50 protein-coding genes are annotated in these 52,624 nt (G+C 50.9%); 20 read left to right on the forward strand and 30 right to left on the reverse strand.

All coding sequences use genetic code 11. The features are described from left to right. Positions 1-213 precede the first annotated feature (213 nt). The 4 genes from F4Y39_22065 to F4Y39_22080 all read left to right on the forward strand — a co-directional run bounded on the left by F4Y39_22065 (position 214) and on the right by F4Y39_22080 (position 5,837). Positions 214-1,389 (forward strand): DUF2236 domain-containing protein, encoded by a 1,176-nt coding sequence (locus tag F4Y39_22065; GenBank protein MYC16423.1) that lies wholly within the window; start codon positions 214-216, stop codon positions 1,387-1,389. Positions 1,390-1,468: 79 nt separating this feature from the next. After that, on the forward strand, positions 1,469-3,772 hold the full coding sequence (locus tag F4Y39_22070; protein ID MYC16424.1) for an MMPL family transporter: 2,304 nt from the start codon (positions 1,469-1,471) through the stop codon (positions 3,770-3,772). Beyond that, positions 3,769-4,578 (forward strand): outer membrane lipoprotein-sorting protein, encoded by an 810-nt coding sequence (locus F4Y39_22075; protein MYC16425.1) that lies wholly within the window; start codon positions 3,769-3,771, stop codon positions 4,576-4,578. Before F4Y39_22070 ends, F4Y39_22075 begins: the two co-directional genes overlap by 4 nt. After that, complete coding sequence (locus F4Y39_22080; protein MYC16426.1) at positions 4,578-5,837, forward strand: hypothetical protein; 1,260 nt, start codon at positions 4,578-4,580, stop codon at positions 5,835-5,837. The genes F4Y39_22075 and F4Y39_22080 overlap by 1 nt, the downstream gene beginning before the upstream one ends. A gap of 80 nt (positions 5,838-5,917) precedes the next feature. Here F4Y39_22080 and F4Y39_22085 read toward each other — a convergent pair whose 3' ends face one another. The 5 genes from F4Y39_22085 to F4Y39_22105 form a co-directional block, all read right to left on the reverse strand. After that, entirely contained in the window at positions 5,918-7,237 is a 1,320-nt protein-coding gene (locus F4Y39_22085; GenBank protein ID MYC16427.1) for a sulfatase, read from the reverse strand. 76 nt (positions 7,238-7,313) lie between these two features. Next, positions 7,314-9,167, reverse strand: coding sequence for a DUF3604 domain-containing protein (locus F4Y39_22090; GenBank protein ID MYC16428.1), 1,854 nt, complete (start codon positions 9,165-9,167; stop codon positions 7,314-7,316). Next, positions 9,133-10,446, reverse strand: a complete 1,314-nt coding sequence (locus tag F4Y39_22095) for a sulfatase-like hydrolase/transferase (protein ID MYC16429.1) — start codon at positions 10,444-10,446, stop codon at positions 9,133-9,135. Before F4Y39_22095 ends, F4Y39_22090 begins: the two co-directional genes overlap by 35 nt. Positions 10,447-10,566: 120 nt before the next feature. Beyond that, positions 10,567-11,040 (reverse strand): VanZ family protein, encoded by a 474-nt coding sequence (locus F4Y39_22100; GenBank protein MYC16430.1) that lies wholly within the window; start codon positions 11,038-11,040, stop codon positions 10,567-10,569. Beyond that, positions 10,988-11,728 (reverse strand): outer membrane lipoprotein carrier protein LolA, encoded by a 741-nt coding sequence (locus F4Y39_22105; GenBank protein ID MYC16431.1) that lies wholly within the window; start codon positions 11,726-11,728, stop codon positions 10,988-10,990. Before F4Y39_22105 ends, F4Y39_22100 begins: the two co-directional genes overlap by 53 nt. Before the next feature lie 12 nt (positions 11,729-11,740). Between F4Y39_22105 and trmY the strand changes: the two genes are divergently transcribed. Then, positions 11,741-12,337: a tRNA (pseudouridine(54)-N(1))-methyltransferase TrmY gene (gene trmY / locus F4Y39_22110; GenBank protein ID MYC16432.1), complete on the forward strand. Its 597-nt coding sequence runs from the start codon at positions 11,741-11,743 to the stop codon at positions 12,335-12,337. Positions 12,338-12,343: 6 nt separating this feature from the next. Here the strand turns inward: trmY and F4Y39_22115 are convergent, their stop codons facing one another. Beyond that, positions 12,344-12,841, reverse strand: coding sequence for a hypothetical protein (locus F4Y39_22115; GenBank protein ID MYC16433.1), 498 nt, complete (start codon positions 12,839-12,841; stop codon positions 12,344-12,346). Between the two features lie 11 nt (positions 12,842-12,852). Beyond that, the gene (locus tag F4Y39_22120) at positions 12,853-13,932 is read right to left on the reverse strand and encodes a mannose-1-phosphate guanylyltransferase (protein ID MYC16434.1); all 1,080 of its coding nucleotides are present in this window, start codon (positions 13,930-13,932) and stop codon (positions 12,853-12,855) included. Between the two features lie 149 nt (positions 13,933-14,081). Here F4Y39_22120 and nadA point away from each other — a divergent pair, with 149 nt between their 5' ends. Beyond that, positions 14,082-15,131, forward strand: a complete 1,050-nt coding sequence (nadA, locus tag F4Y39_22125; protein ID MYC16435.1) for a quinolinate synthase NadA — start codon at positions 14,082-14,084, stop codon at positions 15,129-15,131. Between the two features lie 108 nt (positions 15,132-15,239). On the opposite strand, the gene F4Y39_22130 is transcribed toward nadA, so the two are convergent. Further along, on the reverse strand, positions 15,240-16,571 hold the full coding sequence (locus tag F4Y39_22130) for an amidohydrolase (protein ID MYC16436.1): 1,332 nt from the start codon (positions 16,569-16,571) through the stop codon (positions 15,240-15,242). A 27-nt stretch (positions 16,572-16,598) separates the two neighbouring features. After that, positions 16,599-17,642 (reverse strand): phospho-N-acetylmuramoyl-pentapeptide-transferase, encoded by a 1,044-nt coding sequence (locus F4Y39_22135; protein MYC16437.1) that lies wholly within the window; start codon positions 17,640-17,642, stop codon positions 16,599-16,601. Positions 17,643-18,031: 389 nt separating this feature from the next. Here F4Y39_22135 and F4Y39_22140 point away from each other — a divergent pair, with 389 nt between their 5' ends. From F4Y39_22140 to F4Y39_22155, 4 genes are all read left to right on the forward strand, one after another. Continuing rightward, the gene (locus F4Y39_22140) at positions 18,032-18,760 is read left to right on the forward strand and encodes a class I SAM-dependent methyltransferase (GenBank protein MYC16438.1); all 729 of its coding nucleotides are present in this window, start codon (positions 18,032-18,034) and stop codon (positions 18,758-18,760) included. A 21-nt stretch (positions 18,761-18,781) separates the two neighbouring features. Continuing rightward, positions 18,782-19,210, forward strand: coding sequence for a phosphoribosyl-AMP cyclohydrolase (locus F4Y39_22145; protein MYC16439.1), 429 nt, complete (start codon positions 18,782-18,784; stop codon positions 19,208-19,210). 6 nt (positions 19,211-19,216) lie between these two features. Next, positions 19,217-19,717, forward strand: coding sequence for a GNAT family N-acetyltransferase (locus tag F4Y39_22150; protein MYC16440.1), 501 nt, complete (start codon positions 19,217-19,219; stop codon positions 19,715-19,717). A 61-nt stretch (positions 19,718-19,778) separates the two neighbouring features. Then, the gene (locus F4Y39_22155; protein ID MYC16441.1) at positions 19,779-20,804 is read left to right on the forward strand and encodes a ribose-phosphate pyrophosphokinase; all 1,026 of its coding nucleotides are present in this window, start codon (positions 19,779-19,781) and stop codon (positions 20,802-20,804) included. A 104-nt stretch (positions 20,805-20,908) separates the two neighbouring features. Here F4Y39_22155 and F4Y39_22160 read toward each other — a convergent pair whose 3' ends face one another. From F4Y39_22160 to F4Y39_22180, 5 genes are all read right to left on the reverse strand, one after another. Next, positions 20,909-21,445 carry a hypothetical protein gene (locus F4Y39_22160; GenBank protein MYC16442.1) on the reverse strand — a complete coding sequence of 179 codons (537 nt, stop codon included), beginning with the start codon at positions 21,443-21,445 and terminating at the stop codon, positions 20,909-20,911. 44 nt (positions 21,446-21,489) lie between these two features. Next, complete coding sequence (locus tag F4Y39_22165) at positions 21,490-21,807, reverse strand: DUF971 domain-containing protein (protein ID MYC16443.1); 318 nt, start codon at positions 21,805-21,807, stop codon at positions 21,490-21,492. Between the two features lie 11 nt (positions 21,808-21,818). Continuing rightward, a complete protein-coding gene (locus tag F4Y39_22170; protein ID MYC16444.1) occupies positions 21,819-22,511 on the reverse strand; it encodes a tetratricopeptide repeat protein in 693 nt (230 codons plus the stop codon). 61 nt (positions 22,512-22,572) lie between these two features. Further along, positions 22,573-22,866: a hypothetical protein gene (locus F4Y39_22175; protein MYC16445.1), complete on the reverse strand. Its 294-nt coding sequence runs from the start codon at positions 22,864-22,866 to the stop codon at positions 22,573-22,575. Between the two features lie 30 nt (positions 22,867-22,896). Then, a complete protein-coding gene (locus F4Y39_22180) occupies positions 22,897-23,742 on the reverse strand; it encodes a hypothetical protein (protein ID MYC16446.1) in 846 nt (281 codons plus the stop codon). 162 nt (positions 23,743-23,904) lie between these two features. Between F4Y39_22180 and F4Y39_22185 the strand changes: the two genes are divergently transcribed. Continuing rightward, positions 23,905-24,849, forward strand: a complete 945-nt coding sequence (locus F4Y39_22185; protein ID MYC16447.1) for a D-glycerate dehydrogenase — start codon at positions 23,905-23,907, stop codon at positions 24,847-24,849. An 8-nt stretch (positions 24,850-24,857) separates the two neighbouring features. Here the strand turns inward: F4Y39_22185 and F4Y39_22190 are convergent, their stop codons facing one another. The 11 genes from F4Y39_22190 to F4Y39_22240 all read right to left on the reverse strand — a co-directional run bounded on the left by F4Y39_22190 (position 24,858) and on the right by F4Y39_22240 (position 36,747). Continuing rightward, a complete protein-coding gene (locus F4Y39_22190) occupies positions 24,858-26,207 on the reverse strand; it encodes a sulfatase (GenBank protein ID MYC16448.1) in 1,350 nt (449 codons plus the stop codon). Then, on the reverse strand, positions 26,204-27,274 hold the full coding sequence (locus F4Y39_22195; protein MYC16449.1) for a Gfo/Idh/MocA family oxidoreductase: 1,071 nt from the start codon (positions 27,272-27,274) through the stop codon (positions 26,204-26,206). The genes F4Y39_22190 and F4Y39_22195 overlap by 4 nt, the downstream gene beginning before the upstream one ends. Positions 27,275-27,296: 22 nt before the next feature. Continuing rightward, on the reverse strand, positions 27,297-28,106 hold the full coding sequence (locus F4Y39_22200; GenBank protein MYC16450.1) for a TIM barrel protein: 810 nt from the start codon (positions 28,104-28,106) through the stop codon (positions 27,297-27,299). A gap of 61 nt (positions 28,107-28,167) precedes the next feature. Beyond that, complete coding sequence (locus F4Y39_22205; GenBank protein ID MYC16451.1) at positions 28,168-29,718, reverse strand: hypothetical protein; 1,551 nt, start codon at positions 29,716-29,718, stop codon at positions 28,168-28,170. A 5-nt stretch (positions 29,719-29,723) separates the two neighbouring features. Further along, complete coding sequence (locus tag F4Y39_22210; protein MYC16452.1) at positions 29,724-29,984, reverse strand: type II toxin-antitoxin system Phd/YefM family antitoxin; 261 nt, start codon at positions 29,982-29,984, stop codon at positions 29,724-29,726. A gap of 33 nt (positions 29,985-30,017) precedes the next feature. Further along, complete coding sequence (locus F4Y39_22215; GenBank protein MYC16453.1) at positions 30,018-31,079, reverse strand: low specificity L-threonine aldolase; 1,062 nt, start codon at positions 31,077-31,079, stop codon at positions 30,018-30,020. Further along, positions 31,080-32,039, reverse strand: a complete 960-nt coding sequence (locus tag F4Y39_22220; protein MYC16454.1) for a hypothetical protein — start codon at positions 32,037-32,039, stop codon at positions 31,080-31,082. A 71-nt stretch (positions 32,040-32,110) separates the two neighbouring features. Further along, a complete protein-coding gene (locus F4Y39_22225) occupies positions 32,111-33,202 on the reverse strand; it encodes a Gfo/Idh/MocA family oxidoreductase (GenBank protein ID MYC16455.1) in 1,092 nt (363 codons plus the stop codon). 12 nt (positions 33,203-33,214) lie between these two features. After that, positions 33,215-34,255 carry a zinc-binding alcohol dehydrogenase gene (locus F4Y39_22230; GenBank protein ID MYC16456.1) on the reverse strand — a complete coding sequence of 347 codons (1,041 nt, stop codon included), beginning with the start codon at positions 34,253-34,255 and terminating at the stop codon, positions 33,215-33,217. An 8-nt stretch (positions 34,256-34,263) separates the two neighbouring features. Beyond that, positions 34,264-35,055, reverse strand: a complete 792-nt coding sequence (locus tag F4Y39_22235) for a sugar phosphate isomerase/epimerase (GenBank protein ID MYC16457.1) — start codon at positions 35,053-35,055, stop codon at positions 34,264-34,266. Positions 35,056-35,067: 12 nt separating this feature from the next. Then, the gene (locus tag F4Y39_22240; GenBank protein MYC16458.1) at positions 35,068-36,747 is read right to left on the reverse strand and encodes a CBS domain-containing protein; all 1,680 of its coding nucleotides are present in this window, start codon (positions 36,745-36,747) and stop codon (positions 35,068-35,070) included. A 71-nt stretch (positions 36,748-36,818) separates the two neighbouring features. On the opposite strand from F4Y39_22240, the gene F4Y39_22245 reads away from it, so the two are divergent. Then, positions 36,819-38,294, forward strand: a complete 1,476-nt coding sequence (locus F4Y39_22245; GenBank protein ID MYC16459.1) for a sugar ABC transporter substrate-binding protein — start codon at positions 36,819-36,821, stop codon at positions 38,292-38,294. Positions 38,295-38,323: 29 nt separating this feature from the next. Next, the gene (locus F4Y39_22250) at positions 38,324-39,358 is read left to right on the forward strand and encodes a Gfo/Idh/MocA family oxidoreductase (GenBank protein ID MYC16460.1); all 1,035 of its coding nucleotides are present in this window, start codon (positions 38,324-38,326) and stop codon (positions 39,356-39,358) included. A 70-nt stretch (positions 39,359-39,428) separates the two neighbouring features. Here the strand turns inward: F4Y39_22250 and F4Y39_22255 are convergent, their stop codons facing one another. From F4Y39_22255 to F4Y39_22270, 4 genes are read right to left on the reverse strand one after another with little or no spacing between them, the layout of a single operon-like run. After that, positions 39,429-40,151: a hypothetical protein gene (locus F4Y39_22255; GenBank protein ID MYC16461.1), complete on the reverse strand. Its 723-nt coding sequence runs from the start codon at positions 40,149-40,151 to the stop codon at positions 39,429-39,431. Positions 40,152-40,165: 14 nt separating this feature from the next. Then, entirely contained in the window at positions 40,166-41,263 is a 1,098-nt protein-coding gene (locus tag F4Y39_22260; protein MYC16462.1) for an amidohydrolase, read from the reverse strand. An 18-nt stretch (positions 41,264-41,281) separates the two neighbouring features. After that, on the reverse strand, positions 41,282-42,349 hold the full coding sequence (locus tag F4Y39_22265; GenBank protein ID MYC16463.1) for an amidohydrolase: 1,068 nt from the start codon (positions 42,347-42,349) through the stop codon (positions 41,282-41,284). A 23-nt stretch (positions 42,350-42,372) separates the two neighbouring features. Then, on the reverse strand, positions 42,373-43,932 hold the full coding sequence (locus tag F4Y39_22270) for a hypothetical protein (GenBank protein MYC16464.1): 1,560 nt from the start codon (positions 43,930-43,932) through the stop codon (positions 42,373-42,375). A gap of 241 nt (positions 43,933-44,173) precedes the next feature. Here F4Y39_22270 and F4Y39_22275 point away from each other — a divergent pair, with 241 nt between their 5' ends. Genes F4Y39_22275 through F4Y39_22305 form a run of 7 tightly spaced genes read left to right on the forward strand, consistent with a single transcriptional unit; the run spans position 44,174 to position 51,665 of the window. Further along, entirely contained in the window at positions 44,174-45,703 is a 1,530-nt protein-coding gene (locus tag F4Y39_22275) for a sialate O-acetylesterase (protein MYC16465.1), read from the forward strand. Between the two features lie 24 nt (positions 45,704-45,727). Then, the gene (locus F4Y39_22280) at positions 45,728-46,762 is read left to right on the forward strand and encodes an alcohol dehydrogenase catalytic domain-containing protein (protein MYC16466.1); all 1,035 of its coding nucleotides are present in this window, start codon (positions 45,728-45,730) and stop codon (positions 46,760-46,762) included. A 13-nt stretch (positions 46,763-46,775) separates the two neighbouring features. Then, the gene (locus F4Y39_22285) at positions 46,776-47,978 is read left to right on the forward strand and encodes a Gfo/Idh/MocA family oxidoreductase (protein ID MYC16467.1); all 1,203 of its coding nucleotides are present in this window, start codon (positions 46,776-46,778) and stop codon (positions 47,976-47,978) included. A 46-nt stretch (positions 47,979-48,024) separates the two neighbouring features. Continuing rightward, positions 48,025-48,762, forward strand: coding sequence for a hypothetical protein (locus tag F4Y39_22290; GenBank protein ID MYC16468.1), 738 nt, complete (start codon positions 48,025-48,027; stop codon positions 48,760-48,762). Positions 48,763-48,774: 12 nt separating this feature from the next. Continuing rightward, positions 48,775-49,746: a zinc-binding dehydrogenase gene (locus tag F4Y39_22295; protein MYC16469.1), complete on the forward strand. Its 972-nt coding sequence runs from the start codon at positions 48,775-48,777 to the stop codon at positions 49,744-49,746. Next, complete coding sequence (locus F4Y39_22300; GenBank protein ID MYC16470.1) at positions 49,682-50,971, forward strand: Gfo/Idh/MocA family oxidoreductase; 1,290 nt, start codon at positions 49,682-49,684, stop codon at positions 50,969-50,971. Before F4Y39_22295 ends, F4Y39_22300 begins: the two co-directional genes overlap by 65 nt. 25 nt (positions 50,972-50,996) lie before the next feature. Then, complete coding sequence (locus tag F4Y39_22305; GenBank protein MYC16471.1) at positions 50,997-51,665, forward strand: hypothetical protein; 669 nt, start codon at positions 50,997-50,999, stop codon at positions 51,663-51,665. Positions 51,666-51,680: 15 nt separating this feature from the next. On the opposite strand, the gene F4Y39_22310 is transcribed toward F4Y39_22305, so the two are convergent. Further along, positions 51,681-52,463 carry a 2,4-dihydroxyhept-2-ene-1,7-dioic acid aldolase gene (locus tag F4Y39_22310; protein ID MYC16472.1) on the reverse strand — a complete coding sequence of 261 codons (783 nt, stop codon included), beginning with the start codon at positions 52,461-52,463 and terminating at the stop codon, positions 51,681-51,683. Between the last annotated feature and the right edge of the window lie 161 nt (positions 52,464-52,624).

The raw sequence follows: 52,624 nt of genomic DNA on the forward strand, positions 1-52,624 counted from the left end.
ATGTATATCGGTTCGAATCAGTTTGATTTAGCCGAACAGGAAGAAATTCTCGAACGCTTGGCATTGCTGCCATAATTCAGATTAAAAAATATAAAACTTGACAAAAAATTGGTGGTGTTCAAATATTCTTTTTATCTTAAGAAGTTTTTTAAGACTTAAACAAGGTGTCCCGTTACCTGACCTCGATAATTTGGGTTAAAATGAGGTGATAGAGTGCAGATACCTTCTTCATATCAACCCGGGTATGAAAAAGCACTTCTGACCGATCCCGATCTCGCCAAAACGTACATCCAGCACACGCTGATTGGCGATCCCGATGCCGATGCCCTGATCAATGGATTAGCCGGTATTGACGAGAAGCAACAGGGCGAATTCATCAGGGCTGGGATGGACCTGGATGAGGAAAAACTGCGTGATGCGCCTCAGGCAGTACGGGCGTTTTTTGAGAAGGTCGGGACGCCGCCCGCGTGGTTTGATCCCGAGTCAGTATATCCCGGATGCCGTGGCTTCCAAGCCTATTCAGATCTGTTTCTTACCTCGTTTGTCGTGGATATTATTGTACAGGGTTTCACTACGCTAATCAGCCAATCGTTTTTCACCACAGGAAGGCTGACCGATCAGGGGGTGCGGCGGCTAAAGCAAAATATACTTCACCTCCTGGAAATTATGTTGCCGGGTGGCCTGGAGCGATATGGCGAGGGCTGGAAACTGTCTGTCCGTCTGCGGCTGGTGCATGCACAGGTCAGGCGGCATCTTCTCGCTTCTGAGGAGTGGGACTATGATGCCCACGGCATGCCGATCAGTACTGCCCACATCGCGCTCGCGTCCTGTAATTTCTCCGGGATGCTGTTGCGGTCAGCCACGCGAATTGGCGCACGTCTAAACGATGAAGAACGCGACAGTTTTATGCAGATATGGCGCTATACCGCTCATCTGATGGGTGTGCCCGAGGCACTCTTGTTCAGCAATGAGACCGAAGCCTGTGAAACATACCGCGTGGGTTATATCTGCGAGCCGCCTCCCGGTCTGGAAGCTATTGCTATGGCAAACTCGGTGATTGCCTCGGCTCCTTACGTGATCGGTATTAAAGACGAGAAAGAGCGAGATAATCTATCTGGTTTTGGATACCGCCTTTCCCGAGCGTTGATTGGAGACGAACTCGCCGATCAACTCATGTTCCCCAAAAGTCGGACATCTGGGCCCGGGACACTGGTATATTTGCGGCTGAGGCGCAGAATCCAGGATATCCTCGATGTCCTGCTATGGTGGAGACCGGGTCATCGTACCCAAAGCTTCATGGCCTTGCTCGACGTATCTACGCTCGAAGAACATAAAATCAGTTACCGATTACCCGACAAGCTACACGCAGACGAGGCGAAGCCGTGGTGAGGTATGACGGTCTTTATCCACCAATATATAAATGAGGAAATCATTCGCTTGGTGAACTCGTCGCCGCACTTAATCCGAAATGGTCGAAGGAGTGTTTCTTTTGCGATTAGAACGCTACACCGCTGTCATTTTGCGCTATCGATGGTTGGTCGTTGCGCTCGCAACGCTGGTCATGCTGGCATTGACGGCAGGTGTTCGCTTCATTACTGTCACGAACGATTACCGCATTCTGTTTGGTGAAGACAATCCGCAACTCCTCGCTTTCGACGCTCTGGAGAACACGTATTCGGCCTCCAATACGGCACTGATTGCCATTGCGCCCCGAGATGGCTCGGTGTTCACCCGCGAGGCGCTTGGCGCGGTTGAAGAATTGACCGAAGCCGCGTGGCGTGCGCCTTATTCCAGTCGCGTCAATTCCCTTACCAATTATACCCATAGCGAAGCACTTGATGACGATTTGGTTGTCGCTCCGCTCGTTGACGACGCATCTTCTCTGAGCGATGTCGATGTGGTGCGTATCGAGAAGATCGCGTTGGACGCAATCGAAATTGCCGGGCGTCTGGTGTCTCATGATAGACGCACGGCCGGGGTGGCTATTAATTTTATTCTGCCCAAAAATCACGACCAGGCAGTGATCGAAATTACCGATTATCTCGATTCGATCCTGAGTCAAGCCCGTACGAGCCATCCGGATATCGATTATTACCTGACTGGCGATGTGGTCATGCATCGGACTTTTGCCGATGTCACGAAGAGCGACATGGAGACTCTGACACCTGTTGTATTTCTCATCATTGTAGGTGCCACAATTATTCTCCTGCGTTCGATTCTCAGCACTTTGGCCATTGTTGCCGTGATCGTGTTTGTCATCAATACGACTATGGGATTCGCCGGCTGGAATGGCGTGGTGTTCAGCCCCACCAATGCCGGCGTGCCGATTATTGTCATGGTGATCGCCATCGCGGATTCAATCCACATTGTCACGAGTGTTTTACTGGGTATGAGGCGCGGTCTGGACAGAAATGCGGCGATTGTTGAGTCGATCCGCATCAATGCCTATCCGATATTTATTACCTCGGTCACGACGGCGATTGGATTCCTCAGCCTGAATGCCTCAGATTCACCGCCTTTTCACATTTTGGGCAATTACGTGGCATTTGGCGTCTTGTGCGCGCTTGTTTACACTATGACGCTATTGCCGGCATTGCTTTCGATTCTGCCATTGCGCGCGTCTCTTGTGCAGTCTCAGAGGACGGCTTTTTTTGACCGCTTTGCTGACTTTGTCATCGCTCGGCGCAATTTTTTGCTCTGGTTCGTCACTGCGGTTGTCGTTGTCCTGATACTCGGTGTCTCCCGCATTGAGTTGAGCGATAATATGGCGCAGTATTTTGATGATCGCTACGAGTTCCGGCGCGATACGGATTATATTATTGATAATCTGACTGGTCTGGATAAGCTGGAATATTCGCTGAGTGCAGGGCGCGAAGGTGGTATTACTGATCCGGAGTATCTGCGCCAGGTCGATGCTTTTGCCGAGTGGTACCGGGCGCAACCCGAAGTGACCCATGTCCAGGCATTTTCGGATATTATGAAACGTCTCAATAAAAATATGCACGGCGACGATCCAGCTTTTTATCGCTTGCCCAAAGACCCGGACCTCGCGGCGCAGTACCTGTTGCTCTACGAGTTTTCGCTTCCGTTCGGTAGCGATCTCAACGACCGCATAGATGTCGCCAAATCCGCTACGCGTCTGAGTGTCGTGACCAGGAATGCGTGGTCTCGAGATTTGCGTGAACTCGATAAGCGTGCGCAGGTGTGGCTCCAGGCCAATGCACCCGCTTTTGCACACGAAGCATCGGGTCTGAGCATTGTTTTTGCCCATCTGTCCCTGCGAAATATCAATAGTATGTTGCGCGGTACGATCACTGCGATGGCACTCATTTCATTCATTCTGATCTGGATTTTCAAAAGTGTTCGGGTGGGTCTCCTCAGCTTGTTGCCCAATTTTATCCCCGCGATTATGAGTTTTGGCCTGTGGGGCTATCTCGTCGGCCATGTGGGGATTGCCTCTTCGGTGGTGATCGCCGTTGTTTTTGGAATTGTTGTGGATGATACGATTCATTTTCTGAGCAAATATCTGAAGGCCCGGCGCGATGGCCTTCCCGCACCCGAAGCTGTGCGCTATACCTTTAACACGGTGGGCCATGCGTTATGGACGACGACCGCAGTGTTGTCAGTGGGCTTTCTGGTGTTCGCCACATCGGGATTTGAGGTGAGTTGGGCACTCGGTCTTTTGGTCACGATTACGATTGTCTTCGCGCTTGTTGCCGACTTTTTACTTTTGCCAACTCTACTGATTGCTATTGATCGGAGAAATTCATGATACCAATACGACCAATACACCTGTTTTTCGCGCTTTGTCCAATTATTTTGTTTTGTCTCGGTGTGTCATCACCTGCTCGTTCCGAAAGTGCAGAGGAAACCGGGTTGAAAATCGCTCAGGATTCCCAGGATCGCGAGAAGGGTTTTGGTAATTTTACGGCTCAGCAAACCATGGTGTTGCGCAACAAACACGGGCAAGAGAGCCGGCGCCAACTCCGGGTAAAGGTTCTCGAAGTCTCCGAAGATGGCGACAAAAGTCTGTTTGTGTTCGATGAACCGCGCGATGTCAAGGGAACGGCGTTGCTTATTCACGCTCATCGGGAAAGCGCGGACGACCAATGGCTTTATTTGCCCGCTCTGAAACGCGTCAAACGCATTAGTTCGTCCAACCAGTCCGGCTCTTTTATGGGGAGTGAATTTGCTTATGAGGACCTGACCCCTCAGGCTGTGGAGAAATTTACCTATCGTTACCTGCGCGACGAGGCATATGGCGATTTGACATGCACGGTTACAGAACGCTTTTCCGTGGATAAGAAATCGGGCTATAGCCGCCAGGTGGTCTGGAGGGATAAGGACGAGCTTCGCGTCTGGAAAGTGGAGTATTACGACCGCAAGGATGCCCATCTGAAGACACTCACTCTGGGGAATTATGCGCAGTATCTGGAGCGTTATTGGCGTGCTGGTGAGATGACGATGGTCAATCATTTAACCGGGAAAAGTACCGTTCTGACCTGGACGGATTTTGAGTTTCAGGCTGATCTCAACGATCGCGATTTCACACAAACTGGGCTGAAACGGGTGCGTTGATGTTACGTCGTACCGCTCTTCATATTTTACCTTTCGGCGCTGTCTGGATTTTGGTTCTGGTCTTTGCTGTTGGCGCACATGCCGAAATTGGGATTGACCGCGATTTTTCCGGGCGCGTGAATGTCGAAAGCCGATGGTTTCCCCGGGCCGGTGTTTTTTCCGGTCAGGGGGCACAGGCCATCGGTTTTGTTGTAGTACCCAACCTCTATCTCGCAGACGCTGAGGGTAGGAGTTTCACGCTATCGCCATTTTTTCGCTATGACAAAGCGGATCCACGCCGCACCCATGCCGATCTGCGAGAAGCCTATTTTCTGGTATTCGGCGAAATCGGCGATGGCGAATGGGAGTTGCGCGTGGGTATTGATCAGGTCTTCTGGGGCGTTACGGAATCGCAACATCTGGTCGATGTTGTCAATCAGATCGATCTGGTGGAACATCCAAATGGAGAGGCTAAGCTGGGGCAGCCGATGGTCAATATTACCTGGTCCAGCGATTGGGGAGTAGTGGAATTTTTTGTTTTACCGTATCACAGGGTGCGCACGTTTCCGGGCGAATCCGGCCGCCTGCGCCTTCCACTTGTTGTAAATGATGAGCAGATTGAGTATGAGAGCGAGGCGTATCTGGATTTTGCCGCGCGGTACAGTCAGAGTTTTGGCGCTTTCGATGTTGGCCTGAGTGTGTTTAACGGTACCAGCCGGGAGCCTTTTCTGATGCCGGGTGCGGATAGTAGTGGAGCGCCGGTATTGGTTCAGTTCTACGATCAGATCCGGCAGTTTGGGCTGGATGCGCAACTGACTGTCGGTTCCTGGTTGTTCAAGGTAGAAGCGATTCAGCGTGTGGGTGCCCGAAATCTGCTGGGTATAGAAGAAGATTATGTGGCTTCTGTTTTTGGTGGCGAATACACGTTTTATTCCGTATTTGGTTCGGCCTTTGATGTCAGTTTGCTCGGCGAATGGAATTACGACGGACGGGGGCGTAATGCGACCCCGAGTCGCTCGCCCAATACGCTCGAGAATGATTTCTTTTTTGCCACGCGCATTGCGTTCAACGATGTTCAGAGTACTGAAATTGTCGCGAGTATTCTGGGGGATGCGGGTCGTTCTACACGCGCACTATCTGTCGAATTGGACCGGCGCATCTCTGATCAGTTGTCTCTGAATATAGAGGCGATTCATCTTCTCTCTATTGACAAAGCAGATATCCACTACGATACGCGCCGCGATAGTTTTATTGATGTGAGTCTGATGTACAATTTTTAGTTGTTGCACAATCTCTAATTAAAAAACAAAATCCCCGCCCGGGAAGATCAGGCGGGGGTTTGTTTGTATAGAAGGAGCGATCACATTACGCCAGGTTCCATACCCGGTTCGCCCGCGTGATAGGACGCCAGGCACCAGGGGTCTCGGGTTTCTTTGCGGAAGGTGCGAACTTTTTGTCGCATGGATTCGGCGATGTCCTGAACTGCGGGATCGTCGATGATGTTGGTGGACTCCATGGGGTCGTTTTCAATGTCGAAGAGGGCTTCGGCATCCTGGTGTAGAAATTTTTCCGTGCGGCGTTTGCCCATTTCCAGATTTTCTCGGCGAATGGCCTGCCAGGTGGGCGATGCCCACAGGTCACTGGGCAAAGGTGTGGTGATTTCGGGATAGAGATTGCGCACGTATTTGTATTTGCGTCCGCGCAACACCCGGTAGGGATAGTAATTGGTGACTTCGTGGAAGGTATGGGAAAAGAAGGTTTCGTCAAATCCTTCGGGATGTGTTTCGTTCAGGATGGGGACGAGGGATTTTTCGGGCAGGCCTTCAGGGGATTCAACGCCGCACCATTCATAGACGGTCGGGGCGATGTTGTTCCAGTTGACGAGGGCGTCGCTGATAACGGCTTCGGCATTTGGGCGCACAATGATGAGCGGGCAGTGATGGCCCGTGTCAAAAGAAGAGGCTTTGCCGCCGGGAAAGGGCATGCCGTGGTCGCTCATGACAATGATCATGGTGTCATCGGTTCGGCCAGCGTCTTGTAGTGCCTGAACGGCCATGCCAATTCCGGTGTCGAGGCGAGAGACGGATTGGTAGTATTCGGCAAATTCCCGTCGGACATCTGGATGATCGGGCAGAAAATCGGGGACGATGACTTCTTCGGATGAATACGTGACTTCGGGGACGCCGGGATAGGTTTGTTTGTTGCCAAAGTCCCGATGGGGGTCGGAATAACCGACGTGCAGATAGAATGGCTGATCGCTGTCAATGGTTTCAAAAAATTTTGAGATGTTGTCTGCGATAAAGCGCACATTGCGCCCTCCGCCAGCTTCGTAGTTCCAGGGATAGACAGATTCGGGTTGTACATGGAGTTTGCCGACAACGCCGGTTGTGAATCCGGCGGATTGCAGTGTTTTGGGAATTGACGGCATGTTGAGTTGCGTGTGGAAGTTGTGAATGCTGTGCGAGTGGCCGTATTGTCCGTGCGTGTGGCTGTAGTGTCCGGTGAGGAGGTTGGCGCGGCTGGCTGCGCACGATGGGGTGGTGCAAAAGGCGTGCTTAAATAAGGTGCCTCGCGCGGCAAGTGCATCTACGCTGGGCATTTTGATGACGTTGTTGCCATAACATCCGGCAATGGGGCTCCAATCGTCGGCAATGAGTAAGAGGACGTTGCGGTAGGACATAATATCTCCTTGTTGTGATTGCACCCTTTGGGCGCTTCAATGCGGGTGGTTATGTGGTTTTCCATTCGGTTTAATATCATACTTTGTCTAACCAGATCGGGCTGGTCCACGCCCGGTGGCCATCGTGCTGGTAGATGCGAAGGTAGCAGTAGTGAACACCTGAGGGTGAAAAGGTCAGGTGGACGGTATCTCCCAGAATAATGTGCTGTTTTTTGGGTGTAAAGGTTTGGGATATGTCCCCGTTGACCATCAATTCGATGCGGTCTATGTCTGCTGTGCCCAGAACTTCAGCGGTAAATTCGTAGCGATGTGCCCTGACAGTGCTGCCCATGGGATGGGAATTGATCTGAAAATCGATATAGATCCGGGCGCCAGTGGTGGCGTAGCACCGGCGCTTTGAGAATGCATCGAAGATGGTGGGGCGGTCAAGCCGTTCCGCCCACAGGCCGGTAAGTCCCGCGGGTTTGCCAGGTCCCGGTTCCGGATAAGGGTTTGCCGGACGGGAGTCGTGGGTGTCGCTGCCGCTGACAATACCGAGTTTGAGACCCTGAAACTGGATGGCCCGGTTGATTTTGGCTTCTTCAAGATCTACGTTGACATTCTGCTTCTGGTAGATTTCTGCGAGGCATTCCCGTTCGTAAAAGGCGGTGTGAAAGTGCCCTTGAGTGAATCCACCCCGGGCATGGACGGCGTCGTAGAGTTCTCGGTAATCCTTGCAGTAGACGGTTTCCGGATGGTAGCGCGCTTGGAGTTTGGGGTCGTGGGCTTCGGGTCGATCTTCGCAGAAGATGGGAGAAAGACCGTCCAGATCGGGAAAGAATCCGAGACGGTGACTGCCGTCGGGTGGTGTGGCGAATTCAATGGAGGGAAGAGCAATAAATTCTCCGGGCAGTGTGAAGGAACGCCAGGCATCTATAAGCTGTTCCCAGACTTCGGCGATGCAGGCGCTATACGAAAAAAGTTGTCCGCCCGAGAAGCTCAGATGGGCGATGTCTCTGGCCCAGATAAAATAGTCTGTCAGAGGGCGCTGGTTGAACAGCATGCCGTGGATATCACCCCAGTACAGAGTTAAATCAGAGGGTGTAGTAGTGACTCGCGTGGGATTGCTCTGAGCGTTCAGCTTTCCACGCCTGGCAGAGACCTGGTCCCAGGGGGCCTTCGCAGAGAGGTGGGTACGCGTGGTGTGGGAATTATCCAGAAATACGCTGATGCTTTCCGCTGCAGTAGCAAGGGTGAGTTCGTCTTTAGAAAAGACGGGATTGCCGTATGTGTCGATGGGGGTGACCTGCGCTGCGATACGCCCTGTGCTCAGCGCGTGCGCTGTCACCCGGAGCGTTTCCACAGATCCGGGCGCAATGGTGAGGGGATTGCTCTTGAGAATGGAGAGGTCTGTATCTCTGGGCAAAAAAAAGTGATACTTACCTCCTGGATGATGAAAAGAAAGGACACCGTCCAGATCTTCGACAAGCCAGAAGTGAAAGGCGTCAATGGCGTTCTGCGGGAGCAGAAACCCGTCCGGATGGGTGCGAAGTGCAATGGTGACGCGTTCTCCGGGTGCAACCCGACCTTTTTTGCACCTGATGTGAACGGCGTGGAGAAACTCGGGCGTCAACGGGTGCGTGTCAAAGGTGCGCACAACGCCGCCTCCCACAAGGGGGACGCCCTCCCAGTCCGTGTCTGGTGGGCCTGTGATCTCGATGCCGTCGTGGGGTTGAAATGCCTGGTCCCTGTTGAGGTACTGGCGGATGTCGTAGAAGATCCACAGGTTTCCACCGGCCCGAAATCCACCGTCCGGTGCCCGGTAGTGGAGCCGAAGATCCACGGGACAGCAGACCTGAAGCCTGCCGGCTGCGGTTGCCCAAAATCGGCTGTCGGGCATGTGAATGTCTCGCATCTTACCTTTTTGAACTGTTGTCGCGTTTTCGCTCATCGGCTATTTGTTCGAGCATGCCATGCATGCGGTCGGTTTGTGAGGAGGTAATATTTGTTGTTTCATAGGGGTCGGAACCGATGTGAAAGAGTTGGGTTTCTTCCGGGGTTTGGCCTTCTTCGTAGATCAATTTCCAATTGCCCGTTCGCATGCCAAAGGACGATCCCCTGAAGTTCCAGAAGATAGACCGTTCTTCGGGTACGGTGATGTCCCCTGTAAGCAGGGGCCAGATGTCCTGGCCATCCCATTGGGGATCGCTGCTGGGCGTGTAATTGATGAGATTGGTCAGGGTTGGCATCCAGTCGGTTATGTGCAGGGGGTGAAAGCATTTGCCGGGTTGGAGATGAAAAGGCCAGTTGATCAGGGATGGGGTGCGTATGCCGCCTTCGTAGAGTTGAGATTTTTGACCTCGCAAGGGCAGGTTGCTGCCCAGGCGCGGCATTTCTTCGTGGCGGCCCGGGTATTTGTCCGTGTCGTGAAGGGGACCGGCAGGGATGGCGCCGTTGTCCGATGAGAAGATGATGATGGTGTTTTCGCGCTGGCACAGGCGGGCAAGGGTTTCGACGAGTTGGCCGATGGCGTGGTCCATCTGGCTGGCGTACGCGGCATAGGTTTTGTATGAGCGGTCTTTGTTGTCGTCGGGATCGTAGCGCCGGTCTGAATAGCGGTCTATCCAGTGCTGTGGTGCTTTGATGGGGGTGTGAACAGCGGTGAAGGGGACATAGCAAAACCAGGGGTCTGTTTGCGCTTCGATCCATTGGATGGCTTCCCGGGCGATGAGGTCGGTGACGTGGCCGCGTTCTTCAACGAGTTCGCCATTGCGGTGCCAGGTGACGCTGAATGGCCCCGATTTGTAGCGGTGGTTATACGGATCAACGCCGCCGGCAAGGCTCCCATAAGCGGTATTGAAACCAAATTGGTTGGGACCGTATTCGGGAGAAGATCCCAGATGCCATTTTCCAAAGAGGCCGGTTTCGTAGCCCGCATTGCGGAAGGATGAGGCCAGTGTTTCATACCCATCTGGCAGGACGGGGGCATTGGATGGGACGGTGGCGTGGCGTCCAAAGCGACCGGGATGGCGGCCCGTCAGCAGACAGGTGCGGGTGGGGGTACACATGGGACAGACGTAGTGCTGGTCGAGTTCGATTCCCGTGGCTGCGAGGCGGTCGATATTGGGCGTGCGAATGTGTGAGCCGTGATAGCTGACGTCACCCCAGCCCATGTCGTCGGCGAGGATGAAGAGGATGTTGGGTTTTTCAATTTTTCCGGATTTGGTCATGTCAGGTGTCCTTTGAGAAGCAGTCAGCGGTCAGCGGTCAGCTTTCAGTTCCCTGCCCATCCGCTCTAAAACAGCAAAACTGCTTGTTTTGCTGACTGCTGAAAGCTGATTGCTCATAGCTTACAAAATCCACTGTCTGATTTTACCGTTTTCCCTGTGTTTCGCATACCACAATAATAGGATTATGATTGCGACACCTATGCCATCCCATACCACATCGGTCCAGACGCCAGTGCGACTGGGTACAAAGGATTGATGGTATTCGTCCAATATCGCATAGAGAATAGATATCAGGACGCTCCAAAATACACAGGAGGTAAATCGGTTCTTTGTCCATAGAGATCGGAAACATAAATAGGTCAGAATAGCATATTCTGCTATGTGTGCGAATTTGCGCGCCGCATGGTGTATTCGTTCACTAAAAAAGAAAAATTTTTCTGTATTTCCGAACGATAACAGGCCACTTGAACCAATAAAAATTAAGAGTAGCCAGACAAACAGGGCGATGCGCCAATGCGTTGTTGTCATGAGTTTTTCCACCCTACTGTGCAGTTTTGAGGGCTTGTATCGCGTCGTCGGTGGCGTCGATGACATGGGCACCCGCGGGTACGATAAATTCAAACCATTTGTCTTTCAAGTCTGGGTTGATGGTTAAATTGTGAAAGGTCTGCGTGATGATCTCATTGTTTTCGGCATCAAAAAAGCCAATCCGGCGCAATAGGCCATCTTCGGGATTGATGAGTAATTGTGCTTTGACAGGGGGATTAGGCAGTTGTGCGTGCAAGAGATTGACTTTGATCTTTGCTTCAAAGACGCGGTGGGAGCGTTCCTCAAATATTTCGTCTGCGGTGTAGCGAATGCTCGTCCATTCCAGACCTCTAAAGGGACGCAAAGGGTCGGCCTGGTCTGCATCGGCTTCGAGGTTGGTGATGCGATAGACACGCCCCAGGTTCACTTTGGAGACGATTTTTTCTTCGCGGTCATAGGTCCACATCAATCCGCCGTCAGACAAACGTTGTGAAATAATTACTTGATCTTGCACGGTGTCGAGACGCATCAGGTTGGGGCGCTTAAAGGTTGCACTGGCATTGAGTGTCAGTTCTTGATCCATAACGCGAATAATGGTTGTTTGTTCTGCCTTACAGGTGGCGATTTCTCTGGCGTTTTTTTGAATTTCGACCATTATTTCATCGGTCTTACCATCTCCTGTTGACATTTTGTTTTCGTTTTCCGCGCTGACCTGAGTTGTGAGGATCAGCATTGCGATCACCCAGCGTTTCATGACTGGCTCCTTATGAGAAATTTTATTCTTCGCGCTCGCAAAGGTCCCACCACACCCGATTTTTCACTGGATGATCTGAGCCGGGTTGGACGATTGGAGATTGTGGCGCATTGTTTGGCCAACGCGCTTTTTTATTCTCAAAATATACGAACAAATACTGTTGTACATCTCGTATTTGATGGGCCTTCGGACCCACCGAAAACCGTGCGTTTTGAAAGCGATCATCTGACCTATTTGGGTGGGTTTGATGAACGCACGCTGGCAGGGGCTGTGCAAAAAGCACTATCTACCGGCAAGGGTTTGTCACTGGGCGAAGAGCGGCAGGTTGATGACGGTTTGTTTGTGGCAAAAAAGGGATTTGAACGCGTTGTGCAAGATCGCACAGAATCGCTCTATGTACTCGAGCGCCGAGGTGTTGACATTCGCACGGTGACATTTTCCCAGGATGTAACTTTTGTTTTTTCAGATCATCTCACAATGCCAAAAAAAACGGCTAAGTATTTGCGCCGCCTCGGTGCCAAGCCGATTTGCGTGGGGCCCCGAATGTTGTTTGCCTCTCAGTGTATCGTGCTGCTACACAATGAGTTGGACCGACAGGGTATTTGGTAAAGTGATTTACTGAAAGAGTTTGAATGTTGCGCCGATGTGTCCGGAAAATCCGCTGACGACATCGTTTTGATCTTCGACAAATTTGATTCTGACAAATATCCCGAGTTTTTCACCTATTGGAAATTTGTATCCCAATTCTCCACCTATAAAACGCTCAGAAACACCATCGGATAATACAATTCCAATACTCGGTCCCAAAAATAGCTTGTGGGTTTCAAAATCGCGCATGCCAATCGCATAATTGAGACTCGTGCCCAGGGTCTGCATCATCGGGCTGGCAAAACTTATGTCGTAAAACGGCGCAAATATGAATGGACCGGGCAGGTTGAGATGGACAGAGGCGTGCAGGGCGATTCCGCCAGCTGATTCAAAACGCGGACGGACACTGTCATTCCACATAAAGCCTCCACCGAGATTTACGCCGTCGATAAATGCCGCATGGGCAGTGCCTATATTAGCAGACAACACACATAGCGCGAGACAAAAACTTTTTAGAATCTTCATAAACGCTCCTTTTAAAGATACTGTTCACTATCTGATCGCTCGCCCAATGCCGCGACCACATCTTTTACGCGCTGAGAGCTATCGCGGGGCAAAATAAGCAGGGCATCGCCCGTATCGACTACGATTAAGTTCTCGACATCGACCAGCGCGATTACTTTTTCTTTGTTGCCATAAACCGTTGTGTTTTTTGCATTGAGCGATAGCACATTGCCACGCAGCACATTGCCATTTTCATCTGTGGGCAAGACATCTGTTAAAGCACCCCACGCGCCGATATCGCTCCACTCGATATCTGCTTGCAGGGTCGCAATATCTGACGCGCGTTCGATAATGGCATGATCAATGGCGATGTTTTTCATCTGTGGATAGATTTTGGTAATGACGTCTGCTTCTCGTCCCTCTTTGGCAGCGGTGCCAATTTGTTCGAGCAGGGCATACATCTCGGGTTCAAATTTTGCAAAAAGATCCAGCATTGTTCTGGCTTTCCACACAAACATATTGCTATTCCACAGATATTGACCGCTCTCCAGATATGTTTTTGCAGCTTCCGCATCGGGTTTTTCTGTAAATGACTCTACGGCATAAACCGGCTCGTTGTTTATCTTTGCAATCACATCGCCTTTTTGTATATATCCAAAGCCAGTGTCTGCGCGCGTTGGTTTTACACCGAGTACAAACAGGGTCTCGGCGCGACCTTTCAGCGCGTCTTCCGCTACTTTGAGCAACCGACAAAATTCCTCTGGTTTGCCAATGTGATGATCAGAGCCCAAACTCGCAATTGTACATCCGGGAAAACGAGCTTCCAACAAGGCGCACTCAAGCCCGACCGCAGGCCCTGTGTTGCGGAGTGCTGGTTCTACAATTGCGTTTTCAGCAGATAATTCGGGCAATTGTTCTCGAACGCTATGCAATAGTTTAACGCCGGTAGAGATATAAAGGTCATCTATTTCAGCCAGCGAATTAAGGCGATTTACCGCCTCCTGCAACATCGTGCGTTCACCGGTCAAAGCGTGAAATTGTTTGGGTTTGCTCTTGCGACTTAAGGGCCATAGCCGCGTACCAACACCACCCGCGCGAATTACAAATTTCATGTCTCATATCCAGAGATCATAAAGTCAAAAGTAATATTCCTTGCAAGGGGGTACAACCGAAACCTTGCAGCAAAGGCCGTCTTTGTATATCTTTATCCAAATCCACACGCATCATCGGGGGTGCTACCCCACAACAGGAGTTGATTGTTATGGCACTGACTGCCACTACTTTGGAAGAGACCTATCAACAGATGTCCGAGCGATTAGAGGGCATTGTACCCGATATCGAGTTGCGCTATAAAGCCGAGTTGGCTTACGAAATCAATAAGTTAAAAAAAGAGCGCGGAGCCATTATTCTCGGGCATAATTACATGGAGCCGGCACTTTATCACTCTGTGCCAGATGTCGTGGGCGATTCGCTCGAGTTATCGCGGAAAGCCGCAGAAACCGACGCCGATCCCATTGTTTTTTGCGGCGTGCGCTTCATGGCCGAGACCGCAAAAATTCTCAATCCCGACAAAACCGTGCTCTTGCCTGCGCGCGTTGCAGGCTGTTCACTCGCCGCGAGCATTACCGCGGAAGATGTTCGCAATCTGCGCGAACAATATCCGGGTGTTCCCATTGTCACGTATATTAACACTTATGCCGATGTCAAAGCCGAATGCGATATTTGCTGTACATCGGGCAATGCCCATAAAGTCGTCGAATCGCTCGATTCGGATACCGTTATCTTTTTGCCCGACGAATACTTAGCCGCCAATGTGGCGCAAGAGACCGATAAGCGCATTATTTTTCCCACAATAACGGGATTTTCCGATCCCAAGCCCGGTCTTGAATACGAAATGATCGGCTGGCATGGCAGGTGTGAGGTCCACGAGCAATTTACCGTTCAGGATATTGAAGATGTGCGCGTGCAGTTTCCAGATGTCGTTGTTCTCTCCCATCCGGAATGCAGCCCTGAAGTGGTCGCTGCGTCCGATTTTTCGGGCAGTACCTCTCGCATGGTCGATTATGTGCGCGAAATGGATGCCGAGCGGTATTTGCTGCTCACAGAATGCAGCATGGGCGACAATATCGCAGCGGAAAACCCGAATAAAGAAATGGTTGGCCTGTGCAGCATTCGCTGTCCACATATGAACGAAATTACACTTGAAGATACGCTCAATGCACTCGAATATAACGAGCAAATCATCGAAGTGCCCGAAGACATCCGCGTGCGTGCATTAAAAGCTGTGGAACGCATGCTGGAGATTGTATGATCGCTTTAAAAACACAGTTACGCGATACCAAAGGCCCGGTAGATTCCGGGCCTTTTTGCATTTCGATATTGAGTATCAGACCTGTGTGTTTTTGGTCAATGTCTAATCTCACTCACCATCGTAAACTTCTGTTTGGAACAGATTGTTTTGAAAATCGAGGTACTGATCTTTTGTCATCTCTGGTTTGTAATTTGCAAGCACGGCTTTTGCCTCTGTAGCGCGGTCGTAAAGCAGATCCACTGCTATCATAGACAGTGATTTCGCCGGTTCTACATATCCCATCTCTTTATCGGAAATATGCCACTCGACGCTGTGTCCCGGTCCCGAAGCCCCCGACATATAGGGATGAATCGCGGGCATAATGCAGGATATATCGCCCATATCAGTTGAGCCGGTTCTGTGGCCAACTGTACAAAATTCATCTTCTCCAAAACGCGCTCTGGCATTTTTTCCATAGAGTGCCTGCAAATCCGCATTGTTTTTTAATGGCATATATCCCGGTAGAGTTTCTATTTCTACTGTTGCGCCAAGTGCCATTGCGCCGGCTCGAAGTGCGCGATCTACTTTCATACTGGCATCGAGAATCGCTTCTGCAGTGCGTCCTCGCACATAAGTTTCCATACAAACTTCGTCGGGGATGACATTGACCAACTCTCCGCCTTTGGTGATGATGGGATGCACTCGAACAGAATCGTGATCCTGGAATGTTTCGCGCTGTGCATTGATGGCATTCAGTGCAATTTGAGCGGCATTCAGTGCATTGATGCCCCGATGAGGTGCGCCTCCCGCATGCGCGGCTTTGCCCACAAACCGAATCATCTTTGCTACAAATCCGTTAGACGAGGCGGAAGCCGCGGCTTTGGTCAATGATTCATCGCTATGTGTATGAATCATAATCGCCATATCGATATCGTCAAAATGCCCGTGCTTGATCAATTCGGGTTTGCCACCCAGAAAGCTCAATTTCCCAGATTTCACCAGATTCAAACGGTATTCAACCTCTACAAATTCCTCTGCGGGCACGGCGAAAAAGACGACTCTTCCCGCCAAATCATCAACTACGCGCGCATCTACCATGCCCATCATTGCGCCCATTAATCCCGCGATCTGTGCATTGTGACCACAAGCATGTGCCGCTCCCGTATCGAGATTGGCATTGGGATGTCCGGAAACCAGGAGCGAGTCGAGTTCGCCAATTAGTGCAACGGTTGGCCCCGGCTTACTTCCCTGCAATACGCCTTTTACACCTGTAATTGCCAGCTCGGTTTCACACGGTACGCCAAATTCGTCCATTGTTTGCGATACCAACTTTGCTGTCTCAAATTCTTTAAATCCCAACTCGGGATTTAACATAATGTGATCGCCAATGCGACAAATCTGATCTCGACGTCGATCAATGGCTTCACAAACGCGCTTCTTGAGTTCGGCTTTTGTGGGCATAAATTCCTCCGATTATTTTTTATTTTTTTACCTGATTTTTAATAATAATATCAGCAAAAGAGGCGTTACAATGGCTTGTAAAAGTGTAAATCTGACCAGTACCTGTGTATTGGACCAGCCCCATTTTTGACGGACGTGATCGTGCAGGGGATAACGCACTTGTTTGAAAATGCCGATTTTAAAAAAGCGCAATAAAGCGACTTTCAGAAGGCCTGTTGCGCCATTGACCAGCACGACTCCGGCTACTACAATAATCAAAAACGGATTCCCACACGCCAGGACCAGCATGCCGAGTAATAAGCCCAGAGGGCGAGATCCGGCATCGCCCATCAACACGGCACTCGGATTGGCATTGTGCCATAAATAGCCCACCAGACAACCCGTCATGACAAAAGCCATTACCGCCCAATTGGCAGCCTCTTTGTAGTGCGGTACAAGTAGATATTGGGCGATATCCCTATGTCCTACAATAACGTACAGCGCGCCGCCCAAAAAAATGAATGCCAGCATGCACAAACTGCCCGATAGGCCATCCACACCGTCTGTGCAGTTTGTGGCGTTAATAGTCATCCACAACAAGCATGTAGCAATGGGGATATAAATCCAGGGTGGCACAATAACCGACGTCTTAATTAGCGGTAGCCACACTTCGACTGCTGCCATCTGGCACACGACCATAGCACCTAAAATGGAGATGACCAGATCGAACAACCCCATGCGGTATTCACTCCATTCATAGCGGTCATCGAAAAATCCCACCAGCATTGCCAGGAATAGGCATCCCAAAGCAGCCAGATATCGCGTTCCAAGTGGTACAAATAAAAATCCGACAATAATAAAAATAGAAATGAAAATAACGCCTGCCCCTGCGGGCTTGCCCTTATTTTGTGCGGCGCCAACAGCGTGAGCACGCCCCTGGTCACGCGGTAATCGGTGCCACAATTTGGGTAAAATTCTCCAGGTTAACACGCAGGCGAGTGCGGTACCTGCACCAACCAAAAATAGATAAGAAGTGAAGAGGCGAAATGGCCCATAGATGTCCAACAATTGCTCACCCAGCCAGTAGAGCACAGCGCAAACTCCCGTGTGATATGATTTGAAAAATGAAACAAATCAGGACCAATGTAAGGTCTCTATCATTAAAGGGCAAGTCTGAACTCATAGCCGATTCCTTTGTGGGCGGTCGTTTACTTATTTTCAAAGAAAATCCTTGACGCGAAAACACAGACTTTCTATTTTGTGATTATTATGAACGCATTGATCAACAACCCGGTTACTTTTACTAATCCAAACACAGTTTTGGCCGGGAATGCGTTTGCCCGTACCGCTCAGCACCATACTCATCATGCTACGTCTGCGACTTTTTGCACGATGCGCTCGGCGGTGGATATGTCATAATAGTTGTCCAATGAAATGAACAAGCCCGCTGTCGAGAGACAGTGGGCTTTTTTTTTAGGAGAATGACTATGACAAACAATGACGATGCTTATGGACGGATGATGTGGGATTTTCATCGCGGCATACCCTCAGAGGAAATTGTAGAACGCGAAGATGGATATATAACTGCTGGTATTTCCAGTACATATTTCGATCCTCATCGCGACTGGCCCCCGCATCAGCGAGAATCGATGAATTATGTTCGTGGACGCGTTCTCGACATAGGTTGCGGACCCGGACGCCATGCCCTCTACCTCCAGGAAGAAGGTTTTGATGTTTTGGGTATTGACTCTTCTCCTCTTGCGATCAAGGTAGCTCAAGAACGAGGTCTCAAAAAAGCCAGGATTTTGAGTGTAACACAAATTTCCTCTCGGCTCGGCCAGTTTGATACCTTGCTCATGATGGGTAGTAATTTCGGTCTCTTTGGCAATTTGAAGCGCGCCCGGTGGCTTTTGAGAAAGATGCGTAATATGACATCTGCCGATGCGAGAATTATTGCCGAATCCGCAGATCCTTACAGCACAACGCGAAAAGCTCATCTGGATTATCACAAATTGAATCGCGAGCGGGGCAAGTTCTCGTGTCAGCTCAAAATTCGCATTCGATATGAACACTATATCGGCACATGGTTTGAATACCTCAAAGTATCCCGAAAAGAGATGGGATTTATTCTCGAAGGTACTGGTTGGCAAATTTCGCGATTTATTCCGGAAACGGGGAGTGTTTATGTCGCGATTATTGAAAAAAATTGAAGGCAAGCGGAGGAAATAGTTATGTCTATTGATTATCAACTCGAAGAAGGGACGGATATCCATCTCGATTTTGAAAAGCTTCGAAAGGTTGCACAGGCCGATCATCCCGTCATTCCCGTTGCTGTGCAGGATGTGGATAGCAAAGCCGTTCTCTTGATCGGCTATGTCAATAAACAGGCGCTTGGCTACGCGCTTGAACACCGCGTGGCAACATTCTGGAGTACATCGCGCAATGAACTCTGGATTAAAGGGGCTACGTCTGGCGATATGCTCGAACTGGTCGATGTGCGCATCAACTGCGAGCAAAATTCACTGCTTTATCTCGTGCGTCTCAAAGGCGATGGATCGTGTCATACGAAAGAAGATGGACGAGCGCGTTACGGCTGTTATTACCGCAGTATCGACAGTGGGAAATTGGTATTTGTAAACCCCAAAACTATACCGGAGTAATGAGTTATGTCATTACAGGTTGTAAATCGAATCCACGCAGATCAATGGCAAATTCTCAGGGATGTGCGTCTTCGCGCACTTGAAGATGCGCCTTACGCTTTTGGTACAACGCTGGCAGAAGGCGAAAAAAGGACCGATAGAGACTGGCAGGAAATGGCGAGAGATCATGCCAATCTGTCGGATCGCGCATATTTCATGGCTTATGTGGGGGATAATCCCTGTGGGATGGCGGGGTGTTATCGCAGGGCATCAGACGCAGTAGTGCTCACTGCGATGTGGGTCGCACCCGAATTTAGGGGACAAAATATCGGTGAGCAGATTGTGGGCGCTGTCATAGAATGGGCGCGAGAGGGTGGGGCCACCATGCTCGAAGCCTGGGTCAGTGAAGATAATCCTGCGCGATTTTTTTATCAAAAAATCGGGTTTGAAGAGACCCGTTTAACCGAACCGCTTCGCTCAGATTCCAAAATTCAGATCATTTTGATCAGGCGCGATATTGCACCCTGAAATCCGGGTTGATTCACAATCTTCTCAACACTATATTGCTCACATGATAAATGGTGTACAAATGCGATTGATTAAGATAAATCAGGGCACTCGACGACAGGAGGGAGAAAACGTGGGTTACGATCTCAAAGTTTTTTCGGGTAATACCAATCGACCATTGGCCGAAGATATTTGCAATATTCTCGATACTCGGCTTGCCGAAGCCACTGTGAGCCGTTTTTCCGGCGGCGAAACACATGTGCAAATTGATGAAAACGTACGTGGCTGCGATGTTTTTATTGTTCAACCTATTTGTGCAAATGAAGAAGAAGACATCTCGCCCAATGACGCCTTGATGGAACTGCTCATTTTGATCGATGCTGCGCGACGCGCCTCTGCCCGACGCATCACGGCGGTTGTGCCCTATTATGGCTATGCACGGCAGGATCGCAAAGACCGCCCCCGCGTGCCTATCACAGCCAAACTGGTCGCCAATATGATTTATACCGCTGGGGCGCGGCGGGTTTTAACCCTGGACCTGCACGCCAATCAGATCCAGGGGTTTTTTGACATACCCGTTGACCACCTCTATTCCATTAACATTTTAGGTGAGTACTTCAGGCTGAAAAATCTCAAAAATCTCGTTGTTATCGCCCCCGATGTCGGCGGCATAAAAATGGCACGCGCGTATGCCGAACTGCTCGGTGCGTCGTTAGCTATTGTAGATAAACGCCGCTGGAGCGGTCAAAAAACCGAAGTCCTGAACGTTATTGGTGAGGTGAAAGACAAAAATATCGTCATTGTTGATGACATTATCTCTACGGGGAGTTCCCTCATCGAAGCTGCCTCTGCACTCAAAGACAAAGGCGCGCGCGATATATGTGCCACCATTGTCCACCCGGTGCTGGCAGATCCCGCCGTTGAGCGCGTGCAAAATTCTGTGCTTACAGAGCTTGTCGTTTCCAATTCCATTCCCGTGCCCAAACGCGCCCAAAATGGCAAGATCAAAATTTTATCAGTCGCTCCCATTCTCGCCGAATCCATCCGCCGCATCAACAACGATGAATCCGTCAGCAATCTCTTTGCCAATGCGAGAGTTGAAGGGTGAAATGTACGCGCTGTAAAGGGGTTTGATTTATATAATAAAAACCGACCTGATGATGAGGCCGGTTTTTATTTTTTTTACGTTACAGTTCTGCACTGAAAACGGCGTCACGGTTTGCCGATGTTAAAGCCAATCCCCACGGCTGTGCGCAGGGCACTTGCGTCTTCTTGCTCGCCAATGACCCAGCGTACCTCAAACAAAATTTCCATTCTGCGGTTCAACAATTGTTTTTCCATGCCGACCAGAATAAAGTGAAGCGCAGCCTGGTATTCGTTTTGAAATTCGTTGATGATCAACCGCTCGCGCCGCACCCGGTTCACTCCCAATCCACCGCCCATATACGCATACGCGGTTCCCGATTTATGCGGCCACAAGTACTTTAGAAAAGCCCCACCACCTCTTGCTTGAATCTCGGTACCGTCAAGATCAGATCCGCTGCCCGTTTCAGCACCTATCTCGAGGCGGAGATTGGGCGAAAAGACGGTTGCAATATCTGCTTGAAGCACAAAGAAATGCCTTGTGTCGTTTGCCTGTACAACGTCTAAACCAACCTTGGTTGCCAGATTGTAGAGCTTAAAACCGGCCTGGGCACTCGTTGTAAAAAAAATTAAGACCAAAAGTCCGACACCAGCAAAGACCCTCATAATAAACTCCTGACAGCACTTTTTGACGGTGCCGGATAAATTTTCTATCTACACGACGCCAGTGCTAATTGTTTGAGATAAGAATAGGTATAAATTCCCGTATCGTGTCCATCTGTCCACCGAATTTGGATGGCATAATTTCCGACTGGAATGACATCCGACAGATCTGCCGATGGCGTTTGATCCGCAGTAATCATCTGCAATTGCTCGTCTTGCTTTGCCCGCAGGTCTCCACACAATGCACATGGGCAGGCTTTCCGCACGTCGGATAATTGCACGCGCAAAATTCCATCGTCCGCCCAATCCATTTCGAGCCATCCCTCTGCGCGGTCAACGCGAATACGTTTGGGTTTTTCTGCCACGACCAGCCCCCCTAACGCTTCAACCGATGCCTTAATCCCAATTCCTGAAGCAAAATACCGTATTGCTCGCGCAGATCGTTTTGCAGAGCAAAGGCGCGATTATAGGCGATTGCCGCATCTTCAAAAAAACCCTGAGCTGTCAGGGCACGCCCCATTAAAATATAATTAAGCGCGTAATGGGGCCTGCGTTCTGTGGTCTCACTGGCCATGTCGAGTGCCTGCTCTAATTGTCCCGTTTTTAAGTAAATCCAGCCCAAACCCTGATAGGCTGCGATGACATCGGGATTCAGGGCAAGCCCCTGCTGATAATATTGCTCTGATAGAATTATATCGCCTATTCGCTGATATAAATATCCAAGCGTGACCAGAGCGCTTGCGTCAGTCGAGTCTTGGACAGCCAATAGCTGACAGGCGTCAATTGCGCGATCAAAATCTTCCATCCGCAAATAAGCTGATATGAGAAGGCGCAATGCTTGTGTGTGTGCGGAGTTTTTTTCCAAAATATCGCGCAAGGCGACAGTAGCAGCACCGGGATTGCCAGCTTCCAGCGAATCGACAACACTTTTCAATGCGGGGTCGAGAATTACAGCCATCGAATCATCCGAAACCACGACCATAGATTCACTGCTTTCAAACACCTCTTGAGCACTGGAAATCTCTGCACCCAAAAGCATAACGACGATTATTCCCAGTCGCAATATCATATATTTTTCCTGACAGTACCAAAAAGTCACATCAATGCGAGGTGCTTGGGGGACAATACCCTCATAGATACAAGGGGCGTCCTGTGTAGGGCCATTGATCGGATGACTTTGGCAAACTCAGTCGAGTCGTCGAAGTTGCATCCCATACAAGGGGATCGACTATGGGGTAATCAGTAGAGGCGTGTGGCAAAATTGCACGATGTAATCGCTGGCTTTGGCGTATAGAAAGGCCCGGCTCGTAAATTTCAATGGCCGGGCGATTGCACCACATCACAAGAACAAGGTCCGGATCAATCTCTATTCGCTGACAAATCAATTTGAGTATCAGATAAGCACCTGCCATAAATTTGGTCATAGAGTCCTTTTCTATTTTTTGCTTTGATCGCTAACCGCTCTTGCTGCCAAACGCGGCGACAAAGAGGAGAAAGTCTGGAAAATCAATTGTCCCACTGCTATCCAGATCCATACTGGCATTAAAACCGTCATCGGATGAAGACTTGCCAAATTGCGCGACAAAGAGGAGAAAGTCTGGAAATTCAACCGTGCCGTTGCCATCAAAATCACCAGTTAGCATAGTCGGTGGTGGTGTTGGCGGTGGTGTTGGTGGTGGTGTTCCCGTATCCTTCATTTTCGCAAAAGTAATTACGATCCTGATTGGATCATCTGGCGGTACGTGCTGAGACAGCGCACTCATAGCCAGGGGTCTTACAGCTTCGGATAATGACTGCAATAATTCATCTAACAGAAGCGGGCGTATGATCTTCAGTGAATCCGCCGTAGCTGTGTACGTATAATTGAGTGGGTCTTCATTTTCGAGCGTTATGGTGAGTGCATGGGTATCGGATGCGACTGTATAATTTCCCTCGTATCGGCTCGTATCGTGTACAGCGACCGTAAGTGGAACCAATAATACCGCAGAGACATTGGTTAATGTTGTGTAGTCAGATTTAACACTGCCATCTGAACCAAAAGTTATTGTGCCGTTGATCTCACCTTCAACTGTAAGAGGTGATACAGCCTGCACGAGCCCGGCTGGAACATAAGCATCCAGCCCGACCTTCTCAGCTACCCAGGAGCCGACGATCTCGCCACCTTGCGGCGTGGGAGTTTCCGGTATCAGTCCCGCATCTGCCTGTCCAAATGTTATGAACGCCGTTATAAGTAAAACGCAGTTTCTCAATACCTTAAACTGCCATTTTTTGACCGCGACGCCAAAATTTGATCCGTTCATATCCCTCCTCCAGTGTTTATTCGGTTCTTCCAAAACACACGATCACTTTTCAATTTACGCAATTCGCGTGTCCTCTGCAATACTTAAACGCTTGTTGTCAAATCTTTCATCGCGTGCTATTTTGAAGTATTCTGCAAAATGATACCTGCGAAAGGAGTGTGTATGCAATATCGAGTTCTCGTCGATGTCGATCTTCCCGATGAAATTCCAGAGATGATAAATAACCGCTGCGAACTGCACATTTTGGCGCACGACAATGTTTCAGATGATAAAGTCGCGTCTGCACAAGGGCTGCTCACTTATGGACACCCGATTATCGGCGGTGATTTTATGGATCGCATGCCCAATTTGAAGGTTATCAGCAATTTTGGTGTTGGTGTAGATCACATTGACCTGTCAGCAGCCAAACAGCGCGGAATTCCAGTTGGCAATACGCCCAATATGCTCGATGGCGCAACAGCCGATATGACTTTTGCAATGCTCATGGCCGCCGCCCGCAATATCGTTATTGGCGACCGTTTTGCCCGCAGTGCGGCGTTTACGCACTACGATCCACGCATTTTGATCGGTCACGAAATCCACGGTACAACACTGGGTATTATTGGTATGGGAAATATCGGTAGGCAGGTCGCACGACGGGCAAAGGGATTTGGCATGAATGTGCTTTATCACAACCGAAAACCCGATCCCAAAGCCGAGGTCGAGTTGGGCGCGACTTATGTATCCCTCAACGATTTGCTCGAACAATCGGATTTTGTCACTTTGAATGTGCCGCTGACTGAGGAAACGCGAAATATGATTGGTCGAGATCAGCTCAGGCGAATGAAAAGAACCGCCATACTGGTCAATCTGGCGCGAGGAGGTGTTATCGATCACGATGCACTCGTAGAAGCTCTTGATAATAATTGGATCGCAGTTGCCGCGCTCGATGTGACCGAGCCAGAACCTCTTCCACGCGATCATCCCCTCCTGTCTATGGACAATGTAGTTATAGTTCCCCACCTGGGCAGTGCCACACGCCAGACGCGTATAGCAATGGCCCAGCGCACGGTAGATAATCTTATAGCTGGACTCACGGATCAGCCATTGATCACTTATGTGGTGTAAGATAGGTGCTAAGCGCATTCAGCGCTCATTTTGTCGCATCGTCGTCTCAGTCGTTTGAGGTGATTTGAGAATCTGTGATCTCCCGCGAGATTGAATGATTCGTGGGGGTCATTGCGAAGGTCGTAGAGTTCCTCATAGACGGGCTGTTGCTCGTAGTAGCGAATGTATTTCCATCGTTGTGTGCGTACGCCTTCGCTCTTGGGGATTTCGGCGCGGTGGAACCGGTGTTCGCAGAAGAACGCTTTTCGCCAGTCAACTTTCTTTTTTTCCAATAATGGAACAAGAGATTTGCCCTGCATTTTGTCCGAAACGTTCAGATTCGCCAGTTCGAGGATGGTTGGCGCAATATCGATGTTTAGTGCCAATTCTTCGCGAATGAGACCTCGATTGTTTTCATCAGCCCGTGGATCGAGGATAATAAGGGGTATGCGGATCGACTGTTCGTTCAACTGCCAGCAGTCGCTGAGTCCGCGATCTCCGTAGTACATCCCGTGGTCGGATGCGAAGATTATGACTGTGTTGTTGGATAATGACAGTTGATCCATGGTCCCGAGAATCCTGCCTATGTTCCGATCCACACCGCTCACCATTCGGTACAGCCCTCGCATGTTTCTCTGGTAGTCCTCAGATGTCGCATAGCGTTTTTGCCATCGCACGCGACTCTCTGTTTCGCGAAGAAATTTTGGCAACTGTCGGAAAAAGTCGGGATGGGCGTTGAATGGCTCTGGTATCTGCGTCTCTGCATAGAGATGATCTTCAGTAGCGGGCCAGATGTAGCAGCGCGGATCATTGTCCTGCGCGTGCGGCGCATTGAAACTGATGGAGAGACAAAATGGCTGGCCGGGGTGATCTGATTGATGTGTGCGCAGGAAGTTGATCGTTTTGTCCCCTGTCATGTCGGTCAGGTGGCGCACACTGCCATCGGGATGTCTGATTTCATACCCTTCTTCGGTCCAGTGTTCGTAGTTGTCGAACACGTCAAACATCTTTCCCACTGCATCTCCGTCCTGCAGAGAAGGGGCGATTCCGTTGGTGGCTATGCCGAATTTGCCGATTAGCCCCGTGCGATAACCCGCCATTTTAAGAGTAGCAGGGTAGGAGATGTCGGTGTATGCGCTTTGAAGGGGTGGTGTGAGGAAGGTGAATCGGTGGCGTCTTTCATAGGTGCCCGTGAGATAGCTGGCCCGGCTTGCAGCGCAGATTGGACTTGTGCAGAACGCGTTTTCGAATCGCACGCCGCTTGCGGCAAGTCGATCTATGTTTGGGGTTTTGATGATTGGATTGCCAGCGCAACCGAGCAGGTCATTGCGCTGGTTGTCGGTCAGTAGAAAGAGGATGTTCGGAGGAGGTGCCTTCACATCTCATCCAATTCAATGCGTTGACCGGTGTCATTTGATCTGTACGCCGCTTCAATGATTCTGGCGACTTTTAAGGCATCTTCTCCAGAGGTTGGAGCCGCACCTTTGCCCGCGGTAGATCGAATAAAGTCATCCAAAAAAGTGATCCCATAAGCACCGCCATAAGCATCGACTTCGGGTAGCGTATAATCAAAGGTTCGCTGAGATGCCGTGTGCCAGCCTTCTGCAACGCTTTCGAGATACAATTCTGATGGGCCACCTGAGGGCGTCCAGAACACGCGGCCCTCGTGACCGCGAAATCCCATATACGTGTCGTAATTCGGCCCCATATAACCCGCGCCACTTATTGATAGTTGATAACCGGCCTGCATACTGCCCAGCGCGCCATTGGAAAACCGAAAGGATAGAGACGCCACGTCTTCAACATCGATGTTTTCGCCGCTGAGCGTATCGACAATTGCAGAAACGGAGACGATGTCTGCGTCCATTACATAGCACAGCAGATCAATATAATGACACCCCAACCACGATAAGATACCGCCGCCGGAGATTGACCGATCAAATAGCCAGTGTTTGGGATCGCGAAATTTTACCTGTGATGTGACCATCCGAGATTCACAAGATGTCACGTGACCTATTGCACCACCTTGCACGAGTCTTCGCGCTTCACAAGCGGTGGGGTGATAGCGATTCTGATACATGACGCCCAGTTGGACACCCGCTTTTGCCGCACCATCCACGACCTGAGAAACAGCGGCAACCGAAGCACCAATGGGTTTTTCACTGATGATGTGGATACCCTGCTCGAATAAGCGCAGACAAAGGTCCGGATTCTGGTCGTTTTGGGCGCAGGCTACACCAAAGGCTATATTTTCAGAGCCTAAAAGTACGCTGAGATCGGAATAAGTACCTGCGACTTTATCTGTTGAGTTAAAGCTGTTCAGAGCCGAGGGGTCGGCGTCATAAAGAATGATCTCATCTACCAGTGAAGAAGCCTGCAGGGTTTTGAAATGGGCTTCTGAATGGGGATGTGTCAGGCCAAATAAGCCAGCGCGAACGGGTTGCATTAGATTATCCTCATGGATAGGGCTATAAATACGGCAGTACTTCGCGCTTGAGCGCGTTGAGATATGTCCATTCTTCGCCGAGATCCTGGAAGATCAATGTGTAATATCCCGAGAAATTGACTTTGCGCGTCAAGTCCAAACAGGTCAGGAATTGGTCCCGCAACATGATCCCATCTTCGTAATCCGCTTTGGTGTGAATCGTATCTGCAAATGGCAACGCCTCTGCGAGGTCGCCCAGCTTGTGTTCCCCTTTGAAGTTGCCAAAATCAGTACACAATCCGATTTTTCCCTCGCATCTGTTCAAAATATCCAGTAGAGGGGCTGCGCGCTGGGTTAATCGCTTGAAATTCTCGGTCATGACACGTACGCCACAATCGCGTGCATAGTCCGACAATTGCAGGAGATTTTGCGCGCTGAGTGCTATGGATTCCGCGTCTGGCTCTGCTTCGCCGGCGATTACGCGCACATTCGCCGCGCCACAGGTGGATGCGATGTCAATCCATCTCCGAATTTCCGCCAGGTCCTTTTCCCTTTGTTCGAGATCGGGATGCGTAATATCCCAGGCGTCGATTAAGATGCTGTAAAGCGATACGCCGTGTCTGTCCAGTTCTGCACGCAGATCTGCGATAAACGCATCATCCGTTGTGGGGAAATGAAAATGGCAGATTTCCAAATGCCCGATGCCGTGTGATGCTATTTCGCGGGGGACATCGAGCAGTTTTATGCGCCCTCCATCGCCATTTCGGTTCACAAATCCATCGGGCGTGCGATCGTACCACGCCTTGCCCAAAGCGCGGTGTAAGCTCCAGGTGGAAATAGATAGTTCTGGCATATTATAGTCTCCTCAATGCGAATTTGCGTCCTGGTGTAACCTTCCATATACAGGATAACGCCTACTTACCAAAGGCGTTGGCAAAGATCAGAAAGTCCCCAAATCCAATTGTGCCATCGTTATCCAGATCGTATCTCGCATCATATCCTTCGTCGCTCTGGCTCAATTCGAATTGCTGCACAAATAGCAAAAAATCGGTAAAATCAACGCGACCATCACCACTAAAGTCGGGCCTTGCCAGCAAAAAATCAAGGGCTGTTTTGATCAATAGGTCCTCGCCTGTAGTGTCGGTAGAAAATGCAACGTGGACATCAGGTGATAGCCCCTTCCCTTCGAATGGATCTCCATCGGGTGTGAAAGCTACCCAAGAGGGCAAAAACACGATCACGCCATTCGACAAGGATACAGGTTGTGGATTACCTGAACTGCCGTAGGACATCTCGCCCATCAATGTGCATTGTGACACCTGCTTCATCATTAACAGGAATGCCTCGCAACTACTCACGTTGACCGGTCCCATCAGAACGACTGTGCGCCCTCGAAAACCGAGGACGGATGGCGTCGGATTCAACGTTCGGGTCATAATTTCAGAAAATCCTGACGGCATGGAAGGATCGCGGAAGTGATGCTGGGCATACACTACGGGATGCTCGACAAATCGACCGGCAATTTCCCGAGCCAACTGCTCGGCTCCTCCGCTATTGAATCGAACATCCAAAATCAAGGTATCATCAGACGATAGTCCGTCGATCCAGGTCCCGGCGGCTTCGATATCTCCGGCCTGTTCTCGTCGCCAAGTTCCAATCATTAGATACGCTGGTCCATCCTGAAATCTTCCGGTAGCCACTACGTCATTGACAGATCGAAACCCAGAGACCGTTTTTTTGATCAGATCTAAATCCACATTTGGGCTGATGCTTCGCCGAAAGCTGGCAAAAGTTTCATCACCCACTTTGAGCCAGATGTGAATATCGCGGGCGATCTCTAAGAGCTGCCCAGCAAGCGTGGCAAATTGGGCGCGCGTTTTCGCATCGATTAACCGCGACTCAAACTCGGCAAATCGGGCGTCCCAATCCACGCCCCGCAGATCGCGATGGGAATACCGATCCTCAATGGTCGATCTCAACTGCTTCAACGATTCTCGATTCAGTTCTTGAGATAGAGAATCCACTGTGCCCGATGGCGCAGTGCGGAAGGAGATGGGATATGGGACTGCGGGAAGCCCGTTGGTTCCTCGGAAATTCTGATAACGGTCTGAGTTTATGCTCAACCAGTATGCGTGATCCGGTTTGAGTCTTATCGAGAGAACGATGGTCGTGTTGGATATCCACTGCGGTCTGCCGACAACTTCTGGGAACGTGGGACCACCACCCACAAACGAATAACCGCTGGTCACCATGGGCTGATCGAAAGTAACGCGCAGTTCATTCGTCGCGGGATCCACTGACATCGCGCCATTCTCCGGAGAGGTCCGAACTACGCGAGGACGTTCCTGAGCATCTACGGTTACGAATCCGATGAAGAACCAAAGACATAACAGCGTTCGGCGTACAATCAACGCCCGATGCAAGCGCCATGTAGATAATTCTGTAATCTTATGACCGACTCGCACAATACTTACCTTGAAACCGATGACACCCGATGAAGATGCGCTTCACGCGGCGGTGTTAGCGAGTCCGTGCGTGCTTCCGGCGCGAGCAGCAGTTCCTTGAGGTCTGGGCTGTCCATCTTCTCTAATCGTCTCCACTGATCAATGGGGACGAGCACAGCTGTCTCCACACCCCGCTTGGTCACAATCTGTGGCCCCTCAGCAAGGCTCGTCTTGAGTAGCTCGCTGAACCGCGCCCTGGCGTCCTGTACTTGCCATGTCTTGGTCATACTTCCTCCAAAGATTGCTATGATGTCTGATTTTCACGTATTCTTGCAGCCCACTTTTTCAGATAGGTGGCAGATCGCCTGTGCGGCTTCTTCAACATCGGATTTGGAGATGCCGATGTGTGGGATCAATCTTATCAGGTGTGTGCCGATGACGCTTACGCGTATGCCGTATTCGGCGAGTAATCGGTCGCCAAAATCGCGGCCGGAAATGCCCAATTGAGCCACGTCAAAGCGCACCATGTTGGTCTCTACGCCTTCGACATTGATTCCAATTCCGGGTGCTTTTGCAATGCCTTTTGCCAGGCGTTTTGCATTGGCGTGATCTTCTGCCATCCGTTCGACGTTGTGTTCTAACGCGTAAATACCCGCAGCGGCAATGATGCCAGCCTGCCGCATGGCGCCTCCGATACGCTGTTTCCACTGCCAGGCATTGAGAATAAACTCTGATGGTCCCGCCAGTACAGCCCCCACAGGCGCGCCCAGGCCCTTGCTCAGATCGATCCACAGGGTGTCAAAAGACTCGGCGTACGCTTTTGGTGCAATGCCAGTTGCAACTGTTGCATTTAGCAATCGTGCGCCATCCATGTGCGTTAAAGCACCTTTTTCGTGCGCCATATCGCATACTGCGCGTATCTGTTCGAGGGACCATATACGTCCCCCCGGCATATTTGTGGTCTGTTCGGCACAGACGAGGCGGAAGGGCGGTCTGTATCGCGTTGACGGCACCATAACCTCTGCCATTTGCCCGGGTGTAAACATGCCATTTTTTCCATCAATGGGATACAGCGTTGCGCGAGCGAGCACCGCTGCGCCACCGGCTTCTGATATGAGCGGGTGTGCGGTGCGATCCACCAAAATGAGATCTCCTGCGCGGCAGTGAACCGCATAAGAAATCTGGTTGCACATCGTTCCCGATGGCAAAAAAAGGGCCGCCTCTTTGCCCAGCATCTCGGCGACCATATCCTGTAGGGCATTCACCGACGGGTCTTCGCCCTTTTGCTCATCACCCACTTCTGCCCGACACATAAACTCGCGCATCGCTTGCGTTGGCACGGTGGATGTATCACTGTAAAGATCAATTTTAATGTCAGTCATTTATCTGCTTTCTCCTGGGCCAGATTTGAAAAGATTCAGAAACCGATCTTCGTAAAATGGATAGAGGTTCCAACGGTCGAGTTCTGCTTTGAGTTCATTGGCTTTTTTGTGAAACTGATCATTTTTTTTCACTTCGCGAAACATCTTTTCAATGCGTTCCATAACGGACTGAGGCACTTTATCCTCTTCGATCTTTCCGCCTGGAAATTCGTTTTCTGGAATATCGTCCATGTGGGAAAATGTCTTTTGGATTTGCATCTCAATATCTTCCATTGTGCCTTCCATCTTTTCGGCAGCGTCGTCAATTTCCGACATATCGACCGAAAAATTTAACAAATGTGCCAGAGTCAGCACAATCTCTTTTGAGGCTTTGGGGTTTGGGATGGGTGCTGCGTATTGCGGCATGGTTCCCAAAAAACAGGCTGCATTGAGATCGCGTTTTTGAGCAAAGCCCAGCAACAGACCATTAAGCCCTGAGACCATCCCCTCTTTCAAGATCTCCACGCCATGCGATGCCAGTAAATCTCGAAATTCAGTGTTGTTCGCCACTCCCAGCACCTGTGCATCTTCTTTGTGACTGGACTGTGTGAGATAGGCCGCTCCTGTGAGAACGGTATCGATGCCGACCCGCTGTCCCACGTCCAGAATTTTGTCCAATAATTCATCGCCGGGTACTCCGCCTATTTGCGCTTCACTTTGAAAAATAATCAAATCGTGTTCTTCCACTGCATAAAATACATGGGCAGGCGGATCGGGAAAGGTCGCGAGCCCATCTTCTACGATCATGGCTTCGGGCGTGAAGTGGGATTGCATGTCTATTTCTGCAAATGCGACGGCATCGAGTTTGCGCCGGATATAGTCAATCGCACCAATTCCTACACTGCCCATACCGGGCCATCCGGCAATTAATACGGATGCCTGAAAGGAACGGGGCAATTCTTTCAATACGTTTAGTTTCATTTTGTGACCTTTCCACAGAGGACAGAGCGTTTTAGAAATAATATCAAATTACAGACCTGGACACAACCAGGTTAATGCCCAGAGTGCCATTTCTCGAGCGGATGAGAGCGATCGGGGTTTGGAAAAACAACGCGCTGTCCAGAAATTTGGGATGCGTACGCTCCGTGAATCATTTCCAATGCCCAACGTGCATCTCGATCACTGGAAATGGGTGCGCGGTCGCGTTCTATAGCGTCAATCAGGTCGATAATGGCGCGATAATTTCCCGTCTCCTGCAAGTGATCACCCGCAAGGTCGAGCGCCTGCCACTCACGACCACCTCTCCAGGGTGCCCACAGTCCATCTTCGTAAATGGATATTGCTTCTGCTCCTCCGCTTATGGCTATCCGCCCAGATTCTCCGACCAGCACCAGCCCATAGCCCTGTCCTTTTCCCGATTGATTGGCCCGCGAGACAAATGAGCCATCCACGCCATCGCGAAAGGAAAACAGGCTGACCACGCCATCGCCCGCAATCGCGCCAATTGGCTCTGTGGCTTCCCGCACATCCTCGGGTGTGATTTCACGGTCTCCAACTGTAACGCGCGCTGTCATCCACAGGGGATCGCCACCCAAAAAGCGCATCATGTTGAAGAGATGTGTTCCCAACACCAGCATGTCTTCGCCGCCTCCCCGATGGTCTTGTTTGCCATACCCATGCATGGATAGGAGCTTTCCAATTTGATTTTCCCGTATTAAATCGCGCACTTGATGTAATTGCCTGAGGTAAACAGCCTGATGCGCTACGGCAATTTTGCGGTTGTGCTGTTCGGCGGCAGCCACGATGCGGTCTGCGGACGCGAGGTCGCCTGCAAGTGGTTTTTCCGAATAGACATGGCAGCCAGCTTCGATACACGCCACGATCATTTCTTCGTGACAATCGACCCACCGGGGACACACGCTGACAATATCGAGGTCTTCTTTTTTTAGCATGTCGCGATAGTCCGCATACCCTCGCTGTGCTCCGGCATCTGCGATAGCCTTTTCCCGTCCGGCAGTATTCGGATCGGACACAGCAATCATATCCACGCAGTCGATTTTTTGATAGGGCACATGCAGGCCATGTCCAAAATTGCCCTGCCCGGTCCGACCAATAGCACCGGCGCGATAGCGTTTTTCTGCCATTATGACTCCTTATTAGGGTAAAAATACGACACCCAATGCCGCGTTGGGATTCCGAATGAGTTCTTCACAGGCTTCGGGTGCGTCATCCAATGCAACCCGATGGGTGATGAGGGGAGCTACTTTTAAGTGTCCGGTATCCATAAAGCGTAAGCATTCCTCCAGGTTTCGCCTCGTTGTCCATTGCATAAAAACGGAGGGATAATCCGCACCGTGTTCCCATTCCTCGTCGTGATAGCCCGGTCCTGTGCGTGCGGCACTGCGGACATCCAGATTGCCCAGCGCGGATGCAAAGCCGTGTTCTATCCGGGCGCCACCCACAATGACAATGCGACCCATCAAGTGCGTGTCGGGTGCTTTTTTAATCATTTTGCTAAGCGTGATAAAAGCTGGCGTGCCATCACCACCAAAGGCAATTACACCGCCATCGATACCATAACCTCGCGTAAAAGTTTGCGATACTTCAACCGGGTCTTCCTCTGTGATATTGACCCCGCGCAGCAAGCCACAGGTAGCGGCTTTTTTAAGACGCATGGGCAATTGGTCCAGGCCCATTACATAACATCCCGAAATGCGTGCCCACTGACAGGTAAATTGCCCCACAAGTCCCAGGCCTGCCACGGCAATGTGTTCGCTGAGTTGGAATGCGCCGCGCCGCACGGCATTTAAGGCGGTTGCAACGAGATGAATAGACGAGGCGTCTTCATCGCTGACGCCATCGGGAATGGGTACTGCCATATTGCGCGGCACACAGGCATGGGTCGCATGTTGGGCATATCCGCCCCCCATACAGGCCACGCGCGTCCCAAGCGGTATGTCTTCACACCCCGCGCCTTGCGCCACGACCACGCCGGCATTGGAATATCCAAACGGGCGAGGTACGGCATCCGACGGGTTTTCTCGCCGCCTTTTCACCCCACCCAACTCTGTGCCGGGACTGACCATGCTCGCCGAGACTTCTATTTGAACCTGGCCTGGCTTTGGGTCTGCAACCGGTTCTTCGATGACCGAAATTCCGCCTTGACCGTCAATTGCCGCTACTTTTCGCATTGTCATTCGTGTCCTCACATTGCTACAATTTGTTTCATGCGTTTTGCCATCTCAATTTGCACGTCTCGATCGCCACCTACTTCGTGGATGACATATCGGTCATAGCCAATATCCCGCAATCCTTTCATGACTTCTGCCCAATCCGTATCCCCATCCATCAGCGGTACGAAATTGCGTTGCTGACGAACAAAGTCCTTAAAATGTACCCGTTTAATGCGGTGTTGAAGCCCGCGAATCCAGTGCTCTGGATAGCCGTAAAACATCATATTGGCTGTGTCGAGATAAATTCCGACCCAATCATTGCCCACGGCATCGACAAACTCGCGCGCTTCTTTCGGGTTGAGCAAAAATTTATTCCACACATTCTCTATGCCAACTGCAACGCCTTTTTCCTCGGCATAAGGGGCAATTTCTTTCATCGAGACCAGAAAATCATCCCAGGCATCTTCATAGGTACCATCAACAGGGAGTTGGCCTGGATGGAGTAATACCGCGTCGGTTTCGACCAGATGCGCCACGTCAATAGCGCGGCGCAAGCTCTTCATGCCGGCTTCGCGCTCTGCCGGGTCTCGGCTGAGAAAATTGCCCCGGTTATCATATCTGGCAATCGCACTGCTGATTTCAATGCCCGCATCGTCACACCGCGTTTTGACACCGCGGACCTCGTCGTCACTCATATCTACATTTGGATCGCCTTCTGGTGAAAATACCAGTTCGAGTGCTTCGTAACCCGCATCGCGGCACAATTGCAATGTTTCATCCAGTGTCAGTTTGCCCAGGATAATTTGCGTTACACCTATTTTCATCGCGTGTCTCCACTAAATTGGGTTGTGTGTTTCGGGGGTATTTGCGCCTCTGTTTTGCAACTCTTCGGCGATTTCTTCCATCAGAACAGCCAGTTCAAGAACATTTTCGCTCGTGACTGAGCCAAGAAATACACCTGTGTCTCGATCTGTGATTGGGATTACGGACAACGAATGATCCGTCATGCGCTTGAGCACGTCTTCAATTGGCTCATCGGGCTGAGCCTGCGGCAAATCTGTGCGCAACACAGTGCTCAGGCTCAGGTTTGCCCGCAAACGCGAGGACATTGCCTGCAGGCGGGGAAGCGAGACGATCCCTGCAATCTCGCCGCGATCAACCACGAGATAATCCCGTTGATTTGGCACGGGCCAATCATTAATAAAATCCTCTGCTGAAAGCGTAGAATTGGGATATGTGCGCGTGCTGTCCATGACGTGGTTGACGGTAATATCCTGCATTGCGCGGCGGGCAAAAGAAAGCGGTACAGATTTCGGTAGCTTAAGTTGGTGCGTTTTCTTGGCTTTGTTGATCGCCAAGTTGATTGCTTGCGGCATCAGCATAATATAGCCGAACATCATGAGCACGAATAGCGAAAAGACATCCTTGCCGATTACGCCGTTCTCGAAGAGGACGAGGAGGAGGGCGATTTCCGCCACGCCCTTTGCCATTAGTCCCGTGGCCTGGGCAAAGGGATTGTCCAGACGCGCCATATAGGTACCGATAACGGCACCGGCGAATTTGCCCAGAGACGGGAACACGACTAATGTCGCGATGGTCGCGATTGGCAAGGTCAGAAAAGAAAGATTCAGGTGCAAACCGGCCGAAGCGAAAAAGAGCGGGACAAACAAGCCCTCTGCCGCGCTTCGCAAACCGGGCAGGACGTCTTCGTGGACCTGACGGGGCATACTCGACAGGGCCGTGCCGAAAAGCAGCGCGCCAATGGAGCCGTGCAGGTGGAGATGTTCGGCACCCACTACCATCAGGAAAAGGCCGCCGATCAGCAGCCCAAACGACAGTTCGGGTACATTTAAGACCTTCTGCAAGAAGACAATCGCATGGGGCAGTAGTCGCGCCGATATGAACCAGGCCACCACTGCAAAACTCGCCATTTGGATCAGCAGCAAGAGTACGCTGGCAACACTCAGTTCGTATTCGTGCGCGCCAATTTTGCTGATGGAGAACCCGACCACGAGGAGGGCGATCAATTCGGCGATGATGACTGTGGTGAATATCTCGAGGCCGATAGGTTCTTTGAAATGTCCTTTGTCGGCGAACACCTTTGCCACAAGCCCCAGGCTGGACAGCGAGAGAATGCCAGCCAGCGCCAGTGCCTCTGTGAAATTGAGGTTGAGGGCAAAGCTGATGTTGAAAAGGTTTGATGTGAACACCAAAGCGACGATGAGTGAGATGAGCACCGACACGGTGGCTGCGACAAAGAACCGTCCGCGAATCGTTGCCACAAAGCTGGGGATGTCGATTTCATCGAGGCCGACCAAAAAGAAGAAGACGAAGATGCCGATGCCCAAGAACGTCTGGAGTTCTGGCGTTGGTTCGACGATATTTGTGATGGGGCCGAGCAAGGTGCCCGTGATTGTATAGGCGACGATTGAATTTAAGCCAAAACGGTTAAACAGACCCTCGAAAATCTTACCTACGACGATAAGCAGACCAAGGGGTAGTAAAGCGTCAATCATAGGTAGGGTCTCATCAATTGTTGGATATTTAACCAGCCAGGGTAGGGTGGTGAATTATACGCGTATTTGATATGAAAAATAAATCGCCTATTAAAAAAAGCAAGCCTTTCTCACGCCCTTTGCCCAGCGTTTATATAATGCTTGACAAGGTGCGGTTTTTTCCCTATCACATCGCTTTGTTCATGCTGTTCGCAAACCGTCATCACATACAACACAATAACTCTGGAGATTGCGCTATGAGGCACACATGTATTCTATTTGGTCTGATATTTCTCGTTGTGGGCTGTAAGCCCGCTGAGTCGCCGACACCTGTGGAGCGCGCTATCACAATATGGTGGGCGCAGTGGGATCCCGCGGATGGGCTTCAGGAATTGGGCAATAAATTCGAACAGGAAACGGGTATTGCCGTTAATGTCCACCAGATTCCCTGGCCGTCTTATCAGGATCAGGTCTTTCTCAATTTTGGAAATAATAAAACGGATTTTGATATTGTGATTGGCGATAGTCAGTGGATTGGTAGAGGTGCGACGCGCGGTCTTTACGTCGATCTGACCGACTGGTTGCCCACGGCAATTGATATAGACAAAATTCATCCCCGCGCCGCGCGTTATTTGTGTGAATATCCGCCCGGTGGTGGCAAATTCTACGCCGCGCCCTGCGAGACCGATGCCATCGGATTTGTCTATCGCAAAGACTGGTTTGAAGACCCTGCCGAGCAAGCGTCATTCAAAGAAAAATATGGGCGGGATCTGACGATTCCCGACAATTGGGATGAATTCCGCGATCTGGCTGAATTTTTCCATCGTCCAGATCAAAAACAATACGGCTGTGCTTTGCTTACCGGCCGAGGGTATGATTCGATGACGATGGGCTTTCAGATGTTTATGTGGGGTTTTGGAGGCTCGTGGGGTGAGTTTGGCGACTTTGCGGTGGATGGGTATGTCAATAAACCGGAAGTGGCAGAAGCCCTTGCGTATCTGAAGGAGTTGTTACAATACGGTCCCAATGGCGCGACCAATTTCGACTATGGCAAAACCTTCGAGGCCTTTATCAATGGTTCGACGGCTATGAGCATGAATTATTTCGCCTTTTATCCCGGTATTGTGAAACAGATGGGGGACAAGGCGGGTTTTTTCATGGTGCCCAAAGCCGGCGACAAGCGCGTGGTGAGTCTGGGGGGGCAGGGGTTCAGTATTTCGACCAAAACGTCCGCAGAGCAACAAGAACTGGCCAAGCAATTCATCGCGTGGTTCTTGCAAACGGATATCCAAAAAGAATGGATTACCAAAGACGCCGGATTTACCGCCAATACGGATATTCTCAATAGCGATGAATTCCGAAACGCATCTCCGTATAACCGCGCTTTTGCAGAATCGCTCGATTATCTCCAGGACTTTTGGAATGCGCCTGTTTACAACGAGTTGCTCGCGGTCTCACAGCGTTATTTAGGCGAAGCGATTGACGGGGTTACGCCCGCGCAGGAAGCCCTTGACAAAATCGCTGCCGAACACGAGCAGATTTTCAAAGATGCCGGTTTGTTGAAGTAATCATAACTCAAAAAGGAAAGTACAACTCTATGTCCTCTTTTAAAATGCCAGAAGACATCAAAGTGGGTGTTATAGGCTATGGCGGCGCATTCAATATGGGCCGTCAGCATCTCACGTTTATGAAAAAGGCGGGTATGACGCCTGTTGCGGTTGCAGAACTCGACGAAACGCGCTTGAAAGTCGCACGAGAAGAATTTCCCGGTATCGAGACCTATACATCTGTGTCTGATATGCTGGACAAATCCGATGTCAATCTCGTTGTGATCATCACGCCACACAATACCCATGCCGATCTGGCATTGCAATGCCTGTGCGCGGGGCGCCACGTTATCAGCGAAAAGCCACTGGCGATTACGACTGAGGAATGCGATGCTATGATCCGCGAAGCCGAAAAGCAAGACCTTCTTCTTTCCACCTATCACAACCGCCATTGGGATGGGTGTATCCTGGAAGCCCTCGAACAAATTCACCAGCGCAAGGTTATTGGCGAGGTCTATCGCATTGAAGCCCACATGGGAGGATACAATCGACCGGGCGACTGGTGGCGCAGTAGCAAGAGCATTTCTGGGGGGATCCTCTACGATTGGGGTGTTCACCTTCTCGAATATTCGCTCCAAATTCTGCAATCGGATATTGTGGAGGTTACCGGGTTCGCGCACACCGGTTTCTGGGCTGATGAGACCCGCTGGCAGGCGGATACCAATGAAGACGAGGCCACGGCTATCGTGCGTTTCAAAAACGGGACATGGATCAATCTCACTATGTCGAGTATTGCATCTGCACCCCGCAAGGGGTGGCTCGAGATTACCGGTACGACCGGTACTTATATTTTTGATGGTGGGACGTACGAAATTTTACAGATAAAAGATGGGGAAAAGGTTGTCTCCTCTGGTAAGAATCCCAGTCACCAATACGATAAATACTACGATAATATTGCCGCGCATCTCTCGAAGGGTGAAGACCTGATTATCACGCCCGAATGGTCTCGCCGCCCCATTCACATCCTGGACCTTGCCTGTAAAAGCGCAGCGATGGGGCAAACGCTCAAGGCGAAGTACGCATAGGTGTTGGCAAATACACAGAAAAAGCGGCCAATGTCTCTCAACATAGGCCGCTTTTTTTATTTTAATTTTTTTAAATACCAATCCGCTTTGGAAAGACAGTTACCCCCCAATTCACATACTGGTCTCGCTCCTCAGGTGTCTCGGCGCTCATGCCTACTCTCACTTGTGTGTCTTTTACCTGATTGAGCACATGTTTTACGCAGTCTTCCACCGTCCGATATGGAAATTGAGGGTGCGCCTCAATACTAAACAGCAGATCGTTTGGCCCAAAGTTCAATACATCTACTCCTGGTTTAGCTAACTGTGCAGCATTGATTACTGCTTCAACAGATTCAATCTGAATTGCCAGCCATCCGTACGCATTCCACCAGGGAGCGTATTCCAACCGGTCTGGTCGCTCGTCCAGTCCCACCCGATGTACGCCGCCCCAACTGCGTTTGCCCATCTGGGGATAATAAAAGGCGTTTACGGCTTCATCTACAATTGCCTCGCTTTCTACTTCTGGTACCATAATCCCCGAAGGCCCCAAATCGAGATAGTTGCCAATCAGATAGGCGTGGCGAGTGTGCTTAATCCGGATCTGAACGGGCAAATTCAATTCCCGGGCCATTATACAGAAAGCCACCAGTTGGGCTTCGTTAAAAGGCCCGTGTTGTGCATCTACATTTAGATAGTCGCATTCGTGTTTTGACAGAATATCCGTTAGTTCACCCTTTTCAATATCCATTGGCACGCCAATAGAATTTACAATTTCACCATTCCGAATCCGCTGTTTTAGAGTTTGTTTCGACATTATACACCTCTTGTTCAGTCCAGGTCGTAGAGTTCCCGGGCATTCTCTGCCATAATTTGTTTTTTGACTTCTCGATCCGATACATTGCTCAGTGCCTGGTCGGGCGAATCAAAATCCCAGTGCGGATAATCGGTTGCAAACATCAGTTTGTCGTCCATGTCCATGTGCGCCAGCATCTGCTCGAAATACGCCGGGTCTGAAGGCTCTTCTACAGGCTGTGTGGTCAGATAGAAATGGTCCCGGATATATTCCGAGGGCAGGCGCTTTAAATAGGGCACTTCCATCTTGAGTTTTCGGTACCAGTTATCCATCCGCCACATCAAAGGTGCCACCCACCCAAAGCCGCCTTCGATCAGAACGATTTTTAAGTCGGGAAATCGTTCGAATACGCCTTCGTACACATAGCTCGTTACCTGCGCCTGAAATGCCATGGGCATCCCGCCGTGATCCTGAATATAATGCGCCGCCTTGCCCGCGCCCGTAATTGGGCCAATACCCGTGCCGCCAAAGTGAATGCCGATGGGGAGGTCGTAGTCAACGGCTGCTTCGTAAATTTTCCAGTATTTACGGCGGCCCAGTGGCTCCATTGTGCGGGCCATGAACATCAATTGTACAAATCCCGGGTGATTGCCCAGGCGTTCAATTTCTGCTACGGCGAGATCGGCGTCTTCATACGCGACGGTCAGGGATGCGCGCAATCGCTCATCTTTTTCCAGCCATTCGGCTATTTGCCATTCATTTACCGCCTGTGCAATTGCCGCTCCGTATTCCAGGTTTTGCTGTCCCCCAGCAGGCGATAGCGGGTTCAATATGCCGTAGTCCATTTCCCAGGTATCCAGCAATTGTTCCTGCATAAAACCCAGATGCGACCCAGGGGGTCCTTCAGGGGGGAATGCATCGTTTCGCGCGGCAAAGGGCACAGCTCTCGGACAATTGGACCCTGAGCGTCTGCGCCCTGCAATGCTCAGATGGTAATCTTTCCAGGCGCTGGGCATATAATCTACCCAGACCTCAGTGGCGGGAGACTGATAGCCATCTACATTGTGAATATCGCAATCGATTACCGATAGTTTTTCTCTCTTTTTGACCTCTGGCTCTTCTAAAATCGTCATCGCCATAGCGGTATCTCCTCACAATTTGTAAAACGCTCGTGCATTTTCTCTCAAAACTTTTTCCAGTAGCGAATCGGATAGCCCTTTTGGAATGGCATCATCCGGTCCGTCAAAATGCCAGTGCGGATAATCGGTCGAAAACATCAGTATTTCATCCGAGTCCAGTTGTCCAATCATTTGCAAAAGGTGTTCGGAATTTATGGGCGTATCCATCGGTTGTAGCGTCATTCGAATGTGTTCTCGCACGTAATCCGATGGGGGGCGCACAACCCAGGGGGTGTCTCGGCGCAGGCCTTTCCACTCTTTGTCCATGCGCCACATCCATGCGGGCATCCAGCCGAATCCACTTTCGATTAATACCACCCGTAATTCGGGAAACCGCGCAAACGCGCCTTCGGAGATTAAGCTCAGGACTTGTGCCTGAAAAATCTGCGCCATATCGGCACATTCTTCAATATAGGTCGAAGGCCAGCCCACGGGTGTGGGGGGAAGCGATGAAGCACCGCCAAAATGAATGCCAATTGCCAGGTCGTGTTTTACTGCGGCCGCGTACATCGGATTGTATTCGCTTTTTCCATACAGGGAATAGGAGCGTACAGGGAGTATTACCTGTACGAAGCCGGGATGATCGCCAAAGCGTTCAATTTCTCGCGCGGCGAGGATGGGATTCTGGCTGGGTACGACCAATGAAGCGCGGAGACGCGCGTCTTTCTCAAGCCAGTGATCAATCTGCCACTGGTTGACCGCTGTTGCAAGCGATGCTGCGAGGTCTTCGTTGTGTACGCTTTGCACCCAATAGCCACAGGTCAAAATCCCCACTTCCACGTCCCAGGGATCGAGTACCTGTTTTTGCGTCAGTCCCAGGTCGGAGCCCGGGGGACCATTTGTGGGTCGAGTACCTTGCCGCGCAGATGTGGGCGCGCCACCCGGATAATCATTCGCGCCGGGGCCTCGAAAATGGGATTCGCGAATATACGCGACCCAGTGGTCTTCCAGATATGGAACAAGGGTTTCCAGGGAGGCAAACGCATTGTGAATGTCGCAGTCGATAACGGGACGGCCAAGGCCTGTAAAATCAGCGGGCATATTCTTTTCTTTTTAGAATGTGATCATTGCGAGACGCCGCCGTGTGCGTCAAAAAAATCGAAAATAGACGGTAGAGCTGTGAACCATATTGTGTTGTGCGTATCGTCGGGATATTCGGTATAGGTGAAATTTGTCATATACTTTGCCAACAGTTTTGCGGTGCGTCGAGCGGGTTCTGCCAGCGCGACCATGTCCTTTGCTCCTTGCGAAAATAGCACGGGAAGATCGGCATGCGGTTTGACGTGTCTCGATCTTACCCAACGCCCACTGGCCGCGATTGGCGCGATGGCGGCAAATTTTTCGGCATGCCTCAATCCCAGAATCCAGGTGCCACCTCCGCCCATCGAATGACCGGTGAGGTACACGCGCTCTGGATCGATATTGTAGATGGACAATACGCGATCCAATACATCCATGACATCTTGCCCGCCAATTCTGCGATACCCAGTAAAAGGCCCGCGTCCACTCGGCGCGACAAATAAATATCCGCGTTCTTGTGATAGATGCTTGCACAGGTTCTCTGTTTCGCCTCTTCTGCGCCGGTCCAACCAGGTGTTTTCGCTGCCAGAAGCACCGTGAAGGCCAATGATCAGCGGCCATGATCGATCCGGCGTATATCCCTCTGGCACAAATATGCGGTAGGGTACGAGTTGGCTGTCAACTGCTGATTGATACGCGAGGTGAAAGTCGCCAGTGCTTTTCTTCAGGGGGTCTTCTCCTGCCAAAAGTGCCGAAGATAGGGTTTCGGCGAGGTCGATGTCCGCCGGTATGTTAATCGCGCCGCGCCATGTCAATCCCCTGCCGCTTCTGCGGTATTTCATGACCATAGGTTGCGCTGTTCGCCTGAGATCTCCCACGTATTTGGCGTGCATTTCCTCGAGATGCGCGACGATATATTCGATTGTTTCGATAGCTGCCCGCTGGGACGCACCACGGGACGCGATATTCTCGCCATGCAAGGTTTTTAGCCGCGTTTGCAAAATTTTCAAGCGTGAAGACATTGTGTCTGTGTGCAAAAAAGCTCTTGTGACTCTCAGCAGAAGTTTGCCCGCTGGATCGCGCAATTCATAGCGCACACCTGCGCGTCCTTCAGGCAAACCCGTTGTTGATAGGGCGCAATTGAAAGCGCGGACAGACGAAATTGGGAGTGTGCGCTCGTCAACCACACCCTTTGTTCCCCGCAGCGATAGCCGCGCCGTATATTCGCCTGAAAGCGGATGTCCCAGGCTAAAGAGGGGTTTCAGTTGTACGTGAAGCGTGTCGTCCGTGTTCGTGATGGTGCGATTTAATACCAGGTTGTAGCTTGCGGCGAGTTCTGTACCTTCGCCAGAGCTACTGTCTCGCGTCATTGCCATAAATCGTATAAACAGGCGGTAGGCGCGATAGTTGTCTTTTTTTTCGAAAGCTGCAAAGGCTGTATCCGATAGTGCCTGGAGATTGGGTGGTATGCCCTCATCTGTTGCTTTCAGGCGGTTCAATGTAGAACGCGTGACCACTGTAAATGCGCGGGCATCTTCCCAGGCGATATCGCCGAGTTGTTCGCCTTCGAGCAGTGTGATAGGATGCTGAGCATAGCCTCTCATACAGGATCCTATTATGCAGAATAGGAATATGCCGCATATTGAGGTGTACTTAAAAAGAAGATGGGGGAAAGAGATGGGCATAAGTGTCTCCTTTTTATAAATCAACACGAGTCATTCGACAAAATAAGTTGCCATTGGGAAAAAAGCAAGGCTAAGGAACAATTCCGACTTGTGCGATGCAGAATCCCACTTTATCATGGTCTGATACTACTATTGTCAATCTTATGCAAAGGATGCAATCATGACTTCTACTCTTCGCAAATCCATTGTCGCCCTGCTGTTATTGCTTCCATATCCCGTCCTCGCAGATGTTTCGCTGCCTGCAATTTTCTCAGATAATATGGTGTTGCAGCGACAAATTGCAATATCCGTGTGGGGAAATGCCAGTGCCAATGAAGAGATTACCATTGAGTTAGATACCCAGCGCGTGACGATCACAGCAGATGCAGGGGGCACATGGCAGATTCACCTGAGTCCTATGGATGCGGGAGGCCCGTATCAACTCACTGTGCGCGGCAAGAATGTTGTCACTTTTAACAATGTGATGGTGGGGGAGGTCTGGGTTTGCTCGGGGCAATCCAACATGGCCTGGTCCGTCAGGCGTTCTCAAAATGCGGAGGAGGAGATCAAAGCGGCAGATTATCCCAATATCAGACTTTTTACAGTCAAACGCAGTGCCACTCAAAGGCCCGCGCAAGATGTTGAGGGCATGTGGAGTGTATGCGATACGAGTAGTGTCGGCAATTTTTCTGCGGTGGCCTATTATTTTGGGCGCCGCCTGCACAAATCTTTGAATGTGTCCATTGGTCTTATCAATACATCCTGGGGTGGTACACCGGCTGAAGCCTGGACTTCATTGCCCGCGCTTCAAGTCGTACCGGAGTATGCGCCGCTGGGTAAACGCTGGGCAGAACATATCGCCGCTTATCCAGAAGCACAGAAGAGATTTCAAGCCAGACTCGCTGTCTGGCGTGCAAATACCGATAGCTTGCGCGCTCTGGGGCAACGCCGCCCGCGAGCACCGCGCGGTCCAAATCATCCCCATCGCCCGTCTGTGCTCTACAATGGGATGATCGCACCTCTCGTTCCCTATGGCATTCGCGGTGCGATATGGTATCAGGGGGAATCAAATGCTGGCCGCGCGTATCAATATCGCGCGTTGTTTCCAGCGATGATTCAGGACTGGCGTTCGAGTTGGGGGCAGGGCGCATTTCCATTTTTCTTTGTACAGCTTGCCAATTTTAGACAGGTAAAGGAAAATCCAGAGGAGAGTGCCTGGGCTGAATTGCGCGAGGCGCAATTGATGGCGCTTTCATTGCCAAATACGGGTATGGCTGTGGCGATTGATATTGGAGAGGCAGACGATATTCACCCGAGGAATAAACAGGATGTTGGCTTGCGTCTGGCTCTGGGGGCAGAAGCTACGGTCTATGGTATGGATCAACCGCATTCTGGTCCTGTGTATCGGTCTATGGCGGTTGAAGAAGACAAAATTCGCCTGAAATTTGATCACGCGTATGGCGGCCTGAAAGCAAAGGGCAATATGCTCAAGGGTTTTGCAATTGCCGGACAAGATAGCAAATTTATCTGGGCAGAGGCAAAAATTGATGGCAACGATGTGCTGGTCTGGAGCAAAGATGTGCAGCAGCCCGTTGCTGTCCGATACGCATGGGCAGATAATCCAGTTTGCAATTTGTACAATGGCGCAGATTTGCCAGCATCGCCTTTTCGCACAGATGACTGGCGCGGTATCACCGCTGATCGGCAGTGAGTCCCACCTTCACAGGAGATTCCAATGTCCGCTATGAAAGCAGCACTTTACAAGGGTATCCGCGAAATTGAATGGCAAGATGTTGAATATACGCCCCCGGCACCGGGTTATATTACTCTGCAAACGAGGAGTTCTGGTATCTGCGGTAGCGATCTGCACAATTATTTTGGCGAGTGGAAACCTTCACTCGAACGCGCCGCGGGACACGAGTTGTGTGGCACGGTTGCCGAAGTTGGCGAGGGCGTGACTGATATTGAGGTGGGAGACCTCGTCACTGCCGAATGTTTCTCGCATTGCGGTACATGTCACTACTGTGTTACAGGTCGCTACAATCACTGCGCCAATCGCAAGTGGTTTTCGGGAGAATCGCACGGTGGTTTTGCCGAATATACAACCGCACACAAAAATAGTGTCTTCAAATTGCCCGACATGACTTTTGAACAGGGTGCGCTTGTAGAACCCCTCGCTGTCGCGCATCGTGCACTCGCACAGGCAAAAGCGTCTTACCAGGATCGGGTTGCCGTGATCGGTGGGGGAACAATTGGTCAACTTTGTCTGGCAGTTGCCAAAGCTATTGGTGTGCGCGAAACGCTGATTACCGCCAAATATCCGCAGCAGGCCGACCTCGCGCGTGACCTGGGCGCGGATCACATCGTCGATATTACAACGACCGATGTGAAGGATGTGGTTAATGATCTCACCGATGGCATGGGGTATGACGCCGTTATCGAAACTGTGGGCACCGCGCAGAACTTCGATGATTCTATCGCTATATCGCGCCGCCATGCCATGATCGTTCTCGTGGCCGGTTACTTCAAGCCCCTCGAGGTTGACTTGCGATCAATTGTCTGGTCCGAAGTCAATATCACGGGGTCCAATTGTTACGGTTTCAGCGGCATGCGGACCGATTTTGATGTCGCTATTGACCTTATTACTTCTGGGCGCGTGGAAGCTACGAAACTCGTCACCCATCGCTACCCCTTTGCCGATATCGCCGAAGCTTTTCACACCGCCGCTGACAAAAAGTCCGGTTGTGTCAAAGTGCATCTCGTAAAATAAAAAGGTTTGTGCTATGGGTATTCGTCTCGGTATTGTCGGCGTAGGGGCATTTGCACAGGGCTTTATTCCCCTGTTCAATGCACATCCAGATGTAGATCAGGTCGTTCTGTGCGATCTGGATGAAGAAAAACGCCAGAGTAACGCCGAAAAACACGGGATTGTGCAGACGTCGCCGTCTCTCGATGATCTGTGTGATACCGATGTTGATGCTATCGCGCTTTTTACCCAGAACTGGTTGCACGGGCCGCAGGCAGTGCAAGCACTTCGCGCGGGTAAACACGTCTATTCAGCCGTGCCACCGGGCATGGCACTCGACGAAATTCGCGCGATTGCCGAAGCTGTCTGCGAGACGGGTAATATCTATATGCTCGGTGAAACGAGTTACTATTATCCGGCAGTGATTTACTGTCGGCAGCGATTCCGCGAGGGCGCATTTGGCGATATTGTGTACGCCGAAGCCGAATATTATCACGACTGGGATCACGGTCTGTACGCTGTTGCAAAGTGGCGCGGAGGGAAAAATTGGCGCGAAACCGCTGGCAAACCCCCTATGTTTTATCCCACCCATTCGACGAGTCAGATTCTCTCTATCACTGGCGCGCGTATGACCCACGTTTCATGCCAGGGTTTCACAGATCGCCACGAGGATAGAATCTATAAATCAAATAAGTGGAATAATCCTTTCAGCAATGAGTCTGCGCTGTTCAAACTGTCCGATGGCAGCACCGCGCGCATCAATGAATTTCGCCGTGTTGGACATCCGGGGACGGTGCGTATGACGATGTTTGGCACACAGGGCAGCTTTGAACACAATGCCTCGGGTGCCGTCTGGCTCACAAAAGATCGGTCTGAACGCGAATCTCTCGACGCGCAACTCACCTGTCGCGTAGCGGTAAGACGCGTTGAGGGCGATATGGATAAGGTTATCGCAGACGATGGAACGCATCACACAGTTGCTCCCGTTCATCCCGTTCACCGCTTGCCCGATGCGTTTAGAGGTTTGCCCAATGGTCACAATGGCTCACATCAGTTTCTGGTTGACGATTTTGTTCGCGCCTGTGTCTCGGACAAGACGCCGCCGAACAATATTTACGAAGCTGCGCGCTATATGATCCCGGGCCTCATTGCCCACGAATCGGCCCTTAAGGGCGGTGAATTGCTCGAGATTCCCGATTTGGGCGATCCGCCCACGGGTAATCGTCTGGAAATTGATTGATCAGTTGTGGGGAGAGTAGAATTCATCCATAAACAGGGAGTTGACCATGTCTTATTTTTCTAATGAAGAAAAAGCCTTTTTTAAAAAAAATGGTTATGTTGTCAAACCCGACCTGATTGCATCAGACCTACTCAAAAATGCGCGGGATGCCGTGTGGGAATATATCGAGGCGGATCGCGATGATCCCCAGACATGGATTAACGCGGGGCCAAAAGGCAATCTGCCGTGTAGCGACCATCCCGCAGTCGCGGCTATGAGGACAGATACACCGCTTTACGATATGGCCGAAGAACTCGCGGGTAAGGGGCGTCTTCGTTCGCCTGGGAATGGGCTGTGTAAAATGATTTACCCGAGCGGGCATACGGACTGGCAGCCGCCGCGAGGACATCTGGACGGGTATCTCATCGAGGGGGTTGCGGATACTTTCACCGTTGCTGTGACTATTAATATCAGCGATGTTTTGCCCCGTGGCGGCGGTTTTACCACATGGGCGGGAGCACACCTCAAGGTTGCCAGATATTTCCAGGCGCATGCCCTGACTAATTTGAGCGGTCTCAAAGTGCCCGGTTTTTTACATCCCGATACGCGCTATGAACACGCCGCACCTGCGGGCACGGTTTGCTTCTGGCACCACTATATGTTGCACACGGCCAGTATGAACTGTCGGACAGATATCCGCATGGCGCTTGTCAATCGCTTTGCTTTCAAGAACCTGAGCGATATCCTGTTCGACCTGCCCTTCGATCTGTGGGATCACTGGGAAGGCTTGCGCGATATCAACTGAAAGGATGCCGTTATGGCACGAATGAAACGACTTGAAAAGCTCGATGGCTTCGCCAATGTGCAGATGGTCGAAGTCGAACAGCCAGAACCCGGTCCCGATCAGATGCTGATTGAGGTCAAGCGCAGCCTGATTAGCAGGGGGTCGGAGCTATTTTGGCGATACGTCCGGGAAGAGGCGGTAAGTCCTGAGATGATGGGGTATTCCGACGCGGGTGAGGTCGTGGGCGTGGGGGCCAACATCCAGGATTTCGCAGTGGGACAGCGCGTCATGGCGAACACCCCGCACGCTCAGTACGTCATTGCCGGCGAAACCGAGAGATCCCGGCGCGCTTTCCCCCTTCCGGAAGAACTCAGCTATGAGACCGCGACCTTTCTCCCTCTCGCGACCAGTTCTGTGATGTGGATGCGCTCTTCGCCAATAGAACCCGGGCAGACCGTTGTCGTGCTCGGTCAGGGGATTGTAGGTGCCCTGTGCGCTCAGATCGTCTGGGAACGCGATCCCGGATGTGTAATCGTCGTCGATGCACAGCCTCTCCGATGCGATATCGCGCGGAAACTGGGGCACGAAAATGTGATCAATGTCTCCCAGACCGACTCCGTGGCAGCGGTCAAGGAACTCACAGATGGCAAGGGTGCCGACCTCGTCGTCGAGTGCGTCGGGGGCTACGCTGGTATCCAGTCCTTCGAACAAGCTCAGAAGATGCTCGCATCCCGGGGAACGATTCATCTCATCGCGAAGTATCAAGGTGCTCCATTGCCTCTGGAAGGGGACGCCTTTATGAATAAGCAGATCATCGCGGGCATCCGCATCGATACACCCAGAGAGGCGTGTATGCGGGATGCAGCCCAGATGCTGATCGACGGACGGGTCAAAGTCGCCGAACTGATCACCCACAGACTCCCATGGGAACAAACTCCGGATGCGTATCACCTGCTCTATCACAAGCCGGACGAAGCACTCGGCGTCATTCTGGAGTGGGATTGATCTGATTTTGAGCAGGACAGGAGACGCTATGAAGAAACTTCGATTGGCTGTTGTGGGTTGCGGTGCTTATGAAAGTTCCCGTGCTCGCGGATATATCGCGACGATGGTCAAGCTGACCGATCTCTACGATTTGTGCGCGATCTGTGATCATAGCGAGCAGGCGTTACAGGTTGTTGGCGAGCGTTTTGGCGTTGACGCGAGATATACCGATTTTGAAGCGATGCTGGATGGGGAAAAGCCAGATGTGGTTTTTATTCTTGTCCCCACAGATGGACAGGCGGTCATGGCTTTGGCGGCTGTTGAGCGCGGCTGTCATATTATCACGGAGATTCCCTATGCCCACACGCTGGCGATTGGCGATGCAATTGATCGGGCATGTCGAGATAGAGGCGTTGTTTGGGAGGTTGCTGAAAATGTCTGGCTCTGGCCTCAGGAACAATTAAAGCAAAAGATCGTTAGAAAAGGACTGCTTGGAAAACTGACACATGCGCGTCTGTGGTACACGTCTGGTAGCTATCACGGGATCAACGGGGTTAGAATGATCCTCGACAAGGCCGCGACCCGTGCCCTGGGCTATGCACAATCGGTGGAGGTGTTGCCATATAGCAATTATGGCGGGGAACAGGAAACGACCCGATGGTGGGAGAGTGCTGTTGTCGAGTTCGAAGATGACATTGTTTGTTTATACGAGATGTCGCCAGCGGGTGCGCGCAGTAACTTCTGGGATATCGAAGGGGTGGAAGGGCATCTTTCGGGCAATGAACTGGTGCTTTATGGAGGTAGTGAACGCACATCTTACCCAATTCGGGAGATGTTCGAGGAGATTGACGGAGAGCAGATTCTCTCGTCTGTTCGCGTAGATACCGATCCACCGGTTGTCTGGGAGAATCCATTCAAGCGCCAGAAGGTTTCCCATGCGGACGATGTGGCTAAAGCCGCGATTCTCAATAGCCTTTACAGGGCAGTGACAGAGGGAGCAGAACCGCAGTACAGTCCTGCAAATGCCCGCAGGGATCTGGAGATCTGGATTGCGATTCGCGAAAGCGCGAATAGGGGTAGTGTCTGGGTTGATCTTCCGCTGACGGAAGAGACAGATCTCGAGTGTCGCTTTGAAGCCGAATTTGTTCGGCAGTACGGGGGGCATCCCATCACAGACCACAAGCGTCTGTTAAATGCCCCTTTCCAGCGTCTCAGTCCGCTGTGGACGGTGGCTGGTTGGTTGTGATGTGCACTACTCAGATTGGAGAGATATGATGCGTTTTTTTATGATGTTCTTGTCGATGGTTATTGTTTCAGCTCAAACTGTGCAAGCGCAACCGGCAGATGTGAAAAGTCATGTTGCTGCGCTTAAAGGCAAGACGTTCTGGATCAAAATCGATTTTGTAGAGGTGAATGACGGGATTCGAGGTATTGATGCGGCAAATGTTTTTGAGAATGGGGAAGTTTCATACCGCGCCACAATAGGCGGTTTTCGCCAATCTCAGTCTCAGTCTGCAGAGGATTTTGCCGAGGAAGTCAGGAATATCATTATACGAGATGAGCTTTCGGGGTGGAGCGTGCGGGTGATCCAAAGGGGCGCGAAAGTTCAAATCCGAAAAGCTGAGGCAAGGGAGAAAGAGGTCTATATTGAACTCGACAGACTGTCAGGTGCTCGCCATGCCGTTCGCCTCAAGGTCAATAGGGATAAGTACACGATTCCCGAAGTTGAACGTCTTTTCAATATCGCCTTTGCTGCAAGCGAAGCGGAATTAGAAGGTGCAGAGGATACCGTTTTGCTCAAAATGAATATGTCCATTGAAGAAGTGATCGCCCTGAAAGGCAAACCCAAAACGCGCGTTGACCTCGGCTCCAAAACCGTTCTCACTTATGACGACTTGAAACTGATATTCAAAGATGGGAAATTGGTTGATGCGGAATGAAGTCTCTTCTTATCTCTACGCATTTTCCAGCACGTCTCTCATCGCTTTGCCCTCTTCGCGGAACCATTGCATTAAGATGCTCACATCGGTTCCCACACAAAAGTGTTTCACGCCCATGTCCAAATATCGCTTCGCGCCTCTGGCATCTCCGAGTTCTGCCCGGGGCGCAACGCCCATTTTAAGCGATGTTTCGATCACGTATTTTTCCGCTTCTTGTACCTTTTCTCTGGCATAGCCCGTGTTCAGAGAATAATCTCCTGGCCCAAACTGTATCATATCTAAGCCCGGTACGGAGAGCAGTGCTTCCAAATTTTCGACTGCTTCCTTCTTTTCGATCATGATCGCGACAACGGAATCGCGACACGACTGAATAAATTCAGCCCCTCCTGTATCCACACCGAACCGCACGTACCGGCGCATATTTACTCCGTGATGCCCACCATCTTCTGGCGTGTCGGGACGCACGGCTGCCACACAGGCTGCCACATCTTCTACTGTACGCACATCGGCGAATAAAACATTTTGAATGCCCGCACCTATGGCGCGATTTGCAATATGTCCACGCGGATCTTCTTCGACCTTGATCATTGCCGACATCTCGTCGAATAGATCGATAGCCCGCCCGATATTATCCATGGTGTGTAAATCATACGGGGCGTATTCCGATACGTATTCGATGTAGTCAAACTGTCCCGAATATCCCACCATTTCAAATACCGATGGCCACGGGCTGTGTACATGGGTTCCCAGACTGGGTTTATCGGCATCGAGCAGTTCTCTCAGCTTATTTCGTCGCATGTTTTCTCCTTGAAAGTATTGTTGCACCTGGTAGCGCAGTTCATTTTCTATCAATACACAAAAATAGTGAAAAAATCCAGTGGTCTTCTCTGCGCCCGCATCCAGACCCAGACAATTTTGGGTTGCCTCTTGAACAAGATGAAGTTATACTATTAGCAAGG

The organism is Gemmatimonadota bacterium, assembly GCA_009838845.1.
Taxonomy (GTDB): domain Bacteria; phylum Latescibacterota; class UBA2968; order UBA2968; family UBA2968; genus VXRD01.

Coding starts and splice junctions, on each gene's coding strand:
- F4Y39_22070 (MYC16424.1), top strand. CDS start 1,469: ATGGTCGAAGGAGTGTTTCTTTTGCGATTAGAACGCTACACCGCTGTC.
- F4Y39_22075 (MYC16425.1), top strand. CDS start 3,769: ATGATACCAATACGACCAATACACCTGTTTTTCGCGCTTTGTCCAATT.
- F4Y39_22080 (MYC16426.1), top strand. CDS start 4,578: ATGTTACGTCGTACCGCTCTTCATATTTTACCTTTCGGCGCTGTCTGG.
- F4Y39_22085 (MYC16427.1), bottom strand. CDS start 7,237: ATGTCCTACCGCAACGTCCTCTTACTCATTGCCGACGATTGGAGCCCC.
- F4Y39_22090 (MYC16428.1), bottom strand. CDS start 9,167: ATGAGCGAAAACGCGACAACAGTTCAAAAAGGTAAGATGCGAGACATT.
- F4Y39_22095 (MYC16429.1), bottom strand. CDS start 10,446: ATGACCAAATCCGGAAAAATTGAAAAACCCAACATCCTCTTCATCCTC.
- F4Y39_22100 (MYC16430.1), bottom strand. CDS start 11,040: ATGTCATCGACGCCACCGACGACGCGATACAAGCCCTCAAAACTGCAC.
- F4Y39_22105 (MYC16431.1), bottom strand. CDS start 11,728: ATGAAACGCTGGGTGATCGCAATGCTGATCCTCACAACTCAGGTCAGC.
- trmY (MYC16432.1), top strand. CDS start 11,741: ATGAGAAATTTTATTCTTCGCGCTCGCAAAGGTCCCACCACACCCGAT.
- F4Y39_22115 (MYC16433.1), bottom strand. CDS start 12,841: ATGAAGATTCTAAAAAGTTTTTGTCTCGCGCTATGTGTGTTGTCTGCT.
- F4Y39_22120 (MYC16434.1), bottom strand. CDS start 13,932: ATGAAATTTGTAATTCGCGCGGGTGGTGTTGGTACGCGGCTATGGCCC.
- nadA (MYC16435.1), top strand. CDS start 14,082: ATGGCACTGACTGCCACTACTTTGGAAGAGACCTATCAACAGATGTCC.
- F4Y39_22130 (MYC16436.1), bottom strand. CDS start 16,571: ATGCCCACAAAAGCCGAACTCAAGAAGCGCGTTTGTGAAGCCATTGAT.
- F4Y39_22140 (MYC16438.1), top strand. CDS start 18,032: ATGACTATGACAAACAATGACGATGCTTATGGACGGATGATGTGGGAT.
- F4Y39_22145 (MYC16439.1), top strand. CDS start 18,782: ATGTCTATTGATTATCAACTCGAAGAAGGGACGGATATCCATCTCGAT.
- F4Y39_22150 (MYC16440.1), top strand. CDS start 19,217: ATGTCATTACAGGTTGTAAATCGAATCCACGCAGATCAATGGCAAATT.
- F4Y39_22155 (MYC16441.1), top strand. CDS start 19,779: ATGCGATTGATTAAGATAAATCAGGGCACTCGACGACAGGAGGGAGAA.
- F4Y39_22160 (MYC16442.1), bottom strand. CDS start 21,445: ATGAGGGTCTTTGCTGGTGTCGGACTTTTGGTCTTAATTTTTTTTACA.
- F4Y39_22170 (MYC16444.1), bottom strand. CDS start 22,511: ATGATATTGCGACTGGGAATAATCGTCGTTATGCTTTTGGGTGCAGAG.
- F4Y39_22175 (MYC16445.1), bottom strand. CDS start 22,866: ATGACCAAATTTATGGCAGGTGCTTATCTGATACTCAAATTGATTTGT.
- F4Y39_22180 (MYC16446.1), bottom strand. CDS start 23,742: ATGAACGGATCAAATTTTGGCGTCGCGGTCAAAAAATGGCAGTTTAAG.
- F4Y39_22185 (MYC16447.1), top strand. CDS start 23,905: ATGCAATATCGAGTTCTCGTCGATGTCGATCTTCCCGATGAAATTCCA.
- F4Y39_22195 (MYC16449.1), bottom strand. CDS start 27,274: ATGCAACCCGTTCGCGCTGGCTTATTTGGCCTGACACATCCCCATTCA.
- F4Y39_22200 (MYC16450.1), bottom strand. CDS start 28,106: ATGCCAGAACTATCTATTTCCACCTGGAGCTTACACCGCGCTTTGGGC.
- F4Y39_22210 (MYC16452.1), bottom strand. CDS start 29,984: ATGACCAAGACATGGCAAGTACAGGACGCCAGGGCGCGGTTCAGCGAG.
- F4Y39_22215 (MYC16453.1), bottom strand. CDS start 31,079: ATGACTGACATTAAAATTGATCTTTACAGTGATACATCCACCGTGCCA.
- F4Y39_22220 (MYC16454.1), bottom strand. CDS start 32,039: ATGAAACTAAACGTATTGAAAGAATTGCCCCGTTCCTTTCAGGCATCC.
- F4Y39_22225 (MYC16455.1), bottom strand. CDS start 33,202: ATGGCAGAAAAACGCTATCGCGCCGGTGCTATTGGTCGGACCGGGCAG.
- F4Y39_22230 (MYC16456.1), bottom strand. CDS start 34,255: ATGACAATGCGAAAAGTAGCGGCAATTGACGGTCAAGGCGGAATTTCG.
- F4Y39_22235 (MYC16457.1), bottom strand. CDS start 35,055: ATGAAAATAGGTGTAACGCAAATTATCCTGGGCAAACTGACACTGGAT.
- F4Y39_22240 (MYC16458.1), bottom strand. CDS start 36,747: ATGATTGACGCTTTACTACCCCTTGGTCTGCTTATCGTCGTAGGTAAG.
- F4Y39_22245 (MYC16459.1), top strand. CDS start 36,819: ATGAAAAATAAATCGCCTATTAAAAAAAGCAAGCCTTTCTCACGCCCT.
- F4Y39_22250 (MYC16460.1), top strand. CDS start 38,324: ATGTCCTCTTTTAAAATGCCAGAAGACATCAAAGTGGGTGTTATAGGC.
- F4Y39_22255 (MYC16461.1), bottom strand. CDS start 40,151: ATGTCGAAACAAACTCTAAAACAGCGGATTCGGAATGGTGAAATTGTA.
- F4Y39_22260 (MYC16462.1), bottom strand. CDS start 41,263: ATGACGATTTTAGAAGAGCCAGAGGTCAAAAAGAGAGAAAAACTATCG.
- F4Y39_22265 (MYC16463.1), bottom strand. CDS start 42,349: ATGCCCGCTGATTTTACAGGCCTTGGCCGTCCCGTTATCGACTGCGAC.
- F4Y39_22270 (MYC16464.1), bottom strand. CDS start 43,932: ATGAGAGGCTATGCTCAGCATCCTATCACACTGCTCGAAGGCGAACAA.
- F4Y39_22275 (MYC16465.1), top strand. CDS start 44,174: ATGACTTCTACTCTTCGCAAATCCATTGTCGCCCTGCTGTTATTGCTT.
- F4Y39_22280 (MYC16466.1), top strand. CDS start 45,728: ATGTCCGCTATGAAAGCAGCACTTTACAAGGGTATCCGCGAAATTGAA.
- F4Y39_22285 (MYC16467.1), top strand. CDS start 46,776: ATGGGTATTCGTCTCGGTATTGTCGGCGTAGGGGCATTTGCACAGGGC.
- F4Y39_22290 (MYC16468.1), top strand. CDS start 48,025: ATGTCTTATTTTTCTAATGAAGAAAAAGCCTTTTTTAAAAAAAATGGT.
- F4Y39_22295 (MYC16469.1), top strand. CDS start 48,775: ATGGCACGAATGAAACGACTTGAAAAGCTCGATGGCTTCGCCAATGTG.
- F4Y39_22300 (MYC16470.1), top strand. CDS start 49,682: ATGCGTATCACCTGCTCTATCACAAGCCGGACGAAGCACTCGGCGTCA.
- F4Y39_22305 (MYC16471.1), top strand. CDS start 50,997: ATGATGCGTTTTTTTATGATGTTCTTGTCGATGGTTATTGTTTCAGCT.
- F4Y39_22310 (MYC16472.1), bottom strand. CDS start 52,463: ATGCGACGAAATAAGCTGAGAGAACTGCTCGATGCCGATAAACCCAGT.